General features: G+C 69.2%; 49 protein-coding genes and 3 rRNA genes (1 of these 52 running past the window's edge). 35 read left to right on the forward strand and 17 right to left on the reverse strand.

Annotation, left to right across the window (positions count from 1 at the left end; all coding sequences use genetic code 11):
* Window positions 1-71: 71 nt before the first annotated feature.
* Both U870_RS0104440 and U870_RS0104445 read left to right on the forward strand, forming a co-directional pair.
* Entirely contained in the window at window positions 72-845 is a 774-nt protein-coding gene (locus tag U870_RS0104440) for a polyprenol monophosphomannose synthase (protein ID WP_025156207.1), read from the forward strand.
* A 31-nt stretch (window positions 846-876) separates the two neighbouring features.
* Complete coding sequence (locus U870_RS0104445; protein ID WP_025156208.1) at window positions 877-1,410, forward strand: YbhB/YbcL family Raf kinase inhibitor-like protein; 534 nt, start codon at window positions 877-879, stop codon at window positions 1,408-1,410.
* A 45-nt stretch (window positions 1,411-1,455) separates the two neighbouring features.
* On the opposite strand, the gene U870_RS0104450 is transcribed toward U870_RS0104445, so the two are convergent.
* The gene (locus U870_RS0104450; protein WP_025156209.1) at window positions 1,456-2,091 is read right to left on the reverse strand and encodes a LysE family translocator; all 636 of its coding nucleotides are present in this window, start codon (window positions 2,089-2,091) and stop codon (window positions 1,456-1,458) included.
* A 30-nt stretch (window positions 2,092-2,121) separates the two neighbouring features.
* Here U870_RS0104450 and U870_RS0104455 point away from each other — a divergent pair, with 30 nt between their 5' ends.
* Genes U870_RS0104455 through U870_RS0104465 form a run of 3 tightly spaced genes read left to right on the forward strand, consistent with a single transcriptional unit; the run spans window position 2,122 to window position 5,758 of the window.
* Complete coding sequence (locus U870_RS0104455) at window positions 2,122-3,693, forward strand: MmgE/PrpD family protein (protein ID WP_025156210.1); 1,572 nt, start codon at window positions 2,122-2,124, stop codon at window positions 3,691-3,693.
* Window positions 3,693-4,592, forward strand: coding sequence for a methylisocitrate lyase (prpB, locus tag U870_RS0104460; protein ID WP_025156211.1), 900 nt, complete (start codon window positions 3,693-3,695; stop codon window positions 4,590-4,592). Before U870_RS0104455 ends, prpB begins: the two co-directional genes overlap by 1 nt.
* A gap of 38 nt (window positions 4,593-4,630) precedes the next feature.
* The gene (locus U870_RS0104465) at window positions 4,631-5,758 is read left to right on the forward strand and encodes a bifunctional 2-methylcitrate synthase/citrate synthase (RefSeq protein ID WP_025156212.1); all 1,128 of its coding nucleotides are present in this window, start codon (window positions 4,631-4,633) and stop codon (window positions 5,756-5,758) included.
* A gap of 64 nt (window positions 5,759-5,822) precedes the next feature.
* Here the strand turns inward: U870_RS0104465 and U870_RS0104470 are convergent, their stop codons facing one another.
* Window positions 5,823-7,010 (reverse strand): acetyl-CoA C-acetyltransferase, encoded by a 1,188-nt coding sequence (locus U870_RS0104470; RefSeq protein ID WP_025156213.1) that lies wholly within the window; start codon window positions 7,008-7,010, stop codon window positions 5,823-5,825.
* Between the two features lie 207 nt (window positions 7,011-7,217).
* Between U870_RS0104470 and U870_RS0104475 the strand changes: the two genes are divergently transcribed.
* Window positions 7,218-7,982 carry a JAB domain-containing protein gene (locus tag U870_RS0104475; RefSeq protein WP_081815166.1) on the forward strand — a complete coding sequence of 255 codons (765 nt, stop codon included), beginning with the start codon at window positions 7,218-7,220 and terminating at the stop codon, window positions 7,980-7,982.
* Here U870_RS0104475 and aspS read toward each other — a convergent pair.
* Complete coding sequence (gene aspS / locus U870_RS0104480) at window positions 7,912-9,225, reverse strand: aspartate--tRNA(Asn) ligase (RefSeq protein WP_081815167.1); 1,314 nt, start codon at window positions 9,223-9,225, stop codon at window positions 7,912-7,914. The two genes, U870_RS0104475 and aspS, sit on opposite strands and share 71 nt — an antisense overlap.
* 121 nt (window positions 9,226-9,346) lie before the next feature.
* On the opposite strand from aspS, the gene U870_RS0104485 reads away from it, so the two are divergent.
* The 8 genes from U870_RS0104485 to rrf all read left to right on the forward strand — a co-directional run bounded on the left by U870_RS0104485 (window position 9,347) and on the right by rrf (window position 20,190).
* Entirely contained in the window at window positions 9,347-10,060 is a 714-nt protein-coding gene (locus tag U870_RS0104485) for a histidine phosphatase family protein (protein WP_025156216.1), read from the forward strand.
* Entirely contained in the window at window positions 10,060-10,695 is a 636-nt protein-coding gene (locus tag U870_RS0104490; protein ID WP_025156217.1) for a TlpA family protein disulfide reductase, read from the forward strand. The genes U870_RS0104485 and U870_RS0104490 overlap by 1 nt, the downstream gene beginning before the upstream one ends.
* Window position 10,696: 1 nt before the next feature.
* The gene (locus U870_RS0104495) at window positions 10,697-11,437 is read left to right on the forward strand and encodes a cytochrome c biogenesis CcdA family protein (protein ID WP_025156218.1); all 741 of its coding nucleotides are present in this window, start codon (window positions 10,697-10,699) and stop codon (window positions 11,435-11,437) included.
* Window positions 11,421-13,046, forward strand: a complete 1,626-nt coding sequence (gene resB / locus U870_RS0104500) for a cytochrome c biogenesis protein ResB (RefSeq protein ID WP_025156219.1) — start codon at window positions 11,421-11,423, stop codon at window positions 13,044-13,046. Before U870_RS0104495 ends, resB begins: the two co-directional genes overlap by 17 nt.
* Window positions 13,047-13,055: 9 nt before the next feature.
* A complete protein-coding gene (gene ccsB / locus U870_RS0104505) occupies window positions 13,056-14,126 on the forward strand; it encodes a c-type cytochrome biogenesis protein CcsB (RefSeq protein WP_025156220.1) in 1,071 nt (356 codons plus the stop codon).
* Between the two features lie 755 nt (window positions 14,127-14,881).
* Window positions 14,882-16,405 (forward strand): 16S ribosomal RNA (locus U870_RS22365).
* A gap of 421 nt (window positions 16,406-16,826) precedes the next feature.
* Window positions 16,827-19,939, forward strand: a 23S ribosomal RNA gene (locus U870_RS0104515).
* Window positions 19,940-20,073: 134 nt separating this feature from the next.
* Window positions 20,074-20,190, forward strand: a 5S ribosomal RNA gene (gene rrf, locus U870_RS0104520).
* The 16S, 23S and 5S rRNA genes sit together here, the layout of an rRNA operon.
* Window positions 20,191-20,233: 43 nt before the next feature.
* Here the strand turns inward: rrf and U870_RS24245 are convergent.
* Window positions 20,234-21,199 carry a hypothetical protein gene (locus U870_RS24245; RefSeq protein WP_162819080.1) on the reverse strand — a complete coding sequence of 322 codons (966 nt, stop codon included), beginning with the start codon at window positions 21,197-21,199 and terminating at the stop codon, window positions 20,234-20,236.
* Between the two features lie 30 nt (window positions 21,200-21,229).
* Between U870_RS24245 and U870_RS23020 the strand changes: the two genes are divergently transcribed.
* Complete coding sequence (locus U870_RS23020) at window positions 21,230-22,264, forward strand: hypothetical protein (RefSeq protein ID WP_025156222.1); 1,035 nt, start codon at window positions 21,230-21,232, stop codon at window positions 22,262-22,264.
* Complete coding sequence (locus tag U870_RS0104530; protein WP_025156223.1) at window positions 22,239-23,258, forward strand: HAD-IIA family hydrolase; 1,020 nt, start codon at window positions 22,239-22,241, stop codon at window positions 23,256-23,258. The genes U870_RS23020 and U870_RS0104530 overlap by 26 nt, the downstream gene beginning before the upstream one ends.
* A 28-nt stretch (window positions 23,259-23,286) precedes the next feature.
* Here the strand turns inward: U870_RS0104530 and U870_RS0104535 are convergent, their stop codons facing one another.
* Entirely contained in the window at window positions 23,287-24,279 is a 993-nt protein-coding gene (locus tag U870_RS0104535) for an o-succinylbenzoate synthase (RefSeq protein WP_025156224.1), read from the reverse strand.
* A 56-nt stretch (window positions 24,280-24,335) separates the two neighbouring features.
* Between U870_RS0104535 and U870_RS0104540 the strand changes: the two genes are divergently transcribed.
* Genes U870_RS0104540 through U870_RS0104550 form a run of 3 tightly spaced genes read left to right on the forward strand, consistent with a single transcriptional unit; the run spans window position 24,336 to window position 27,515 of the window.
* Window positions 24,336-25,247, forward strand: a complete 912-nt coding sequence (locus U870_RS0104540; protein ID WP_025156225.1) for a 1,4-dihydroxy-2-naphthoyl-CoA synthase — start codon at window positions 24,336-24,338, stop codon at window positions 25,245-25,247.
* A 10-nt stretch (window positions 25,248-25,257) separates the two neighbouring features.
* Window positions 25,258-26,502 carry an AMP-binding protein gene (locus U870_RS0104545; RefSeq protein ID WP_025156226.1) on the forward strand — a complete coding sequence of 415 codons (1,245 nt, stop codon included), beginning with the start codon at window positions 25,258-25,260 and terminating at the stop codon, window positions 26,500-26,502.
* Between the two features lie 26 nt (window positions 26,503-26,528).
* On the forward strand, window positions 26,529-27,515 hold the full coding sequence (locus U870_RS0104550; protein ID WP_025156227.1) for a 1,4-dihydroxy-2-naphthoate polyprenyltransferase: 987 nt from the start codon (window positions 26,529-26,531) through the stop codon (window positions 27,513-27,515).
* Between the two features lie 22 nt (window positions 27,516-27,537).
* On the opposite strand, the gene U870_RS0104555 is transcribed toward U870_RS0104550, so the two are convergent.
* A complete protein-coding gene (locus tag U870_RS0104555; RefSeq protein WP_025156228.1) occupies window positions 27,538-27,921 on the reverse strand; it encodes a DUF4229 domain-containing protein in 384 nt (127 codons plus the stop codon).
* 42 nt (window positions 27,922-27,963) lie between these two features.
* On the opposite strand from U870_RS0104555, the gene U870_RS0104560 reads away from it, so the two are divergent.
* Together U870_RS0104560 and menD are read left to right on the forward strand one after the other, a co-directional pair.
* The gene (locus U870_RS0104560; RefSeq protein WP_025156229.1) at window positions 27,964-28,317 is read left to right on the forward strand and encodes a PLD nuclease N-terminal domain-containing protein; all 354 of its coding nucleotides are present in this window, start codon (window positions 27,964-27,966) and stop codon (window positions 28,315-28,317) included.
* The gene (gene menD, locus U870_RS0104565; protein WP_025156230.1) at window positions 28,310-30,130 is read left to right on the forward strand and encodes a 2-succinyl-5-enolpyruvyl-6-hydroxy-3-cyclohexene-1-carboxylic-acid synthase; all 1,821 of its coding nucleotides are present in this window, start codon (window positions 28,310-28,312) and stop codon (window positions 30,128-30,130) included. Before U870_RS0104560 ends, menD begins: the two co-directional genes overlap by 8 nt.
* A 15-nt stretch (window positions 30,131-30,145) precedes the next feature.
* Here menD and U870_RS0104570 read toward each other — a convergent pair whose 3' ends face one another.
* On the reverse strand, window positions 30,146-31,552 hold the full coding sequence (locus U870_RS0104570; protein ID WP_025156231.1) for an aldehyde dehydrogenase family protein: 1,407 nt from the start codon (window positions 31,550-31,552) through the stop codon (window positions 30,146-30,148).
* A gap of 234 nt (window positions 31,553-31,786) precedes the next feature.
* Here U870_RS0104570 and U870_RS0104575 point away from each other — a divergent pair, with 234 nt between their 5' ends.
* On the forward strand, window positions 31,787-32,779 hold the full coding sequence (locus U870_RS0104575) for a helix-turn-helix domain-containing protein (RefSeq protein ID WP_029947179.1): 993 nt from the start codon (window positions 31,787-31,789) through the stop codon (window positions 32,777-32,779).
* A 78-nt stretch (window positions 32,780-32,857) separates the two neighbouring features.
* Here the strand turns inward: U870_RS0104575 and U870_RS0104580 are convergent, their stop codons facing one another.
* A complete protein-coding gene (locus U870_RS0104580; protein ID WP_025156233.1) occupies window positions 32,858-34,390 on the reverse strand; it encodes an APC family permease in 1,533 nt (510 codons plus the stop codon).
* A gap of 215 nt (window positions 34,391-34,605) precedes the next feature.
* On the opposite strand from U870_RS0104580, the gene U870_RS0104585 reads away from it, so the two are divergent.
* The gene (locus tag U870_RS0104585) at window positions 34,606-36,585 is read left to right on the forward strand and encodes a primary-amine oxidase (RefSeq protein ID WP_025156234.1); all 1,980 of its coding nucleotides are present in this window, start codon (window positions 34,606-34,608) and stop codon (window positions 36,583-36,585) included.
* Between the two features lie 72 nt (window positions 36,586-36,657).
* Here the strand turns inward: U870_RS0104585 and U870_RS0104590 are convergent, their stop codons facing one another.
* Window positions 36,658-37,173: a DUF6185 family protein gene (locus tag U870_RS0104590; RefSeq protein ID WP_025156235.1), complete on the reverse strand. Its 516-nt coding sequence runs from the start codon at window positions 37,171-37,173 to the stop codon at window positions 36,658-36,660.
* A 115-nt stretch (window positions 37,174-37,288) separates the two neighbouring features.
* On the opposite strand from U870_RS0104590, the gene U870_RS0104595 reads away from it, so the two are divergent.
* Together U870_RS0104595 and U870_RS24790 are read left to right on the forward strand one after the other, a co-directional pair.
* Window positions 37,289-37,843: a GNAT family N-acetyltransferase gene (locus U870_RS0104595; RefSeq protein WP_043709405.1), complete on the forward strand. Its 555-nt coding sequence runs from the start codon at window positions 37,289-37,291 to the stop codon at window positions 37,841-37,843.
* Between the two features lie 39 nt (window positions 37,844-37,882).
* Window positions 37,883-38,554, forward strand: coding sequence for a helix-turn-helix transcriptional regulator (locus U870_RS24790; protein ID WP_025156237.1), 672 nt, complete (start codon window positions 37,883-37,885; stop codon window positions 38,552-38,554).
* Here U870_RS24790 and U870_RS0104605 read toward each other — a convergent pair.
* Window positions 38,530-38,928, reverse strand: coding sequence for a VOC family protein (locus tag U870_RS0104605; RefSeq protein ID WP_025156238.1), 399 nt, complete (start codon window positions 38,926-38,928; stop codon window positions 38,530-38,532). The genes U870_RS24790 and U870_RS0104605 overlap by 25 nt on opposite strands.
* Before the next feature lie 188 nt (window positions 38,929-39,116).
* Between U870_RS0104605 and U870_RS0104610 the strand changes: the two genes are divergently transcribed.
* Window positions 39,117-39,662, forward strand: a complete 546-nt coding sequence (locus U870_RS0104610) for a thioesterase family protein (protein WP_081815168.1) — start codon at window positions 39,117-39,119, stop codon at window positions 39,660-39,662.
* Between the two features lie 37 nt (window positions 39,663-39,699).
* Here the strand turns inward: U870_RS0104610 and U870_RS0104615 are convergent, their stop codons facing one another.
* Window positions 39,700-41,070, reverse strand: a complete 1,371-nt coding sequence (locus U870_RS0104615) for an FAD-binding oxidoreductase (protein WP_025156240.1) — start codon at window positions 41,068-41,070, stop codon at window positions 39,700-39,702.
* Between the two features lie 84 nt (window positions 41,071-41,154).
* Here U870_RS0104615 and U870_RS0104620 point away from each other — a divergent pair, with 84 nt between their 5' ends.
* Window positions 41,155-42,114, forward strand: a complete 960-nt coding sequence (locus tag U870_RS0104620) for a DNA-3-methyladenine glycosylase family protein (protein ID WP_025156241.1) — start codon at window positions 41,155-41,157, stop codon at window positions 42,112-42,114.
* A gap of 22 nt (window positions 42,115-42,136) precedes the next feature.
* On the opposite strand, the gene U870_RS0104625 is transcribed toward U870_RS0104620, so the two are convergent.
* Entirely contained in the window at window positions 42,137-42,691 is a 555-nt protein-coding gene (locus U870_RS0104625; RefSeq protein ID WP_025156242.1) for an SRPBCC domain-containing protein, read from the reverse strand.
* A 146-nt stretch (window positions 42,692-42,837) separates the two neighbouring features.
* Entirely contained in the window at window positions 42,838-44,451 is a 1,614-nt protein-coding gene (locus tag U870_RS0104630) for a phytoene desaturase family protein (protein ID WP_025156243.1), read from the reverse strand.
* Between the two features lie 127 nt (window positions 44,452-44,578).
* On the opposite strand from U870_RS0104630, the gene U870_RS0104635 reads away from it, so the two are divergent.
* Entirely contained in the window at window positions 44,579-48,295 is a 3,717-nt protein-coding gene (locus tag U870_RS0104635) for a proline dehydrogenase family protein (protein ID WP_025156244.1), read from the forward strand.
* Between the two features lie 37 nt (window positions 48,296-48,332).
* Window positions 48,333-49,187: an aldo/keto reductase gene (locus tag U870_RS0104640; protein ID WP_025156245.1), complete on the forward strand. Its 855-nt coding sequence runs from the start codon at window positions 48,333-48,335 to the stop codon at window positions 49,185-49,187.
* A gap of 41 nt (window positions 49,188-49,228) precedes the next feature.
* Here the strand turns inward: U870_RS0104640 and U870_RS0104645 are convergent, their stop codons facing one another.
* From U870_RS0104645 to U870_RS0104660, 4 genes are all read right to left on the reverse strand, one after another.
* Complete coding sequence (locus U870_RS0104645; RefSeq protein ID WP_025156246.1) at window positions 49,229-50,662, reverse strand: sensor histidine kinase; 1,434 nt, start codon at window positions 50,660-50,662, stop codon at window positions 49,229-49,231.
* On the reverse strand, window positions 50,659-51,396 hold the full coding sequence (locus U870_RS0104650; protein WP_025156247.1) for a response regulator transcription factor: 738 nt from the start codon (window positions 51,394-51,396) through the stop codon (window positions 50,659-50,661). The genes U870_RS0104645 and U870_RS0104650 overlap by 4 nt, the downstream gene beginning before the upstream one ends.
* 88 nt (window positions 51,397-51,484) lie before the next feature.
* Window positions 51,485-51,916, reverse strand: coding sequence for an SRPBCC domain-containing protein (locus U870_RS0104655; protein WP_025156248.1), 432 nt, complete (start codon window positions 51,914-51,916; stop codon window positions 51,485-51,487).
* A gap of 52 nt (window positions 51,917-51,968) precedes the next feature.
* A complete protein-coding gene (locus tag U870_RS0104660) occupies window positions 51,969-52,406 on the reverse strand; it encodes an Lrp/AsnC family transcriptional regulator (protein ID WP_025156249.1) in 438 nt (145 codons plus the stop codon).
* Between the two features lie 244 nt (window positions 52,407-52,650).
* On the opposite strand from U870_RS0104660, the gene rocD reads away from it, so the two are divergent.
* The 6 genes from rocD to U870_RS0104690 all read left to right on the forward strand — a co-directional run.
* Entirely contained in the window at window positions 52,651-53,964 is a 1,314-nt protein-coding gene (gene rocD, locus U870_RS0104665; RefSeq protein WP_025156250.1) for an ornithine--oxo-acid transaminase, read from the forward strand.
* A gap of 26 nt (window positions 53,965-53,990) precedes the next feature.
* A complete protein-coding gene (locus U870_RS0104670; protein WP_025156251.1) occupies window positions 53,991-54,257 on the forward strand; it encodes a hypothetical protein in 267 nt (88 codons plus the stop codon).
* On the forward strand, window positions 54,257-56,104 hold the full coding sequence (locus tag U870_RS0104675) for an alpha/beta hydrolase (protein WP_162819081.1): 1,848 nt from the start codon (window positions 54,257-54,259) through the stop codon (window positions 56,102-56,104). The genes U870_RS0104670 and U870_RS0104675 overlap by 1 nt, the downstream gene beginning before the upstream one ends.
* 20 nt (window positions 56,105-56,124) lie before the next feature.
* A complete protein-coding gene (locus tag U870_RS24610) occupies window positions 56,125-56,622 on the forward strand; it encodes a hypothetical protein (RefSeq protein ID WP_205288723.1) in 498 nt (165 codons plus the stop codon).
* A complete protein-coding gene (locus tag U870_RS0104685) occupies window positions 56,619-56,906 on the forward strand; it encodes a WXG100 family type VII secretion target (protein WP_025156254.1) in 288 nt (95 codons plus the stop codon). Before U870_RS24610 ends, U870_RS0104685 begins: the two co-directional genes overlap by 4 nt.
* Window positions 56,907-56,969: 63 nt before the next feature.
* Window positions 56,970-57,374, forward strand: the beginning of a protein-coding gene (locus tag U870_RS0104690) for a peptide MFS transporter (RefSeq protein WP_025156255.1). The gene runs 1,077 nt beyond the window's last position; 405 of the gene's 1,482 nt are visible here — the first part of the coding sequence; it begins with the start codon at window positions 56,970-56,972; the stop codon falls past the right edge of the window.

Raw genomic sequence — 57,374 nt, forward strand, 5'->3', positions numbered from 1 at the left:
CCAAGTGTTCAGCCAGCTCAGGCATGGTGGGAGTAGCCTCCAGGCGCGCAGTACGGCAGAAAGGCGGTTCCGTGCGAACCATCGTCATCATCCCCACCTACAACGAGCGGGAGAACGTCGGCCCGATCGTGGGTCGGGTGCGCGCGTCCGTGCCTGTCGCCGAGGTGCTCGTGGTCGACGACAACTCGCCGGACGGCACCGGGGAGATCGCTGATGCGCTCGCCGCCACCGACGCGAACGTGCACGTGCTGCACCGCGCGGGCAAGGACGGTCTCGGAGCCGCCTACCGCGAGGGGATGCGCTGGGCGCTCGACGCCGGCTACGACCGGATCGTCGAGATGGACGCCGACGGCTCGCACCGTCCGGAGGAGCTCCCGCGACTGCTCGACGCCCTGGACGGGGACGGGCGCGGTGCCGATCTCGTGCTCGGCTCCCGTTGGGTGCCCGGCGGTGGCGTGGTCAACTGGCCGGCCCGGCGCCGCCTGCTCTCCCGCGGCGGCAGCGCGTACTCCCGGATCGCCCTCGGGGTCCCGGCGCGCGACGTGACCGGCGGCTATCGCGCCTTCACCGCCGACGCACTCCGCCGCATCCACTTCGCCGATGTCGAGAGCCAGGGCTACTGCTTCCAGATCGACATGCTCCGTCGTGCCTACCGTGCCGGCCTGACCGTCGCGGAGGTGCCGATCACCTTCGTGGAGCGCGAGCACGGCGCGTCGAAGATGACCGGCGGGATCGTCGCCGAGGCGATGCTGCGGGTCACCGGGTGGGGCATCACCGGACTCCCGTCCCGCTTCCGCCGCCGACCGGTGCCCGCCGCCGTCTCCGAATCCGCTCAACGCGTCTGAGCCGGGCGCCGCCCGAGCGTAGGTTACGGGTATGACCTCGAACGATCCCCTGGAGCGCTTCGGCGCCGTTCCCCTCTTCACGCTGATCAGTGACGACATCGCCGACGGACGGCCGCTCGCGCGGGAGCAGTGGGGCGCCGGCGGTGGCGGCGGAGACGTCTCCCCGCAGCTGGCCTGGAGCGGCTTCCCCGCCGAGACCCGGAGCTTCGCGGTGACCATCCACGACCCGGACGCACCGACCGGCTCCGGCTTCTGGCACTGGGCGGTGTTCAACATCCCGGCCGAGGTGACAGCGCTCGCCGCGGGCGCCGGGGCGGAGGGCGGCGCGGGATTGCCGCAGGGAGCCGCCATGCTCTCGAACGAGCTGCGCTCGAAGAGCTTCACCGGGGCGGGTCCGCCGCCCGGGACGGGGACGCACCACTACCACGTGGTCGTGCACGCGCTGGATGTCGACCGGCTGGACCTCGACCCCGAGTCGACCCCCGCGGTTCTGGGCTTCAACGCGCACTTCCACACGCTCGCGCGCGCCGTGCTCACCCCGGTCGCGACCGCCGGCGACATCTGACCGGGGCGCGTCGCCCGAGCCGCCCGGGGCCACGGGTGCGGCCGGTCAGCTCTTGCTTCCGGTGAGAGCCAGGATCCCCCCGAGTCCGATCATCATCACGCCTCCGGTGGCACCCAGTCGCTCGACCCGCTTCGGTGACCGCGCGAACCACAGCCGCGCGCTCCCCGCGGCGAGCGCCCAGATGCTGTCGCAGATCAGCGCGAGCACGAGGAACACCACGCCCAGCGCGAACAGCTGGATCGGGATGCCGCCGGCCTGGGGATCGACGAACTGCGGTAGCACGGCGACGAAGAACACGAGCGATTTCGGGTTGGTCAGACCGACCACGAAGCCCTCGCCCAGGATCCGCCAGGCCGACCGCGCCGCTGCCGACTCGTGGGTGACCGCCGTGCGGCGCCGGTGGCGGATCGCCTGGACGCCCAGGTAGACGAGATAGGCGGCGCCCGCGAACTTGATGATTGCGAAGACGACGGCGGACTGCGCGACGAGCGCACCGATTCCCACGGCCACGGCGATCACGAGCGGCAGCATCCCGAGCGCGTTGCCGAGCACGCTGAGCAGGCCGCCCGCACGGCCGAGCGCGAGAGACCGGCCGATGACGAACAGCACACTCGGCCCCGGGATGACGATCAGCGCCACAGCGGCGAGCGCGAACGCCAGGAGGGAGGGGGCGGGCACCATGAGCAGAGCGTAGCGAGGTAGGTTCGATACGTGAAGATCCACAACGTCCGTGTGCACCGCAGCGAAGAGAACCTCGCCCGACAGGACCAGCTCGCCTGGAAGATCGCCGAGGTCGCCGCCGATCCGGTGGAGGTCGACACCGAGGTCGCCGACATGGTGATCAACCGCGTCATCGACAACGCCGCCGTCGCCGTCGCCTCCCTCACCCGCCGCCCGGTCGTCTCGGCGCGGTCGCAGGCGCTCGCCCACCCGCTGCCGGCTCGCCAGCTGGAGGAGCTGGCGGCGTCAGCGGACCGGCCGCAGGACGGCGCCACCGTCTTCGGCGAGCAGGAGGCCGTCCGCGTGTCGCCCGAGTGGGCCGCGTGGGCCAACGGTGTCGCGGTGCGCGAGCTGGACTACCACGACACCTTCCTGTCGGCGGAGTACTCGCACCCCGGCGACAACATCCCGCCGATCACGGCGGTGGCCCAGCATGCCGCACGCGCCTTCGGTCTCACCGGCCACGACCTCGTGCGCGGGATCGCCACCGGCTACGAGATCCAGATCGACCTCGCGAAGGCGATCAGCCTGCACGCCCACAAGATCGACCATGTCGCCCATCTCGGCCCGTCGGCCGCGGCCGGCATCGGAACCCTGTTGCGACTGCCGACGGAGGTCGTCTTCCAGGCGATCGGGCAGGCCCTGCACACCACGACGGCCACACGGCAGTCCCGCAAGGGTGAGATCTCGAGCTGGAAGGCGCACGCCCCCGCCTTCGCAGGCAAGATGGCGGTCGAGGCGATCGACCGGGCGATGCGGGGCGAGACCAGCCCGACCCCGATCTACGAGGGCGAGGACGGCGTCATCGCCTGGCTGCTCGACGGGCCGTCCGCGTCGTACGACGTGCCGTTGCCGGCGGCGGGAGAGGCCAAGCGCGCCATCCTCGACTCCTACACGAAGGAGCACTCGGCCGAGTACCAGGCACAGGCCTGGATCGACCTCGCCCGCAAGTTGCACCGCGAGCATCCCGAGGCCGCCGACCCGTCGCGGGTGGAGTCGATCCTCATCCACACGTCGCACCACACCCACTACGTGATCGGCTCGGGTGCGAACGACCCGCAGAAGTACGATCCTTCGGCGTCGCGGGAGACGCTGGACCACAGCATCCCGTACATCTTCACCGTCGCCCTGCAGGACGGCGGGTGGCACCACGTGGAGTCCTATCTCCCGTCGCGTGCCGCTCGTCCCGACACGGTCGCGCTCTGGGGCAAGGTCACCACCACGGAGGACCCGGAGTGGACGCGTCGCTACCACTCGACCGATCCGGCGGAGAAGGCGTTCGGCGGCCGGGTGGAGATCCACCTCGCCGACGGCCGCGTGATCACCGATGAGATCGCTGTCGCCGACGCCCACCCGCTCGGGGCTCGGCCCTTCGTCCGCGCCGATTACGTGGCGAAGTTCCGCACCCTCGCGACCGACGTGCTGGAGCCGGCCGAGATCGAGCGCTTCCTGAGCGTCGCCGAACGACTGCCGGAGCTGTCGGCCGCCGAGCTCGGCGGGCTCACCATCACCGCCGCTCCGGGGGTGCTCGCCTCCGTCCCGGCCCCGAAGGGACTCTTCTGATGTTGTACTCCACCGTTCCCGCGCACGAGAAGCGTGCGGCGTTCCGCGCCCGACTTGCGTCCGGGGAACTCGTGCGGATGCCCGGAGCCTTCAACCCGCTCAGCGCCCGCCTCATCGAGCGCAAGGGCTTCGAGGGCGTGTACATCTCGGGCGCCGTGCTCTCGGCCGATCTCGGCCTGCCGGACATCGGCCTCACGACGCTCACCGAGGTCGCGGGCCGGTCCGCTCAGATCACGCGGATGACCGACCTCCCCGCCCTTGTCGATGCCGACACCGGCTTCGGCGAGCCGATGAACGTGGCGCGCACCGTCCAGTCCCTCGAGGACGCCGGGGTGGCCGGGCTGCACATCGAGGACCAGGTCAACCCCAAGCGCTGCGGCCACCTCGACGGCAAGCAGGTGGTGGACGAGAGCACGGCGCTCAAGCGCATCCGTGCGGCCGTGGACGCCCGCCGCGACCCCAACCTGCTGATCATGGCGCGCACCGACATCCGGGCCGTGGACGGTCTGGATGCGGCGCTCGACCGGGCGAAGGCCCTGGTCGACGCGGGCGCCGACGCCATCTTCCCCGAGGCGATGGCCGACCTGTCCGAGTTCGAGGCCGTGCGGCGGGCCATCGACGTGCCGATGCTCGCCAACATGACCGAGTTCGGCAAGAGCGACCTGTTCACGGTGGACCAGTTGCGGGACGTCGGGGTGAACATCGTGATCTGGCCGGTGTCGCTGCTCCGCCTCGCGATGGGCGCCGCCGAGCGTGGTCTCGACCAGCTCGTCGCGGGCGGCTCCCTCGAACCGCTCCTCGGGTCGATGCAGCATCGCGCCGACCTCTACGACCTGATTGACTACGAGGGCTACAACACGTTCGATTCGTCGGTCTTCACCTTCGACGTGCGTCGGTAGCGCCCCACCCGCTTGGCAGCTGTAGCGAAGGAGCTCGAATGACCGATCCGCAGATCCACAAGGGCCTCGCCGGTGTCGTGGTGGACACCACGACCATCTCGTCCGTGAACCCGGAGACGAACTCGCTGCTCTATCGCGGCTATCCCGTCCAGGAGCTCGCCGCTCAGTGCTCGTTCGAGGAGGTCGCGTACCTGCTCTGGAACGGCGAGCTCCCCACCGCCGAACAGCGCGAGGAGTTCGAGGCCCGGGAGCGCTCGCTGCGTCGGCTCGACGACCGCACCCGTCGTGCGCTCGACGACATCCCCGCCTCGGCCCACCCGATGGACGCGCTGCGCACCGCGGTCAGCCAGCTCGGAGGGCTGGACGACACCCTCCAGCAGACGGACGGCGTCCTCGATCCCGAGCTGAACGCCGGACGTGCGCTCTACCTGCTGGCCCAGCTGCCCACCATCGTCGCCTACATCCAGCGCCGCCGGCGCGGCCTCGAGCCCGTGGAGCCGCGCGAGGATCTCGACTACTCGCGCAACTTCCTCTGGCTCACGTTCGGGGAGGTGCCGGACGACGTGGTCGTCGACGCATTCCGGGTCTCGCTGGTGTTGTACGCGGAGCACTCGTTCAACGCGTCGACCTTCACGGCCCGGGTGATCGCCTCGACGCTGTCCGATGTCTACTCCGCCGTCACCGGTGCGATCGGCGCCCTCAAGGGCCCGCTGCACGGTGGCGCGAACGAGGCCGTCATGCACGCCTTCGACGAGATCGGCACCGCCGACCGCGCCGAGGAGTGGCTCGACGCGGCTCTCGCCGAGAAGCGCAAGATCATGGGCTTCGGCCACCGGGTCTACAAGAATGGCGACTCGCGCGTGCCGACGATGAAGGCGGCTCTGGAGTCGCTGGTCGAGCACTATGACCGCCCGGAGGTGCTCGAGCTGTACAACGCCCTCGAGTCCACCATGGTCGAGCGCAAGAACATCAAGCCCAACCTCGACTACCCGTCCGGCCCCGCATACAACCTGATGGGCTTCGACACCGACACCTTCACTCCGCTGTTCGCCGCCGCGCGCCTCACCGGCTGGACCGCCCACGTCTTCGAGCAGTATGCGGCCAATTCCCTGATCCGCCCGCTCTCCCAGTACACGGGTCCCGAGGAGCGCCACCTGGCGGGTTGACCCTACCGCCGCGGCGGGGCCGGCTCGACCGTTCCGTCGTGTCGGCGCTGCCGGCCGATGCAGGTCAGCGCCAGAGCAGCAGCGCGTCTCCCTGCCCGCCTCCGCCGCACAGCGCGACCGCCGCTCGCCCCGACCCGCGGCGGGCGAGTTCGTGCGCGGCGTGCCCGGCGAGCCGTGCCCCCGAGGCGCCGATCGGGTGCCCCAAAGCGATGGCGCCGCCGTGGATGTTCACGGTCGCGTCGTCGACGCCGAGATCGGCCATCGACTGAAGGGCGACGGCCGCGAACGCCTCGTTGATCTCGATGAGGTCGAGGTCGTCGGCCGTCCATCCGGCTCGGGCGAGGGCCGCCTCGATGGCGTGGGACGGCTGCGAGTGCAGCGAGTTGTCCGGCCCTGCGACCTGGCCGCTGGCACCGACGACGGCGAGCCACTCGAGCCCGAGCCGCTCGGCGTTGGCCCGGCTCGTCAGCACGAGCGCGGCCGCACCGTCGCTCAGTGGGGACGAGTTGCCGGCCGTCAGGGTGCCGCCCTCGGCGAAGCTGGGGGACAGTCGGGCGAGTGTCTCGGTGGAGGAGTCCGGGCGGACGCCCTCGTCGTCGGCGACGACCACTGGCTCGCCCTTCCGCTGCGGGATGCGGACCGGCGCGATCTCGGCGTCGAAGATCCCGGCGGCTGCGGCCGCCCCGGCCCGCTGGTGCGACCCGGCGGAGAACGCATCCTGTGCCTCGCGGGTGAGGCCGAGCCGCTCCGTGTACCGCTCGGTCGAAGCGCCCATGGAGATCCCGTCGAAGGCATCCGTCAACCCGTCGTGCGCCGCGGAGTCGAGCGCCGGGATGGACCCGTATGTCCATCCCATACGTGATCCGGGCAGGAGGTGCGGTGCATTGGTCATGGACTCCTGGCCGCCCGCCACGACCACCGTCGCCTCGCCCGCCCGGATCAGCCGGGCCGCGTCGATGACCGCGGCGAGGCCGGAGAGGCACACCTTGTTGATCGTGGTCGCCGGCACGTCCCAACCGATCCCGGCGGCGATGGCCGTCTGCCGCGCGGGGTTCTGGCCGGCGCCCGCCTGGAGCACCTGCCCGAAGATCACCGCGTCCACCGCGGCGGCGTCGATGCCGGAGCGCTCCAGCGCCTGCGCGAGCGCCGCAGACCCGAGCTGCACCGCGCTCTGCGAGGCGAGCGCTCCCTTGATCTTGCCGAACGGGGTTCGGGCGGCGGACAGGATGACGACGTCGTCCGGGCTGGCCATGTGCTGCTCCTTCGTTGCGTGATGACTCCATTGTGTCTCCACGGCGCACGAAGGCCACGGGGTCCGCTGAATCCGTGGACAGATCGTTCATCCACAGCTCTGGGGAGAGATTTCGTCGCGTTGTCCACAGCGTGGGTCGAGCAGGCACTTATCCACAGATTGTGACCGGCGACCCCGGGGGCCCGAGCGGTTTCCTACCGTGAAGGCATGTCCCACGAAGCGTCAGACGAGGAGGAGTCCCTTGCGAGCATTCCCGTGCACGATCGGCCGAGGGAACGGATGCGTCGGCTCGGCGTCGGCGCGCTCACGGACGACGAGGTGCTCGCGCTCGTGCTCGGCTCGGGCCAGTCCGGCAAGAGCGTGCGGGCACTCGCCCGATCGATCCTGCGCCGCACCGGCGGGTTCCCGGGTCTGGCGACCATGGACTTCGCCCGCCTGGAGACCCTTGCCGGCGTCGGGCCTGCCACCGCGGGTCGCCTGGTCGCCATCATCGAGATCTGGCGGCGGGCCGGGGCATCATCGGCCTGGACCCGGTTGGTCGACGACAAGGCGGTCGCCGACATCGTCCGGCCGGAGCTTCTGCATCGCGACAGCGAGAGATTCGTGGTTGTGGTCGCGGACCGGGCCGCGCGGCCGCTCGAGCTCGTCCTGCTGCACGACGGCGGCGTGGACGAGGCGCGCATCCAACCCGCCGACGTGCTGCAGTCCGTCCTCACGCGTGGGGGGAGGTCGTTCGCCGTCGCGCACAACCATCCGTCGGGCGTCACCGATGCGTCGGTCGCCGACCTTGTCCTCACCCGACGGTTGGATCAGGCCGCGGCGACGATCGGCCTGCGCTTCCTCGGGCACATCCTGGTCGCGGGCGATCGCTGGGCGGCGATCGGTGCGACCGGTGGCGGCTCTACGGGGTCAGGCGGGTCGGTCCACGGAAGAGATAAGTCGTCTCGCGCAGGTTCGAGAGGTGCAGCATGAGCATCAGCACACGGGCGAGGCCCATGCCGAACCCGCCGTGCGGCGGGACGCCGTACCGGAAGAAGGCCAGCACGTCCTCGAGCTCCTCGACGGACAGGCCCTTCTCCCGCGCCTGCTTCTCGATGACGTCCACGCGGTGCTCGCGCTGGGCGCCCGTCGAGATCTCGACGCCGTTGAAGATGAGGTCGTAGCTCTTGGTGATCGTCTCGTCGTCCGCGTGACGCATGTGGTAGTACGGCCGGATGGTCGAGGCGTAGTCGGTCAGGAAGACGAACTCGTGGCCGTAGGTCTCCTTGACGTACGCCGAGATCTGGCGCTCACCCTCCGGGTCCATGTCATCGTCGTCGCGAGGCACCTCGTAGCCGCGCTCGGCGACGATCCGCTTCGCCTCCGCGAGCGGGATGCGCGGGAACGGCGTGGCCGGAACCGTGACCTCGACGCCGAACAGCGCCTCGATCTCCGCGCCGTGCTTCTCCTTGACCGCCGTGAACCCGGCGACGAGGAGCTCCTCGTGCACCTTCATGACGTCCTCATGGCTGTCGATCCAGCTCAGCTCGGTGTCGATGCTGGTGAACTCCGTCGCGTGGCGGCTGGTGAAGCTGGGGTCGGCGCGGAACGCCGGGCCGATCTCGAACACGCGGCCGAAGCCGGCGGCCTGGGCCATCTGCTTGAAGATCTGGGGGCTCTGCGCGAGGTACGCGGTGGTCTCGAAGTAGTCCAGCTCGAACAGCTCGGCGCGCGACTCGGACGCCGACGCCATGAGCTTCGGCGTGTGGATCTCGACGAAGTCGTTCTCCACCCAGTACTGACGGAGGGCGTGCTCGAACGTCGTCTGCACCCGGAAGATGAGGTTGTTCTTCGGCTCGCGCAGGTCGAGGAAGCGCCAGTCCATCCGCTTGTCGATGCCGCTGTCGGCCGCGATCGGTGTCTCGGGGATGGCGACCGTCTCGACCGTGAGTGTGCTCAGCTTGATCTCGATGCCGCCGAGCTTGACGCGCTCATCGTGCTTGAGCTCGCCGGTGGCCCGCACGAAGCTTCCCTGAGAAAGACCGGAGATCGTGATGGCGGGCTCGTCGGCGACGATCGTGCCGTCCTCGGCGACGGTGCGCGGGTTGACCAGCTGCACCGCCCCGGACTCATCGCGCAGCACGACGAACTGCACCTTCTTCTGGTCCCGGACGGTCTCCACCCATCCGGCGACGCTGACGGGTCCGTCCGAGTGGGCGGCGAGGTCCTTGATCAAAACGCGTGCGGTCACGATCAGCAAGCCTACCGCCCGCGCTTACCGCCCGGAGGAGGGCCGCGAGGGGCTCCCGTGCCCGCGCTCAGTGAATTCAGGGGAAACGCCTCCGTAGACTGGGGTCGTGGTAGCAAGCCAGGTTCATCTCGTCCGCCATGGCGAGGTGTTCAATCCCGACGGCATCCTGTACGGCAGGCTGCCGGGCTTCGGCCTCTCCAGACTCGGGCACCGGATGGCTCAGGCCGCGGCCGACGAGATCGTCGCCCGTGGCCGCTCCGTGTCGTCGGTGCGCGTCTCCCCGCTGCAGCGCACGCGCGAATCGGCTGCGCCGATCCTGGCCGCGCTCGGCCTCGAGCCCGAGATCGACGACCGGATCATCGAACCCACCAACCACTTCGAGGGCACTGTGATGAAGCGCGCCCTCGCCAAGCCTCGCAACTGGCCGTTCCTGGTGAACCCGTTCCGGCCGAGCTGGGGCGAGGCCTACACGAGCATCGAGAAGCGCATGCTCGCCGCGATCGACGACGCCTTCGACTCCGTCGAGGACGGCGACGTCGTCCTGGTCAGCCACCAACTCCCGATCTGGGTCTCGCACCTCTCGGTCGCCGGCGAGCGTTTCTGGCACGATCCGCGGTCCCGGCGGTGTGCGTTGTCGAGCATCACGACGTTCGAGCGCACGACCGAGCCCGCAGCGTCGCCCGCGGACCGGACTCCCGATCCCTCCGAGCCCGGCACGGCGCCCTCGCCGGCCACGCCCGTCCTCCGTCTCGTCGAGGTCGGGTACGTCGAGCCCGCAGCCGAGCTCCTCGCCTCGGCGACCGATGTGGGAGCCGTGTGATGCGCACCCTGAACACCCGCCCGTCCCAGCGCCGCGCTCATCGCCGGCTCGCCCTGGCGCTTCCGGCGGCCGCCGCCGCGGTGGCGCTGCTGCTGAGCGGCTGCACCTCCGACGACAGCCTGGCGAAGCAGTACCGCTCCGGCAGCGGCCAGAACTACATCGCCGGCGACGGCACCGTCAGCGAGTTCGCGGCCGGCAATCGCGGCGAGCCGGTCAGCTTCCAGGGCACGCTCGCCGACGGTTCGCCCGTCTCGTCCAAGGACTACGCCGGGGACGTCCTCGTCGTGAACTTCTGGTACGCGGGCTGCCCGCCGTGCCGGGTGGAGGCCCCGGACCTGGAGGCGCTCTACCAGAAGTACAAGGCCGAGGGCGTCGGCTTCCTGGGCGTCAACCTCTACGACACCGCGAGCACGGCCGCCAGCTTCGACAAGGACAAGGGCGTCACCTATCCCTCCGTGCTCGACCGCGACACCGGGTCGGTCCTCCTGGCGTTCAGCAAGACCGTCCCGCCGAAGGCGACGCCGACCACGCTGGTGATCGACAAGAAGGGCCGCGTCTCCGCGCGCATCCTGGGTGCCATCCCCGACCGCAGCATCCTGGACTCCCTGATCTCCGACGCCGTGGCCGAGAACTGACGTGGGCGGCGTAGGACAGATCGTCTTCAGCGGCCAGCTCCTGGTGGCGCTCCCGATCGCGCTGCTCGCGGGGCTCGTCTCCTTCGCTTCGCCGTGCGTCCTCCCGCTCGTGCCGGGCTACCTCGCCTACGTCGGCGGCATCAGCGACCCGGGTGCCAAGCGGGACCGCTCGCGGGTGCTCACCGGGGTCGCCCTGTTCATCCTCGGGTTCGCGATCGTGTTCGTCGCCTACGGCGCGGCCTTCGGGGCCCTCGGGCTCTGGCTCGTGCGCTGGCAGGAGACGGTCATCCAGATCCTCGGCGTCCTCGTCATCGTGATGGGGCTGGTGTTCATCGGGCAGTTCTCCTTCCTGCAGCGCACGATCAAGCCGGGCTGGCGCCCGGCGACCGGCCTCATCGGAGCCCCCTTGCTCGGGATCGTCTTCGGCCTCGGTTGGACTCCCTGCATCGGGCCGACGCTGGCGGCGATCAGCGCGCTGAGCGTGGGCACCGGCTCGCCGTGGCGCGGCGCGCTCCTCGGCCTGTTCTACTGCGTCGGCCTCGGCATCCCGTTCCTCCTCGTCGCGCTCGGCTTCGACTGGGTCGCCGGATCCGTCGCCTTCGTGAAGCGTCACATCCGTACCATCAACATCATCGGCGGCGTGCTGCTGGTGATCATCGGCATCCTCATGGCAACCGGCCTGTGGAGCGCGATCATGTCCCAGTTCTTGGCGGTGATCCAAGGTTTTGAGCCGGCCCTCTGACCACATCGACTCCGCGCCCCCGCACGTGGACCCCGACGTCGTCCAGCCGAAGCTGGGCCCGATCGGGTGGCTGCGCTGGTTCTGGCGCCAGCTCACGAGCATGCGCACGGCACTGTTCCTGCTGCTGCTGCTGGCGATCGCGGCCGTTCCCGGTTCCCTGGTCCCGCAGCGCAGCTCCGACCCGAACGGCGTCACGCAGTACTTCACGGACAACCCGCAGCTCGCGCCCGTGCTCGACAAGCTGCAGTTCTTCGACGTCTACACGTCGGCGTGGTTCTCCGCGATCTACCTGCTGCTGTTCGCGTCGCTCATCGGTTGCATCATCCCGCGCACCAAGCACCACTTCCAGGCCATGCGCGCGAAGCCGCCCAAGACGCCGGTGCGCCTCACCCGGATGGCCGGCTTCCAGGCCGGCATCCTCCCGGCCGGCCTCCGCGCCGACGCCCCGGAGCCGATCGCCACTGCGCAGGACATCCTTCGCCGGGCGCACTACCGCACGGCGATCTATGAGGACGCGCGATCGGTGTCCGTCTCGGCCGAACGCGGCTACCTGCGCGAGACGGGGAACCTCGTCTTCCACATCGCGCTGCTCGGCGTCCTGGTCGCGATCGGCGTCGGGGGCGGCTTCGGCTACACCGGTCAGAAGGTCGTCGTCGAGGGGCAGAGCTTCGTGAACAGCCTGCCCTCCTACAACTCGTTCAATCCGGGACGGTTCTTCAGCGACGCCGCACTCGAGCCGTTCTCGATCCGGGTGGACAAGCTCGATGTCTCATACGAGACGAAGAACCAGAATGCGGTCGGAACGCCGCTCGACTACACGGCGCATGTCTCCACGATCGGCCCGGGCGACGCGAGCCAGAGCACGACCATCAAGGTGAATGAGCCGCTGGCGATCGGTGGCACCAACGTCTACCTTCTCGGCAACGGCTACGCCCCGACGATCACGGTGCGCGATCCGAAGGGCGACGTCGTCTTCACCGACTCCGTCCCGTTCCTGCCCCAGGACGCCCGGCTCACCTCGCTCGGGTTCATCAAGGTGCCGGACGGGCTCGCGGAGCAGCTCGGGATGATCGGCTTCTTCTATCCGACGGTCGGCGACAGCCAGACCGCGAGCGGTGCCCTGACCTCCACGTTCCCGGGACTGAACGATCCACTCCTGAGCCTGAACGTCTACGTCGGCGACCTGGGGGTCGACAGCGGAGTGCCCCAGTCCGTCTACAGTCTGAACACCGACAAGCTGAAGCAGCTCGCCGGACCACCGACCAAGGCGAAGGCGCTCCAGCTGCGCCCCGGCGAGGCCGTCGAGCTACCGAACGGCCTCGGGACGATCTCCCTCGACGGTGTCAAGCGCTACGCCTCGCTCGACGTCCATCACGATCCTGCCCAAGGATGGGTGCTCGCTTTCGCCGTGCTCATCTTCGCCGGCCTGCTCACCGCGCTCTTCGTCCCTCGGAGACGCATCTGGGTGAAAGCCGTCGAGAACAGTGACGGTTCGCTCACCCTGGAGTACGCTGGCCTCGCCCGTGGTGAGGACCCCAACCTGATCGCCGCCGTCTCGGCCGTCGCCGAAGAGCATGCGGCCTCCCTCACCCGTCAACGGAAGAATTAGGCTGTCATCGTGACCGAGACCCTGTCCCAGCTGTCCACCGTGTTCATCTACGTGGCCATGGGGGTCTACGCCGCAGCGTTCATCGCGTTCGCACTCGACCTCGCCCGTCGAGGCGCGCGCGTGACGGCGGTCGAGGCCGCGTCCGTGCCGAGCGCCGTCGCGCGGAGGTCGGCGGTTCCGGCGCAGGTGGGGGCCTCCCGGACGATCACCGCCGACACCGGCGGACCGTCGCCGGACGACGCCCCGCCGAGCTCCGCGCTGGGGCGCCTGTCTTCGCGGATCAGCACGCGCATCGAAGACGACGTCATGAACGGCTCCGTCTCGTCGGCGTCCATCCGCTGGGCGTTCACGCTCACGATCATCGGCTTCGCGTTCCATCTGGTGGCCACGGTGCTGCGCGGTATCGCTGCGGCCCGAGTCCCGTGGGCCAACATGTGGGAGTTCTCGATGACGGGGACCCTCGTCATCATCGGTGTCTTCCTGGTCGCCAACCTCAAGTGGGACATCAAGTACCTGGGGACCTTCATCGTCGGGCTGGTCCTGGTGCTGCAGGGGATCGCGCTGCTGCGGTACTACGTTCCGGTGGTTCCGCTCCAGCCCGCCCTGCAGTCGTACTGGCTGGTCATCCACATCATCGTCGCCGTCCTCGGCACGGCATTCTTCGCACTGGGCTTCGCCTTGTCCGGTCTGCAGCTGCTGCAGTACCGGCGCGAGCGTCAGATCGCCGAGTCCCGTCCGCAGCAGTTCCGCTTCCTGGGCACACTGCCCAGTTCGGTCGCGCTCGAGAACCTCGCCTACCGGATCAACATCGTCGGCTTCATCGCGTGGACCTTCACGCTGATCGCCGGAGCCATCTGGGCCGAGAAGGCGTGGGGGCGTTACTGGGGTTGGGACACGAAGGAAGTCTGGACCTTCATCATCTGGGTGATCTACGCCGGCTACATCCACGCCCGAGCTACGCGCGGATGGCGCGGATCCCGTTCGGCCTGGCTCGCGATCATCGGGTTCGCGGCGGTGCTGTTCAACTTCGGCGTCGTGAACGTGTTCTTCAAAGGACTGCACGCGTACTCGGGTCTGTGATCCCGGGCCGTCACGCACTCCTCGTGAGCGCCGGTTGGAATCCTCGTCGGATTCCGGCCGGCGCTTTCTGCATTCCTGGCGGCGGCCATCCCCGCCGGCGGCCATCCCGCCGGCGCAGGGGCGCAACACCGGGGGCGACGACGGCGGCTCGGGGAAAAACCGCGTGATTCCGCGGAAGTCAAGCGCGACACGCCCGGGATGAACGCGAGATTTGCGCGGTTCTGGGGACCTGCGTAAAGTACTTACTTGTCACCCCAAAGGTGCGGGAGAGCGGAAGAGCTTCCCGGCCTCAAGAGGGACCAAATCCTGAGCTTAGCGGCAAATCTGAACTTGTAAGAGTTCCTTTGTTGCGCTTAGGATTAACACCCCACTCACTGAGCAGGTCTAACCGGTTCGGTTCGTGCAAATCGGATGTATCCCACGATGGATGAACGAAAGAGCGCGAAACGGCCGACTTGACAAACTGACTGAGAGTGGTAAGGTAGAGAAGTTGCCTCACAGAGCAGCCCGAGAGGGTGAAAGGTGAGAGCGTCCGATCCTTGAGAACTCAACAGCGTGCACAATGTCAAATGCCAAACAACCTCGGCATTGACTTGAAAGACTCCGGTCTGATGGTCGATGCGAGATTCCTTTGGATTAGAAACAGAATGTCAGTAGATATTCGAAACTAGTCAAGACAAACTCGCAGTGCTTGGACACATTTCCTGTCCAGCCTGCACTATGTTTCCAGTCGCTTGCGACTTGGAGCAAAACATTTTACGGAGAGTTTGATCCTGGCTCAGGACGAACGCTGGCGGCGTGCTTAACACATGCAAGTCGAACGATGAACCAGGAGCTTGCTCTTGGGGATTAGTGGCGAACGGGTGAGTAACACGTGAGTAACCTGCCCTTGACTCTGGGATAACCTCCGGAAACGGAAGCTAATACCGGATACGACCCGCGGAGGCATCTCCAGCGGGTGGAAAGAACTTCGGTCAAGGATGGACTCGCGGCCTATCAGGTAGTTGGTGAGGTAAAGGCTCACCAAGCCTACGACGGGTAGCCGGCCTGAGAGGGTGACCGGCCACACTGGGACTGAGACACGGCCCAGACTCCTACGGGAGGCAGCAGTGGGGAATATTGCACAATGGGCGCAAGCCTGATGCAGCAACGCCGCGTGAGGGACGACGGCCTTCGGGTTGTAAACCTCTTTTAGTAGGGAAGAAGCGAAAGTGACGGTACCTGCAGAAAAAGCACCGGCTAACTACGTGCCAGCAGCCGCGGTAATACGTAGGGTGCGAGCGTTGTCCGGAATTATTGGGCGTAAAGAGCTCGTAGGCGGTCTGTCGCGTCTGCTGTGAAAACCCGAGGCTCAACCTCGGGCCTGCAGTGGGTACGGGCAGACTAGAGTGCGGTAGGGGAGAATGGAATTCCTGGTGTAGCGGTGGAATGCGCAGATATCAGGAGGAACACCGATGGCGAAGGCAGTTCTCTGGGCCGTAACTGACGCTGAGGAGCGAAAGCGTGGGGAGCGAACAGGATTAGATACCCTGGTAGTCCACGCCGTAAACGTTGGGCGCTAGATGTGGGGACCATTCCACGGTTTCCGTGTCGCAGCTAACGCATTAAGCGCCCCGCCTGGGGAGTACGGCCGCAAGGCTAAAACTCAAAGGAATTGACGGGGGCCCGCACAAGCGGCGGAGCATGCGGATTAATTCGATGCAACGCGAAGAACCTTACCAAGGCTTGACATATACGAGAACGGGCTAGAAATAGTCAACTCTTTGGACACTCGTAAACAGGTGGTGCATGGTTGTCGTCAGCTCGTGTCGTGAGATGTTGGGTTAAGTCCCGCAACGAGCGCAACCCTCGTTCTATGTTGCCAGCACGTAATGGTGGGAACTCATAGGAGACTGCCGGGGTCAACTCGGAGGAAGGTGGGGATGACGTCAAATCATCATGCCCCTTATGTCTTGGGCTTCACGCATGCTACAATGGCCGGTACAAAGGGCTGCAATACCGCAAGGTGGAGCGAATCCCAAAAAGCCGGTCTCAGTTCGGATTGAGGTCTGCAACTCGACCTCATGAAGTCGGAGTCGCTAGTAATCGCAGATCAGCAACGCTGCGGTGAATACGTTCCCGGGCCTTGTACACACCGCCCGTCAAGTCATGAAAGTCGGTAACACCCGAAGCCGGTGGCCTAACCCTTGTGGAAGGAGCCGTCGAAGGTGGGATCGGTGATTAGGACTAAGTCGTAACAAGGTAGCCGTACCGGAAGGTGCGGCTGGATCACCTCCTTTCTAAGGAGCATCTGGCACTCCTCGGAGTGTCCAGGCGCCGGATCTGAGCAAACGTCTCAGCCGGTAGCTCATGGGTGGAACATTGACATTGGTGCAGAGCCGAACGGCTCGAACTCAGTACATCCCTTGCGGATGGGAACGGTTCGGACCCGGAAGTCCTGCACATGCACGCTGTTGGGTCCTGAGGGACCGGGCCTCATCGCATGATGAGAACTGGACCTCTGGACCTTTTCTTGTCGGCCATGACTCGGCCGGCGGAGAAGGTACCGCCCGTACTTTGAGAACTACACAGTGGACGCGAGCATCTTAGATTCGAACCTTCGGGTTCGGATCACAAAAGATGATCACAGTACTTATGTACTGATTAGATCATTGGTCAATCTGCTCACTTAGGTGAGCCGATCGATTCAAACTCATGTGATTTCAAATTTCTAAGAGCAGACGGTGGATGCCTTGGCATCTGGAGCCGAAGAAGGACGTAGTAATCTGCGATAAGCCTCGGGGAGCTGATAAACGAGCTTTGATCCGAGGATCTCCGAATGGGGAAACCCCGCTGGGCCCTTTGGGTGACCCAGTGACTCCCGCCTGAATATATAGGGCGGGTAGAGGGAACGTGGGGAAGTGAAACATCTCAGTACCCACAGGAAGAGAAAGCAAAAGCGATTCCGTTAGTAGTGGCGAGCGAAACCGGAAGAGGCTAAACCGATCATGTGTGATAGCCGGCAGGCGTTGCATGGTCGGGGTTGTGGGACTTTTCTGCTGCTTCTGCCGAACAGCAAGCGTTACAAAGGATCATAGGTGAATGGCATTGAAAGGCCAGCCACAGAGGGTGCCAGCCCCGTAACCGAAATGGTCCAATGGCGCGAAGAGTATCCCAAGTAGCACGGGGCCCGAGAAATCCCGTGTGAATCTGTCAGGACCACCTGATAAGCCTAAATACTCCCAGATGACCGATAGCGGACAAGTACCGTGAGGGAAAGGTGAAAAGTACCCCGGGAGGGGAGTGAAATAGTACCTGAAACCGTCTGCTTACAAACCGTTGGAGCCTCCTTGTAGGGGTGACAGCGTGCCTTTTGAAGAATGAGCCTGCGAGTTAGCGATATGTGGCGAGGTTAACCCGTGAGGGGTAGCCGTAGCGAAAGCGAGTCTGAATAGGGCGATTCAGTCGCATGTCCTAGACCCGAAGCGAAGTGATCTATCCATGGCCAGGTTGAAGCGACGGTAAGACGTCGTGGAGGACCGAACCCACTTAGGTTGAAAACTGAGGGGATGAGCTGTGGATAGGGGTGAAAGGCCAATCAAACTTCGTGATAGCTGGTTCTCTCCGAAATGCATTTAGGTGCAGCGTTGCGTGTTTCTTGCCGGAGGTAGAGCTACTGGATGGCCGATGGGCCCCAAAAGGTTACTGACGTCAGCCAAACTCCGAATGCCGGTAAGTGAGAGCGCAGCAGTGAGACGGTGGGGGATAAGCTTCATCGTCGAGAGGGAAACAACCCAGACCACCAACTAAGGTCCCTAAGCGCGTGCTAAGTGGGAAAGGATGTGGAGTTGCACAGACAACCAGGAGGTTGGCTTAGAAGCAGCCACCCTTGAAAGAGTGCGTAATAGCTCACTGGTCAAGTGATTCCGCGCCGACAATGTAACGGGGCTCAAGCACGCCACCGAAGTTGTGGCATTGACATTATTGGTAGGCCTTCGTGGTCCAGCCGTGTTGATGGGTAGGAGAGCGTCGTGTGGCCAGCGAAGCGGCGGTGTAAACCAGCCGTGGAGGCCACACGAGTGAGAATGCAGGCATGAGTAGCGAAAGACGGGTGAGAAACCCGTCCTCCGAAAGACCAAGGGTTCCAGGGCCAGGCTAATCCGCCCTGGGTAAGTCGGGACCTAAGGCGAGGCCGACAGGCGTAGTCGATGGACAACGGGTTGATATTCCCGTACCGGCGAAGAACCGCCCAAGCTAATCCAGTGGTGCTAAGAGTCCTAATCCAGGTGACTGATCCCTTCGGGGTGACGCTCCTGGCCTAACGCTCGACCCCATGCTGGTGCGGCTAGCGTATTAACAGGTGTGACGCAGGAAGGTAGCTGTACCGGGCGATGGTTGTCCCGGGGCAAGGATGTAGGGCGAGAGATAGGCAAATCCGTCTCTCACATAGCCTGAGATCTTACGCATAGCCGTCAAGGCGAATTCAGTGATCCTATGCTGCCAAGAAAAGCATCGACGCGAGGTTCAAGCCGCCCGTACCCCAAACCGACTCAGGTGGTCAGGTAGAGAATACCAAGGAGATCGAGAGAATCGTGGTTAAGGAACTCGGCAAAATGCCCCCGTAACTTCGGGAGAAGGGGGGCCTGAGGCGTGAAGGGATTTACTCCTGGAGCGTTTGAAGGCCGCAGAGACCAGTGGGAAGCGACTGTTTACTAAAAACACAGGTCCGTGCCAAGTCGCAAGACGATGTATACGGACTGACGCCTGCCCGGTGCTGGAAGGTTAAGAGGAAGGGTTAGCTTCGGCGAAGCTCAGAATTTAAGCCCCAGTAAACGGCGGTGGTAACTATAACCATCCTAAGGTAGCGAAATTCCTTGTCGGGTAAGTTCCGACCTGCACGAATGGCGTAACGACTTCCCAGCTGTCTCAACCGCGAACTCGGCGAAATTGCACTACGAGTAAAGATGCTCGTTACGCGCAGCAGGACGGAAAGACCCCGTGACCTTTACTATAGTTTGGTATTGGTGTTCGGTGTGGCTTGTGTAGGATAGGTGGGAGACTGTGAAGCGGGCACGCTAGTGTTCGTGGAGTCAATGTTGAAATACCACTCTGGTCACTCTGGATATCTAACTTAGAACCGTAATCCGGTTCAGGGACAGTGCCTGATGGGTAGTTTAACTGGGGCGGTTGCCTCCCAAAAAGTAACGGAGGCGCCCAAAGGTTCCCTCAACCTGGTTGGCAATCAGGTGTCGAGTGTAAGTGCACAAGGGAGCTTGACTGTGAGACTGACAAGTCGAGCAGGGACGAAAGTCGGGACTAGTGATCCGGCAGTGGCTTGTGGAAGCGCTGTCGCTCAACGGATAAAAGGTACCTCGGGGATAACAGGCTGATCTTGCCCAAGAGTCCATATCGACGGCATGGTTTGGCACCTCGATGTCGGCTCGTCGCATCCTGGGGCTGGAGTAGGTCCCAAGGGTTGGGCTGTTCGCCCATTAAAGCGGTACGCGAGCTGGGTTTAGAACGTCGTGAGACAGTTCGGTCCCTATCCGCTGCGCGCGCAGGAAATTTGAGAGGATCTGACCCTAGTACGAGAGGACCGGGTTGGACGAACCTCTGGTGTGTCAGTTGTTCCGCCAGGAGCACCGCTGATTAGCTACGTTCGGGATGGATAACCGCTGAAAGCATCTAAGCGGGAAGCCGGCCTCAAGATGAGATTTCCATGCCTTCGGGCGAGAGGCTCCCAGCTAGACTACTGGGTTGATAGGCCGGATGTGGAAGTGGGGACTAAAGACCCATGGAGCTGACCGGTACTAATAAGCCGATAATTTGATAATCACTATCTTCATACTGTTGTAAGGCTGGTATGAGGAGCCAAGATTGCTTGCGTCCACTATGTGGTTCTCGATGTACGGTCGAGAACTGAAACAATCGTGATGATTGTTCGTTCACTTTGATACATCAATAGTGTTTCGGCGGCCATAGCGAGAGGGAAACGCCCGGTTACATTCCGAACCCGGAAGCTAAGACTCTCTGCGCCGATGGTACTGCAGGGGGGACCCTGTGGGAGAGTAGGACACCGCCGGACTTCTTTGTGAGATGGCCACCCAGTGATGGGTGGCCATTTCGCGTTAACAGGTCCTTTTCCGCGCTCGCTGATCCGCGCGTGAACACCCCAACGTAGGCTGGGCTCGTATGCCCGCCAGTCGACAGGAGACGTCGTGAGCGAAACACCAGACGACAAGGACGCCCGACACTCCGGGCGCAGCGAGCGTGGCGGGGCCGGGGCGAGCGGCGGACGCCGCTCGGACTCCCCGCAGGGCGACCGCCGTGCGGGCGGATCGGGCAGTGGTGAGCGGCGCCCGAGCGGTGCCGGCCGCGGCTACGGCAACGATGCCGACCGCGGAGGCTCGGGACGGCGCGGCGGATACGCGCGCGACGGGCAGGGTGCCGGCGGTGATCGATCCGGAGGCCAGCGTTCGGGTGGTCAGCGCTCGGACGGTAAGCGCTCGGACGGTCAGCGCGGCGGCTACTCGCGTGACGCCGAGCGCTCGAGCGGCGACCGATCCGGTGGTTCCCGTGGCGGCTATTCGCGTGATGGTCAGCGTTCCGACGGTCAGCGTTCCGACGGTCAGCGTGGCGGATACTCGCGTGATGGTCAGCGCTCCGGTGGCCAGCGCTCCGACGGTCAGCGTGGCGGGTATTCGCGTGATGGCCAGCGTTCCGGTGGCCAGCGCTCTGATAGTGCGCGTGGCGGGTACTCTCGTGACGGTCAGCGTTCCGACGGTCAGCGTTCCGACGGTCAGCGTGGCGGGTATTCGCGTGACGGTCAGCGTTCCGGTGGCCAGCGCTCTGATAGTGCGCGTGGCGGGTACTCTCGTGACGGTCAGCGTTCCGGTGGCGAGCGTGGCGGGTACTCCCGTGACGGTCAGCGCTCGGGCGGTCCCCGCGGCGACGGCGGTCGGGGCGGCCGTGACGACAAGCTGTGGACGCGCGATGGTGCGCCGGCGCGCGGTGATCGGGACGCCCGTGAGCGTGAGCTCCGTTCGGACGAGGAGATCGAGCGCTCGCGGGAGCTGCGATCGGTCCGCCCGCATCACGACGACCCGGAGGTGCCCGAGGGTGTGGTGGCACGCGACCTCCCCGGTGAGGCACGCGTCGAGCTCAAGACGCTGAGCAAGGACAACGCCGAGTGGGTGGCCCAGCACCTCGTGATGGCCTCCCGGCTGATCGAGGAGGACCCGGAGCTCGCCCACCGGCACGCGCTGTCCGCAGCGCGGCGGGCCGGGCGCATCGGCGTGGTGCGCGAGACGCTCGCCATCACGGCGTACGCGACCGGTGACTTCGCGCTCGCCCTGCGCGAGCTGCGCACCTACCGGCGCATCTCCGGCTCCAACGATCAGCTTCCGCTGATGGTCGACAGCGAGCGCGGCGTCGGTCGCCCCGACCGTGCGCTCGAGCTCGGCCGGTCGGTGGACAAGTCCACGCTGCCGGCGGACGTGCAGGTGTCGCTCGCGATCGCGATGTCCGGTGCCCGACTGGACCTCGCCCAGCCCGAAGCTGCGCTGGCGGAGCTGGAGATCCCTCAGCTCGACCCCGACCGCGCTTTCAGCTGGAGTCCCGACCTGTTCCACGCGTACGCGGAGGTGCTGGAGGAGCTCGGACGCGACGAGCAGGCGGCCTCGTGGCGCGAGCGCGCCGACCGCGCCGAGGAGGCGCTCGCCGACGCGATCGACATCGACGAGCACGAGACCATCCACGTCATCGAGGAGGACATCCTCGTGGACGACAGCGCCGTGGACGACAGCGCCGAGGACGACGCCGACGACGAGCTCGCGCCCGGCGACCTCTCCGCTGCGGCGCTCGCGGCCGAGGTCGACGAGCTGCTCGAGGATGAGGACGCCGCCGAGATCGACGCCGCCGAGATCGACGCCGACGAGGCTGGTGTGCCGGCGGTCGCCGGAGACCCGGAGCGTCAGGTCGCACCGGACGGTGAGCCCGACGCCGACGGGGAGACCATCGTGGAGTTCGAGGGCGATGACGACGCTGACGTGACCGTCGTCGAGGACGAGGACGAGGACGAGGACGAGCCGATCGCCGACGCGACGACCGACGAGGCGAAGGGCGAGCCCGACGATGGCGCTGTTCCGACGGGGCGCTGAATCCGCGACTCCGCTCGATGGGGTGGATGTCGTCCTCGCTGATCTGGACGGCGTGGTCTACAAGGGCCCGAGCGCCATCCCGCACGCGGTGGAGAGCCTGAACAGTGCGGCGGAAACCGTGCGAGTCGGTTACATCACCAACAACGCCTCGCGCACCGACGCCTCGGTCGCGCAGCACCTGACCGAGCTCGGGCTGCGCGTGCAGCCGAGCGACGTCGTCACCTCGCCGCAGGCCGCGGTGCGCCTGCTCGGCGCTCACGTCGCGCCCGGCTCGACGATCCTGGTGATCGGAGGAGACGGCCTGGTCGACGAGGTGGAGAAGGGCGGGTTCACCGTCACCCGCTCGGCGGACGACGACCCGGCCGCGGTCATCCAGGGCTTCGCGCCCGACGTCGGTTGGACGCAACTCGCCGAGGCGGCATTCGCCCTGCAGGGCCGATCCGACACGGAGCGGCCCTGGATCGCCACGAACACGGACTGGACGATCCCGGTGGCACGTGGCATCGCACCGGGCAACGGCACCCTGGTCTCGGCGGTGCACACGGCGGCGGGGCGCCTGCCGCTCGTCGCGGGGAAGCCGGAAGTGGCCATCTTCGACGAGGCGGTCGCGCGCTTCGGCGCCGCCAAACCGCTCTTCATCGGCGATCGGCTCGACACGGACATCCTGGGCGCGAACCGCGCGGGCATCGACTCGGTCCTGGTCCTGACCGGGATCGACCGTGCGAAGCAGCTCATCGCGGCCGACGCGAACTCACGCCCGACCTTCATCCTCGGTGACCTCCGCGGGCTGGCCCAACCGTATCCCACGACCACGACCGGGCGGGACGGCGCGGTCACGGTCGGCGATGCCACCGTTGCGATCGAGGGCAACGACGTCCGGATCAGGAAGGAAGGGACGGACGAGCTCGACCTGCTGCGTGCCGCCTGCGCCGCGATCTGGAACTCGGGCCGGGCCATCTACGGCCTCGAGGTTCCTGAGCGCCTCTACTCCTGAGCGCCTGTACTCCTGAGCGCGCCGGCGGTCAGAGCGCGGCCGCGCGCTCGACGACCCGATAGCAGCGTCGCACGCGCTCGAGCCACCACTCCCGGCGGTCGGCCGGTGCTTCGAGTGCGCCGAGCCGAGCCGGGTCGACGGCGGGTCGCGTGACGGGGATGAAGCCGTCGACGGGGAGCAGAGGCTCCACCGCGATGTCCTGGACGAACAGGGCGACCGTTCCGAGCCCGCAGTCGAACTCCAGCTCCGGCACGGCCGCCGCGAGGTGAGCGCCCATCGCGATGCCGACCGAGGTGTCGATCGCGCTGGACACGACCACCGGCAGTCCCGCCTCGGCGACGATCCGGAGCGCGGAGTGGATGCCGCCGAGCGGTTGCGCCTTGATCACCAGCAGATCGGCCGCACCCGCGCGCGCTACGGCCAGGGGGTCGGCAGCCTTGCGCACGCTCTCGTCGGCGGCGATGGGGATGCCCATGTAGGCGGTGCGGCGGCGGATGTCGGCCAGCTCGTCGACGGTCGCGCACGGCTGCTCGACGTACTCGAGGTCGAAGGGCGCGAGGGCATGGATGGCGTGCTCGGCCTCGTCCACGTTCCACAACGTGTTCGCGTCCACCCGGATCCGCCCTTCGGCGCCGAGACGGTCGCGGACCGCGCGGACACGAGCGATGTCGTCCGCGAGGGTCTGGCCGGGCTCGGCGACCTTGACCTTCGCCGTGCGAGCGCCGGGGTAGCGGTCGAGCACGGCGGCGACGTCGGCGGCGGGGACCGCCGGGACGGTCGCGTTGACCGGGATCCGCGCGCGCAGAGCCTGCGGCGTGGGACGCCAGCCGAAGTCGATCGCCGCGTGCAACCAGGCCGCCGCCTCTTCGTCGCCGTACTCGACGAACGGGGAGAACTCGGTCCAGCCTTCCGGGCCCTCGAAGAGGACGGCCTCTCGCGTGGTGATGCCGCGGAAGCGGGAGGTCATCGGCACGCTGACCACGCGCGCCGTCATCAACAGGTCGTGCAGCTCGGGCACCATTCCCCCAGTTTCGCACGGCCGGTCCCCGGGGACGGGGCGGACCGTAGGCTGGAGGCATGGCAGCGGCAATCTCCGAGATCTTCGATCCGACGCAGTGGGTGGAGGCGCCCGGATTCGACGGGCTCACCGACATCACCTATCACCACGATGTGTCCGGGCGCATCGCGCGCATCGCGTTCAACCGGCCCGAGGTGCGCAACGCCTTCCGGCCGCACACGGTCGACGAGCTCTACGCCGCCCTCGAGGACGCACGGACAGACCCTCGGATCGGCGTCGTCCTCCTGACCGGCAACGGGCCGAGCCCGAAGGACGGCGGCTGGGCCTTCTGCTCGGGCGGGGACCAGCGCATCCGGGGCCGCGACGGCTACAAGTACGCGGACGGCGAGACGGCGGCGGGGATCGACTCGGCGCGCAGCGGGCGTCTGCACATCCTCGAGGTGCAGCGCCTGATCCGGTTCATGCCCAAGGTGGTGATCGCCGTCGTCCCAGGCTGGGCCGCCGGCGGTGGGCACTCCCTCCATGTCGTGTGCGACCTGACCATCGCGAGCGCCGAGCACGGTCGGTTCAAGCAGACGGACGCCGATGTCGGTTCGTTCGACGCCGGCTACGGCAGCGCCTACTTCGCCCGCCAGGTCGGGCAGAAGGTCGGGCGGGAGGTGTTCTTCCTGGCTCGGGAGTACTCGGCGCAGCGCGCGTACGAGATGGGCGCGGTCAACGCGGTCGTCCCGCACGAGGAGCTGGAGTCGACGGCACTGGAGTGGGCGCGGGAGATCCTGACCAAGTCGCCGACGGCCATCCGGATGCTGAAGTTCGCGTTCAACGCGGTGGACGACGGGCTGGTCGGCCAGCAGGTCTTCGCCGGGGAGGCGACACGTCTGGCCTACGGCACGGACGAGGCGGTCGAGGGCCGGGACTCCTTCTTGCAGAAGCGGGAGCCCGACTGGTCCCCGTTCCCCTGGCAGTACTGACGGGCCGGCCATGACACGCACGCTGCGACACGTCGATGCCGGCCGGGCGGAGGAGGTCTTCGCGGCTCTCCGCGACGCGCTCGCCGGAGGGCCGGCGGTGCTCCCCCGGGAGGCCGCGTCCGACGTCCGCACCGGGAGGAGCCGAACGGGTGGCGAGGAGAGCGGCACCGAAGAGACAGGCACCGAGCAGGCAGGCACCGAGGAGACGGTCGCCCGGAACGTCGCACTCGTGATCGAGACCTCGGGGTCGACGGGGGTGCCGAAGCGCGTGGCCCTCTCGGCCGACGCCCTGCTCGCCAGCGCCGCCGCCTCCGCCGGTGCGATGGGCGGGCAGGGCCAGTGGATCCTCGCCCTCCCCGCACACTACGTCGCCGGTGCCCAAGTGCTCGTCCGGTCAATCGCTGCGGAGACCGAACCGCTCGTGTACGGCAGCGGGCACTTCGACGCGGAGCGGTTCTCCGCGCTCGCCGACGGTCTGACGCACGACCTGCGGTACACGTCGCTGGTCCCCGTCCAGCTCGCGCGCCTGATCGACGCCGTCGATGCCGGTTCGCGCGAGGTCGCCCGCAGCCTCCGCCGTTTCGACGGCATCCTGGTGGGAGGGCAGGCACTCACCCCCGAACTCCGCGAGCGCGCCGAGACGGTGGGAGCGCGCATCCTGAGCACCTACGGATCAAGCGAGACCGCGGGGGGCTGCGTCTACGACGGCGTCCCGATCGGAACGACCACCGTCCGTTCGGTGGGCGGGCTGCTCGAGATCGCCGGCCCGACCCTGGCCGAGGGCTATCTCGGCGACGACGGCCGGACGCGCACCGCTTTCCACGACGCGGACGGGCGACGCTGGTACCGCACCGGCGATCTCGGTCGCGTCGACGACGGCCGCGTGACCGTATTCGGGCGCGCCGACAACGTGATCATCTCGGGCGGCGAGAAGGTCCTGCTCGACGCCGTCGAGCAGGTCGTGCGCGGGATCCCCGGGCTGGAGGCCGCGATCGTCGTCGCCTCGGACGACGACGAATGGGGGCAGGTGCCGGTCGTGGTCGTGGCACGCGGCGATCGCGTCGGCGATCCGGCAGGCGACCGCACCGGCAGCGCGCTTCGCGAGCTGCGCGCGACCGTCGCGGACCGGGTCGGGCGCGCCGCCGCCCCGGCGCGCATCGTCGAGGTGGGCTCCCTCCCGACCTTGAGCAGCGGCAAGCCCGACCGGGTGACGGCCGCCCGGATGGCGGCGACGACCTCCGGGGACGAGGCATAGCCGTTGTTGTTAAGATTCGCACTGTGATGAGTGAGAACAAGCCACGGATGCAGAGGATGGCGCCGCCCCCGGCACGCGGACCGCGTGGAGGCAAGAGTGGGCGTCCCGGCGCAGCGCGCGCCACGGCGGCTCGACCGGCGACCGCAGCGGACTGGATCGCGGGCGCACGTCTGCGCACGCTTCCTCTGGCCATCGCCCCGGTCCTCATCGGCGTCGGCGCGGCCAAGGTCGCCGAAGGCCCGGGCGTCTGGCACCCGGTGCGATCGCTGCTCTGCCTGGCCGTCGCGGTGCTGCTGCAGATCGCCGTCAACTACGCCAACGACTACTCCGACGGCATCCGGGGGACCGACGAGTACCGTGTCGGGCCGGGGCGTCTCACCGGGTCGGGCAAGGCCTCGCCCCGGAAGGTGCTGACGGTCGCCCTGGTCTTCTTCGGGCTCGCCGCGGTCGCGGGGCTCATCCTGGTCGTGCTCACCCTGCACTGGTGGGTGCTGCTGGTCGGCGCTGCCGCCATCGCCGCCGCCTGGTTCTACACCGGCGGAAAGCGGCCCTACGGCTACTTCGGCCTGGGCGAAGTCTTCGTCTTCGTCTTCTTCGGGCTGGTGGCGACCGCCGGCACGACCTACATGCTGGCCGGCACCGTCAACCAGGAGGCCTGGTACGGCGCCGTCGCGGCCGGACTGATCGCGTGCGCCGTGCTCATGGTCAACAACATCCGCGACATCGGCCCCGACAAGGCCGCACGCAAGCGCACGCTCGCCGTCCTGATCGGCAACGTCGCCTCGCGGATCGTGTTCTGCGTGCTGCTGCTGGTCCCGTTCGCGATCGTCGCGCTCCTGGCGCTGTTCTACCCGATCGCGTGGTTCGGCATGTTCGCCCTGCTGGCCGCACTGCCCGCCTGCGCCATCACCCTCTTCGCCAAGACCTCGCGCGAGCTGATCACGGCACTGCAGCTGACGAGCATCACCGGGCTGCTCGTCGGGATCGCGCTCGGCGTCGCGTTCGCCTTCTGAGGCTGCGGCCTCTCCCGCGCGGTCAGGCGGTCGGAGGCGTCGAGCCGGCCTCGCGAGAAGCGGCAGCGGCGCCGGCGTCGGCCTGCCGTTCCGTCGTCTGCTGCTCCGTGGTCGGCCGTTCCGCGGTCGGATGGGCGGCGGCCTCGGCGGAGTCGACCACCGCGTCCTCCACCTCGTCGTCGACCGACGGGGTCGGCTTCTCGCGGTGACGGAGCTCGTAGAGCTCGGAGGAGACCGCGTTGCGCGGCCGGCTGAGGAAGATGTACGAGAGGCACAGTCCGATCAGGGCGGCGGCGATCACCGACGCCCACCAGACGATGCCCAGGAACAGCAGGACGGCGAGCGGGATGGCGAACACCAGCAGGCGCAGGACGGTGTAATACAACCAGGAGGGAATCCGCTTCACCCTCCCAGCTTAGAGACGGACTCTGAGAGTTACGATTGACCCATGGTTCGCCTCTGGATAGTCCTCGGCGTCGCAGCCGCGGTCTTCTACATCTATTCGGTGGTGGACTGCGCGCTCTTCGAACGCTCGCGAGTGCGCGGCCTTCCCAAGCCCGTGTGGCTGCTGATCATCATCCTCTTCCCGGTCATCGGCGGGATCCTCTGGTTCCTCATCGGGCGCGGTCGGCGACGAGCGGGTGAGCGCCGTCTGGTGGCCCCCGACGACGACCCCGAATTCCTCGGCAAGCTCAAGCTCGACAGCGACCAGGAGGCACGGATCCGCCAGCTGGAGAAGGAGCTCGCCGACCTCGACGACAACGGTCCCGACAGCGACCAAACCGGCCGCCGGGATGGGTGAACCCTCCACCGCGGGCTCCGGAGACGGCGCCCGCGCCTCGGACGCGCCTGCGCGCGACGACGAGGCGACCGGGAACCCCGCGACCGACTACTCCACCGCACTGCTGAGGGCGTTCGTGCGCGCCGGCGTGCGCGATGTCGTCGTCAGTCCGGGTTCACGCTCGCAGGCGCTCGCACTCGTCGCGGCATCGCTCGAGCACAGCGGTCATCTGCGGCTGCACGTCCGGATCGATGAGCGCGTGGGCGGCTTCCTCGCGCTCGGTCTCGCACGGGAGAGCGGCGCACCCGCCGTCGTGATCACCACCAGCGGCACCGCCACCGCGAACCTGCACCCGGCCGTCCTCGAAGCGCACGAGGCGGGTGTGCCCTTGATCGTGCTGACGGCCGACCGCCCGGCCGAGCTCCGCGGCATCCGCTCCAATCAGACGACCCGGCAGGACGGCCTGTACGGTGTGGCCGTCCGATGGTCGAACGACGTGGACGCGCCCCGTGCCGCCGACGCCGTCGAGACCGCCGTCGAGGCCCGTGCGGCCGCGTCGCTGGCGCTCGCCGCGGTGCGCGCCGCCGTGGGCGCCGAGACCGCCGACCCGGGCCCCGTGCATCTCAACGTCGCCTACCGCGAGCCGCTCTCCGTGGCCGCGCCCACGCTCCACGAGCCGATCGTCGGCGCACTTCCGCCGATCGCGGGGCCGCACGCACTCGGTCGCGAGACGATCGAGCTCGACGACCGGGCGCGTACGGTCGTCGTCGCCGGTGCCGATGCAGGGGCCGACGCCGAGGAACTCGCCCGGGAGGCGGGCTACCCCCTCCTCGCCGAGGTCTCCAGCGGAGCGCGCTTCGGCCCGAACCTGGTGGTCGCGTACCGCGAGCTGCTCCGGGAGGAATCCTTCGGTGGCCGGGTCGAGCGTGCGATCGTCTTCGGGCATCCCACGCTCAGCCGTGAGATCCCCGCACTGCTGACCGACCCCGAGGTCGAGGTGATCGTGGTCGCCCCGACCGGCGCGCAGGCCTACGATCCCGGCCACCGTGCACGGATCGTCGGTGCCGTGCGGCCGCCGGCGGCCGTCGACCTGCGCTCGCCGGAGGTGCGCGGCTGGGTGGGCAGCTGGGTCTTCGCCAGCCGACGACTGATCGAGGACGCCGAGCGCGCCGCCGATCCGGCGGCGCTCGCCCCGGACGTGGACAAGGCCCGTTCGTACGAGCCGGCCGATGCGCTCGCGTTCGCGAAGGCGGAGCTCGCGGCGGTGCGCGCCCCGATCACACGGCCGCTGCTGGCGGAGGCGCTCTGGCGTTACACCTGGCCGCACGACCGGCTGGTGCTCGCGGCCTCCCGCCTCATCCGGGATGCCGACCGCATCGTCCCGGGCAAGCGGATCCGGGTGCACTCGAACCGCGGCCTCGCCGGCATCGACGGCACGATCGCCACGGCGACCGGGATCGCGATCGCAAGCCAGGCCGCCGCGGCGGAGGCCGGGAATCCGTCCGGCGTCACGCGCGTCCTGATCGGCGATCTGGCGCTCCTGCACGATGTCGGCGCGCTGCTCTGTGCTCCGGGGGAGGAGCGACCGCACCTTCAGCTCGTGGTCGGCAACGACGGCGGCGGCACCATCTTCGACGGCCTCGAGGTGGCGGCGACGGCGGGGACGGCGGCGTTCGATCGCGTGCAGTACACGCCGCACGATGTCGATATCGCGGCCCTCGCCGCCGCGTACGGCTGGGACCATCGCACCGCGCGGACGAAGGGGGAGCTCGATCAGGCGCTCTCCGCTCCGCCCGGGGGTGTCAGCATCGTCGAGGTGCCGCTCCGCCGCTGACGGCGATCAGCGTGGTCAGCCGTTGATGATCTGCGGAACGGCGACGGCCTTGAGCCCCTCGACGCCGAACTCGAGACCGTAGCCGGACCCCTTCACGCCGCCGAACGGGATCATCGGGTGCACCCCTCCGTGGGAGTTGATCCACACCGTCCCGGCCTGCATGCGGGCGGCGACGGCCAGGGCCTCGTCGCGGTCGCCCCAGACGGATCCGCCGAGACCCACATCCAGACGGTTCGCGCTGGCGATGGCGTCGTCCACCTCGCTGTAGCGGACGATGGGGAGGGCCGGACCGAACTGCTCCTCGTCGACCAGGGCGACGCCATCGGCGACATCGGCGACGAGGGTGATCGGGTAGAAGAGCGCGCCCAGCTCGGTGGCCGGGGAGCCTCCGGTGACGATGCGTGCGCCGTTCGCCTTCGCGTCCTCCACCAGGCGGTTCACGATGTCGAACTGCTGCTTGTTCTGCAGCGGCCCGAGCACGTTGTCCTCGTCCAGGCCGTTGCCCATCGGGGTGGCGCGGGCGATCGCGGCCAGGGCGTCCACGGTCGCATCGTAGATCGAGTCGTGCACGTACAGGCGCTTGAGCGCCGCGCAGGTCTGGCCGGTGTTGATGAACGCGCCCCAGAACAGGTCCTGGGCGATGGCCTGCGGATCCGCGCTCGGGAGCACGATGCCGGCGTCGTTGCCGCCGAGCTCCAGGGTGAGCCGGGCGAGGTTGCCGGCCGAGCTCTCGATGATCCGGCGGCCTGTCGCGGTGGAGCCGGTGAACATGATCTTGTCGACGTCCGGGTGGCTCGCCAGGCGTGCGCCGACTTCGCGGCCTCCGGAGACGGCGATGAGCACATCGGCGGGGAGCACCTCGTTCAGCACGCTGACCAGGGCGAGGACGCTGAGGGGCGTGTACTCGGAGGGCTTGAGCACCACCGTGTTGCCCATCCGCAGTGCGGGGGCGAGCTGCCAGATGCCGATCATGAGCGGCCAGTTCCACGGGCCGATCGCCCCGACGACGCCGACCGCCCGGTAGTGCAGCTCGGCGTGCGTCTCGCCGTCGTCGACGACGACCTGCGGCTCGAGGGGCAGCGTCGCGGACGTGCGCAGCCAGGACGAGCACGCCCCGATCTCGAACCGCGCGTTGGGGCCGTTGAGCGGCTTGCCCTGTTCGCGGGAGAGCAACCGGGCCAGCTCCTCTGCGCGGGCGTCGATGGCGTCGGCCGCGCGCAGGAGCACCTGTGTGCGTGCGTCGTGGCCGAGCGCATCCCAGGCCGGCTGAGCGGCGCGTGCGCGGGCGATCGCCGCATCCAGGTCGTCGACCGACGCCTCGGGGGCCCGGCCGATCTCGGCACCCGTGGCCGGATCATGGATCGGTCGGCCCGCTCCCTCCGGTGCGCTGACGCGGTCGAGCAGTTCGGTGTTGTCCGGCATCGGGTCTCCTCCAGTGGAACGGTCCTCGACCCAGTCTCGGTCGGAGCGCCGGAGCCCGCTTGACCGTGAACGCACGGCGGATGACGCGCGGTGCAGAGCTGTCGTCGGCTTCGGGACGGTACGCCCTGGCTCCGTCTGGAGCGAGATGATACGATCGATATCACGGATCGTATACAACGTCGTCCCCGGTCCCGAATGAGGTAGATCGTGCTCGTCACTCCGCAGCAGATGCCGATGTCTCCCGAACAGTCCCGGCCCGCGTCGGCAGCCCGCGCGGCGCGGGACGCGGAGGCCCGCGTCTCGTCCAGCGCCACGCGCGACTTCAGCGCCTTCCGCACAGCGGTCTCGGAGTCGTTCGTCCCGTTGCAGGTCACGAGCGATCGTCCGGATCCGTTCTGGGGCCGGATCCGGATGGCCACGGCCGACACGATCCACTTCTCCGAGGTGAGCGCCTCTCAGCACGTCGTCGCCCGCACGCCCGAGCTGATCGCGCGATCCGACCGCGACTACTACAAGCTCAGCATGATGCTGTCGGGCACGGGGCTTCTCATCCAGGACAACCGGGAGGCGGTCCTGCGCCCCGGCGACCTCGCGGTCTACGACACGCACCGGCCGTACTCCCTCGTCTTCGACGACGACTTCCGCACCATGGTCGTGATGTTCCCGAAGAACCTGATCGACCTCCCGCGCGAGCTGGTCGCGCAGTTGACCGCCGTGCGCTTCGACGGCCGCTCGGGCGTCGGCGGCATCATCGTGCCGTTCCTCGCCCAGCTCGTCGGCAACCTCGACCAGCTCTCCGGCCTGAGCGGCACCCGGCTGGCGCACAGCGCGCTCGACCTGGTGACGACCCTCTTCGCCGACGAACTCGACGCGCGCACCGACGCGGTCGACCCGCACCGCGCGCTGATGCAGCGCATCCGCATGTACATCGACGCCAACCTGGCGTCGACGGAGCTCGGGCCGACGCAGATCGCGGCGGCCCACTTCATCTCGACCCGGCACTTGCAGGGGCTGTTCCAGCAGCAGAGCACCACGGTGTCGGCGTGGATCCGCACGCGACGGCTCGAGCGCTGCCGACGCGACCTCGTTGACCCGCTGCACGCCGACCAGTCGGTCGCCTCCATCGCCTCCCGCTGGGGGTTCGTGGACGCAGCGCACTTCAGCCGGGTGTTCAAGGCGGCGTACGCGGAGTCCCCGTCCGACGTGCGCGCCGCCGCCCGCGCCTGACGCCGCCCGCGGCGACCCCCCCCCGAACGCCGAACGGGGCGCCCTCCGTGGAGAGCGCCCCGTTCCCGCGCGAGCGGCTCAGTCGTCCTCGGTGCCGAGCTCGGGGGCTCCGGCCTCCTCGGTGCCGTGGCCGATCTGCGCGTAGACCTTCGGGTTGCGCCGTTTCAGCGCCATTCCCCAGAACACCCCGACGATGCCGGGCACGATGACGATCGCCGGGAGGATGAACGTCGTCGCCGACGGCGGTGCCGTGGGGTCGCTGGTCAGCAGGGTGTTGAAATAGATCAGGATCAAGGCGAAGACGACCGTCAGCGCCACCCCCGAGACGATCGGGGCGACGAGACGCTGCCACGGTCCGAGACCCCGGCCGTCCCGGCGGAAGAAGCCGATCACCGAGAACGACACGATCGCCATCAGGAGCACCAGCCCCAGCGCTCCGCTGTTCGTCAGCCAGGAGAACAGGGTGAGCACGGGGAACAGGGCGGCGGGCGCACCCTCGGGGGGCGTCCATCCCGCGCCCGCGATGGCGAAGGCGACGATCACGACGGCGGCGAGCACGGTCTGGGTGAGCGAGCCGGCCCACGGTGCGCCGCTGTGGGCGCGGATGCGGGACAGGCCGCGGGGGAGCACACCCTCCCGCCCGAGGGAGAAGAAGTACCGCGCGACGGCGTTGTGGAAGCTGACCAGCGACGCGAAGAGGCTGGTGATGAAGAGCAGCTGGGCGATGTCGCTGATCACGATGCCGAGGTGCGAGGAGAGGAAGGTGAAGATGAGATCGGGGCCCTGCTCCGTGGAGGCCTTGATGACTGTGCTCGGACCCGTCCCGACCGTCATCGCCCACGACGACAGCGCGTAGAAGAGTGCGATGACGCCGACCGCCGTGTACGTGGCGCGGGCGACCGTGCGCTTCGGGTCCTTCGACTCCTCGCCGTAGATCGCGGCCGACTCGAAGCCCATGAACGCCGCGATCCCGAAGGCGAACACCGCACCGATGCCGGGGACGAACAGGGCGGACGGGCTGAGCGCCTCGCCGCTGATGCCCTCGGGGGCGACGATGAACGAGGCGATGTCGTAGACGATCACGACGACGAACTCCAGGGCGACCAGCACCCCGAGCACCTTGGCCGAGAGGTCGACCCGGTTGACGCCGAGCACCGCGATGAGGGCGATGCACACGAGCACCGGGATCCACCACGGCACGTCCCAGCCGAATTTGCTCGCCAGCAGCGACGACATCTGGAAGCCGAACATCCCGTAGACGCCGATCTGCATGGCGTTGTACGAGATGAGGGCGACGATCGAGACGCCGACGCCTCCGGGGCGGCCGAGGCCCTGCGACACATACGAGTAGAAGGCTCCCGCATTGGTGACGAAGCGGCTCATGGCCGCGTATCCCACGGCGAAGAGGGCGAGTGTCGCGCCGAGGATCAGGAACGACAGCGGCACGCCGAGCACTCCGGTGACGGCGAACGTGGTGGTGACGCCGCCGGCGAGGACGGTCAGCGGGGCGGACGCCGCGACGATCATGAACGTGACGGCGGGGACGCCCAGACGGCGGTGGGCCGCGGTGCGCGTGCCGACGGCGGTGTCGGCGGATTCGGTGGAGGTCAACGCATTCTCCTCGTTCGGTTCGCGCCAGGAAGGGTAAGCCCACGAAGGGACGGCAGGGTGCGCGATTGCTGACGATTGAACCGTCTCCCGAGCCCGCCGGGTTGGCGTGCGACGCAGAGCGGTTGTCTGAAACGGAACGTTCGGCCGTGCGTGCCTTCCCGCCCGTCTGGACGAGCCCGGATACTGAGAGGACGAGCTCGACGTAAGGAACACCGATGTCCCACCAGCACACCTCCACCGTCACCGCGCCCACGGAGGTGCGTCATCCCCTCGACGCCCTGACCGCTCGGGAGATCGCCGACGGCCGCGACATCCTCGTCGCCTCGGGCCTCGTGGGCGAGTCCACGCGGTTCCCGTCGGTCCTGCCGGTCGAGCCGTCGAAGCAGGCCGTGGCGGCGTTCCGCGACGGGGACGCGATCGACCGCCGGATCCTCTTCGTCCTGCTCGACACCGCGACCGGGACGTCGGCCGAGGCCGTCGTGTCGGTCACGACGCGTGAACTCGTCGACCACCGCCCGCTCGGCACGGCCGAGGCGCCCTACGGCCAGCCGCAGTACCTCTTCGAGGAGTACGAGCGGGCGGAGGAGATCGCCAAGGCGTCCCCCGAGTGGCGGGCCGCGATGGCCCGCCGCGGGCTCGAGGACCGCATCGAGCTGGCCTTCTGCGCGCCCCTCGCCCCCGGCTTCCACAACCGCGCGGAGGAGACCGGGCGCCGGGTCATCCGGTCGCTGACCTTCCTGCGCTCGACCCCGTCCGATTCGCCCTGGTCGCACCCGGTCGAGGGGCTGATCGTCCACATCGACCTCACCACCGGTGCGGTGCTGCGGGTCGAGGACGACGGCGACGTGCCGGTCCCCGACCTCGACGGCAACTACGACGCCGCCGCCATCGGTGCCGCCCGCACCTCCCTCAAGCCCATCGAGATCACCCAGCCCGAGGGCCCGAGCTTCCGCGTCGACGGCCAGCACGTCGAGTGGGAGAACTGGAAGCTGCGCGTCGGCTTCAACGCCCGCGAGGGGCTCGTGCTCAACCAGGTCACATTCCGCGACGGGGACGAGGATCGCTCGGTGCTCTACCGTGGCTCGGTGCCCGAGATGGTGGTCCCGTACGGGGACACCACCTCCACGCGGTTCTGGATCAGCTACTTCGACGCCGGCGAGTACCTGCTCGGCAAGAACGCGAACACGCTGACGCTCGGCTGCGACTGCCTCGGCGTCATCCACTACTTCGACGGGATCGTCGCCGATGACCACGGCAACCCGGTGACCATCCCCCAGGTGGTGTGCATGCACGAGGAGGACTACGGGATCCTCTGGAAGCACACCGACCTCGACGGCAACACCGAGGTGCGACGCTCCCGCCGCCTGGTCATCTCGTACTTCTCCACCATCGGAAACTACGACTACGGGTTCTTCTGGTACCTCTACCTCGACGGCACGATCCAGGTGGAGGCGAAGGCCACCGGCATCGTCTTCGCCGGCGCGGGGGTCCCCGGCTCGACCGATCCGCACGCGCCCGAGATCGCGCCGGGGCTGTTCGCGCCCGTGCATCAGCACCTGTTCTGCGCGCGGCTCGACGTCGCCATCGACGGCGAGGCGAACTCGCTCTCCGAGATCGACGCCGTCGGCATCCCCATCGGCCCGGACAACCCGCATGGCAACGCCTTCACCTGGTCGAACACGCCGTTGCGGAGCGAGTCGGAGGCGCAACGGCTCGCCGACCCGTCCCGGGCACGGGTGTGGGAGGTGCGCAGCGCGTCGCGGACCAACGCCGTCGGGGCGGCGACGGCGTATCACCTCCTTCCGCAGCCGAGCGCGACGCTACTCGCCCAGCCGGAGTCGACCGTGTGGGGGCGGGCGACCTTCGCCACCAAGCACCTGTGGGCGACGCCGTTCGACGCAGCGGAGCGCTTCCCTGCGGGCGACTACCCGAACGCGCATGCCGGCGGCGCGGGGCTGCCCGCGTGGACGGTGGCGGACCGCTCGCTGGAGGAGACCGACCTCGTGCTCTGGCACGTCTTCGGCCCCACCCACATCCCGCGCCCCGAGGACTGGCCGATCATGCCGGTCGACTACTCCGGGTTCCACTTCAAGCCGTACGGGTTCCTGGACCGCAACCCGGCACTGGACCTGCCCGACGGGGCGACGTCCGGGACGAGCTGCTGCGCGGGCGGGGAGTGCGACTGCGGGCACTGAGTGCGACTGCGGGAACTGAGTGCGCCGCTCGGACCCGGTCTCGGCCGGACCCCGAGAGCGGTCGGTCGCCGGTCAGGCCGGGAGGAGCATCCCGGCGGCCATGACGGCCATCGCCGCCGCGGCCACGATCGGAAGAGCGCCGCGAGCGAGGCCGACCGCGCGGACGTGGCGTGCGGCCAGCACGAGGCACACCACCGTCAGCACAGCGACCGAGACGGCCAGCACGCCGAGCAACCAGCCTCCGTGGTCGGCATGGCTGGTCGTCACCGGATCTCCGGCGACGACGCGACCGTGCGTGTGGAACAGGCCGAGGACGACCATGAGCGCCATGGTGAAGGTTTCCACCGCGAGGTGGCTGCCGTCGCGGCGACGGTCGGCGGGGGCGCGACGGTCGGCGGGGGCGCGACGGGCGGAGGCCGCGCATCCCACGGCCACGCCGAGGAGCAGCACGATCCACGCGAGCGCCGGTACGACCGGATACCCCGACCACATCGCGGCCGTCGCGAGCAGCGACAGCACCGCGACGACCGGGGGAGCGACGCGGAGACGGAGCGCTCGGCCGAACGGACGCGCCGATGCGGTGGACATGGCCCGAGGCTACGGGGTCGGCCGCACCCGGTCTTTCCCGCACGCGCACGGTCATTGGCGGTGACGGCAGACCGGGACGCGGCGGAACGCCCGATCCACCGGCTACCGTGATCGGGTGCTCACGTTCCCGATCCGCACCGACCGTTTCGACCTCGTGCCGCTGGATGAGCGGCACCGGGAGGCCTTCGTCGCCTACCGTCGGGACCCGTTGATCGCCCGCTGGCAGTCCTGGACTCCGGACTTCTCCGCCGCCGATGCGGACGCCCTGCTCGGTGCGCAGCCCCGCGTGCTCGAGCCGGGCTCCGGGGATTGGCTGCAGGTCGCCGTGTGCGAGCGGTCCTCCGGCCGGCTTGTCGGCGACCTCGGCGTCCACGCCCTGGCGGAGAACCCCGACACGTACGAATTGGGAGTGACGGTCGCCCGCGGAGCGCAGGGCGGCGGCGTCGCGACCGAGGCGCTCCGGGCCATGACCGGCGCGCTCTTCGCCGACCAGGCGGCCCATCGTCTGACGGCGATCACCGACGTGCGGAACAGGGCCGCCGCCACGGTGTTCAGCCGCCTCGGCTTCCGGCACGAGGGCCGGGCGATCGATGCCGACTTCTTCACAGGCGAGTGGTCGAGCGTGGACTCCTGGGCGCTGCTCCGGCGGGAGCACGAGCGGCGGCGGTGACGGTGGCCGGAGGTCAGCGGTGGGTGCCATGATCGTTCCGTGTACACCGAGCAGCGGATCGACCGGGCGCGCGTGCTCTGGCGTTCGACCGGATCGACGGCGAGCGTCCTGCCGGCCGACGGATGCCTCGATCTCATCCTGCGGGATGGCGCCGTGCACGTCGCCGGACCGTCCACGCACTGGCTCACGACGCAGGACGATCGGGCGGAGCCGACCGTCGGGGTGCGGTTCGCTCCCGGTGTCGCCGGCGGCCTCCTCCGCGTCGACCCGGCCGAGCTGCGGGATGCGTTCCTCCCGTTGGCCGACGTCGTCGGTCGCCGGCCTGCGCGGGCGTTCGCCGACCAGCTGCGCCGACTCGACGCGTCGTCCCCCTCCGCGGCGGAGCGTGGGGCCCTCGCCGGCACGACGGAGGGATGGGTGGAGGTCGTCCGGAAGTATGCTCGCCGCGGTCGTCCGGTCGCGGCGGTGATCGAGGAGCTCTCGTGGTCGGAGCGACGGCTCCGACGGTCGATGGCCGGAACGTTCGGGTACGGATACACCGCACTCGTCCGCATCGAACGCGCCCGGCGCGCCCGGTCGCTCCTCGCGGGAGGGTGGAGCCCGGCGGACGCGGCGGCGCTCGCCGGGTACGCCGACCAACCGCACCTGACCCGGGAGTTCCGTCGATTGGTCGGCGTGACGCCGCGTCAGTTCGCGGACAGCGCCGCGTAGAGATCGATCGAGTTGCCGTCGGGATCGAGCACCGTGGCGTAGCGCTGGCCCCAGTGGGCGTCCCACGGTTCGACGTGCGGCGGATAGCCGGCGGCGCGCAGGTCGCGAACGGCGGCATCCACCGCCTCGGGCGTGCCCTTGTCGAACGCGAGCGCGATCCGGTGGCCGCCGACCGCCGGGACGAAGCCGGGGTCGAAGCCACGGACCGTCTCCACGGTGTCCCATGCGAGCGTCGTGCCGTCGTCGAGGGTCGCGTCGACATGGGGTGCGGCGTCGAGACCCGGAGGGACGGGCACCCCCAGCGCACGGTAGAAGGCCAGAGAGGCGGCCAGATCGGAGGTGACGATGCCGATGAATCCGAGTCGAAGAGTCATAGGGCCACCCTAGGGAGCCCGCCGAGCGGGGTCTTGAACAGAACGGCCGCGGAGGGGGACGGGTTCCCCGTGCCCGCCTCCCGCGGTGGATCGCACAATCCGCTGGGCCACAGCCGGGCTCTCGGTTGGAGATCGCGCACAACGTTTGCGCGGGATGGTTGGCCGGTGACTACTCTTGCCCGGTGCACATGATCTTCCGGACGATGCTCCACTTCCTGCTCTCCCGGTTCGGGCCGCGGCTCGGGCACTGGGACGTGGCGCGCACGAGGTTCCGCGTGCTGCCGACCGACCTCGACATCCTGAAGCACATGAACAACGGCGTGTATTTGTCGATCGCCGACATCGGGCGCTTCGACCTGCTCAGCCGCAACGGCGTCTGGGCGGTCTTCAAGAAGCGCGGCTGGTACCCGGTGGTCGCCTCGGAGACGATCTCCTTCCGCAAGTCGCTCGAGCTGTGGCAGCCGTTCGTCGTCGAGTCGCGCATCCTGGGGTTCGACGAGAAGGCCGTCTACGTCGAGCAGCGGTTCACCGTGGACGGTGAGATTTACACCCAGGCGTTCATCCGCGGCCGGTTCCTGAAGCGCGGGGGCGGCATCGTGACCATCGACGAGCTGCTGGAGGCCGTGGGTCCGGCGCCGACGGACGTGGCGGTTCCGGAGTGGCTGCTCGAATGGGGCGCGGATGCCGCGCTGCCGTCGACGCGCGCGGCCGCACCCAGCGTCTGGAACGAATGACACCGGGCACGGCCGTCGACGCGACCGGGAGGCCTCGCTACGCGGGCCCGAACGGGAAGACGCGCTCCGGATCCCACTGACGGCGGGCCGTCGAGAGCCGGTCGAAGATCTCCGTCGGCCACATCCCGGCGAACTGCTGCGGGTCGGTCACGTCGGCGACCCAGTTGATGTTCGTCACGCGCGAGACACGGTCGCCGAGCACGGCGGCGATGGCGTCGGCGTGGGCGGGGGCGGCCTCCGCGAACGTCGACGGGTCGCCCGCGATGGACGTGAAGGTGTGGGAGCTGTCGCGTCCGCCGACGGCCGTGCCGTCCGCCGGATCCCGACGCGTGGCACCGCCGAGCTGGCGCACCTCGACCGCGACGAACGGCGAGTCGGCGTCCGGACCGATCAACGGCAGCAGCGACTCGGCGAGTTCTTGATCGAACGAGTCGAGCATGTGGCCGCGGATCCAGCTGGGGCCGCCCTGCTCCGGATCGTTGTGGATGGAGGCGACGGCGGTCGTCGGCATCTCGGCGACGAAGTCGAGATAGACCGGAGCGGCCTCCCGCATCGGCGCGAAGAGCCGCGCGCCCTCCTCCGCGTCGCCGGGGAAGGCGAAACGCACGCTCAACAGCGAGCGTCCGCGCAGCGGCGGGGGCGGGCCGTCCATGTCCGGGACCCGCACGAACGCGACGGAGGTGGTCGCCTCGTCCGAGAGGGTCGACGACCACGCCGTCCACGCGCGGAACGCGTCCGCGACCGCATCGCCCTCGAAGAAGACGCTGCCGCCGTACAGGGTGGTGAGCGGGACCAGCTCGAGGGTCATCTCGGTCACCACGCCGAGACCGCCCTTGCCGCCGCGCAGGGCCCAGAACAGCTCAGGGTTGGTGGAGTCGTCCGCGGTGACGAGGTCGCCGTCGGCGGTCACGACCCGGAAGCCGCGCACCCAATCGGCGGTGAAACCGTGGCTGCGGGCCAGCGGTCCGAGGCCGCCGCCCAGGGTGTAGCCGACCGCGCCCACACTCGTGGACGACCCCGTCACCGGTGCGAGGCCGTGCTCGGCCGTCGCGGCGATGATGGGCGCCCAGCGCAGGCCCGCGCCCATGCGGGCCCGGCGGGCGTCCGGATCCACCTCGAGGGAATCGAGGTCGCGGGTGATGAGCAGCAGGCCGCCCGAGATCGCGGACTCGGAGCCGTGTCCGGTCGCCTGGATGCGCAACGGGAGGCCGTTCGCGCGGGCGAACCGCACGGCCGCCACCACGTCGTCCTCGTCCTGGGCGGCGACCAGGACGTCGGGGTCGTGGTGGACGGTCGGGTCGAAGCAGGCGGCTTCGGCGGCGATCCGTTCGTCGCCGCGGAGGAGGACGGTGCCGCGGACGGACCCACGCAGCTGCGCGACGAGATCGTCGCCGAGTTCGATTCCCATGGCGCCGAATGTAGGGGATGCCACCGACACGCGGGAAGGGGTGGAGCCGCATCCGCTGTCAGGCGGCTGACGTACCATTCCGGCATGACCGCCGTGCTGCCCGCCGCCTCCGGGTCGCACGCACTCCCGGATGCGCAGACCGTCTACCGCCCGGCCGTGCCGCTGGACCTGCCGGGGACGCTCGGCCTGCTCGGCCGCGGTCCCTACGACCCGACGACGCAGTGGGACCTCGGCGGGTTCTGGCGCACCTGGCGCACACCCCTCGGGGCGGCGACGCTCCGTGTGCGCCGACCTGCCGCGGACGGTTCGATCGCGGCGGAGGCGTGGGGGGAGGGAGCCGAGTGGGCCGTCGATGCCGTGCCCGCGCTGCTCGGCCACGGCGACAACTGGTCGGGGCTGGACGTGAGCGCGCACCCGCTGCTCCGGGACAGCCGTCATCGCAACCCCGGGCTGCGGCTCGCGCGCACGGGCCTGGTGCTGGAGGCGTTGCTCCCGGCGATCGTGGAGCAGCGGGTGACCAGCCTCGAGGCGTACCGCTCGTGGGCCCGTCTGCTCCGCTGGTACGGCGAGCCCGCCCCGGGTCCGGCGCCCGACGGGATGCGGGTGGTGCCGACACTCGCCCACTGGCGCGGCATCCCGTCCTGGGACTGGCACCGCGCGGGCGTCGACCCGGGACGGGCCCGGACGGCTCGAGCGGTGCTCGCGGTCGCACCCTCGCTCGAACGGGCGGTCGAGCGGTCGCAGAGCCTCGACGCGGCTGCGGACGTGCTGCGGACCGTGGCGGGCATCGGCCCCTGGACGGCGGCGGAGACGCTGCAGCGCAGCCACGCCCACCCCGACCTCGTCAGCGTCGGCGACTACCACCTGGCCCACTACGTCGGGGAGGCGCTGATCGGTCGCCGGGTGGACGACGACGGGATGCTGGAGCTCCTCGAGCCGTGGGCGGGGCACCGTCAGCGGGTGGTGCGGCTGATCCTGGCGAGCGGGTTCCGGTTCCAGCGGCGCGGCCCCCGGGTGACGCTGCAGGACCACCGCTGGCATTGAGCCGGCGGGCGCAGGATCGGGATCAGCCGGTCGTGCCGTTGCGCAGTGCCTCGGCGTGCTCGACCTTGAGGTCGTGGTCGAGCTCGCGGCACAGCGTCGTGTAGTGGTCGAGGAAGTCCGGGTAGTAGTCGTCCCAGGCGGGCAGCGGCTTGCCGTCGTGTGCGGCGATCATCCGGTCGAGGTAGTAGTCCCATCCGACTCCATAGTCCGCCCCCTCGGCGACCGTGTGCAGCAGATCCCCGAAGGTGATGGTGGTGTGGCCGCTGGACTGCGTCAGATGGACGAACATGCGGCGCGAGTCCGGAGCCGTGCCGATGTCGACGTGCAGCCGGTGCGGGGCGTCGCACAGCATGATGGTCACGTTCTCCCACTCGGCGCCGTCGCCTTCCGCGTTCATGCGGAACTTCACCGCACCGGTCGCCGGGGTCCCGGTGAACTCGCCGATCCACCGGCTCAGATAGGCGGACCTGCTGAAGTACGCCCAGACCTCTTCGATCGGAGCATGGACGATGCGGTCCAGGACCACATAGACCCCGTCGTCCTTGCGGACCAGTCTTCCCGTCGGCTGCGGCGTCATGGCGACCTCCCACCGAGCCCGGCCCTCGTCTGGGCCGATGCTCGTGCCCCTCACCCTAGTCACCGCTCGGGTGTTCCGGCAGTGGCGGCGCTGGGCGCGCGGTGGGCGGAGGGTGCGAGTCCTCTCAGTCGTCTCCGGTGCCGCTCTCAGCCCTCCAGGACGGCCATCGCCGCGTTGTGGCCGCCGAGGCCGCTGACAGCACCGCCGCGTTGCGCACCGGAACCGCAGATCAGGATGCGTGGGTGCGCCGTGGCGACGCCCCAGCGCTGTGCGGCGCTGTCGAGCGGGTCGTCGTCCTCGACGAACGGCCAGGACAGGGGACCGTGGAAGATGTTCCCACCCGGCATGTTGAGAGCGCGCTCGAGGTCGCGCGTCGTCTTCGTCTCGATGCAGGGGTTGCCCTCGCCGTCGGTGAGCAGCAGGCTCTCGATCGGCTCGGCCAGGACGGAGTCGAGGGAGGCGAGCACGGCGTCCTGCAGGCGCTGACGGGTCGCGTCGTTGTTCTCGTCGGTCAGCCACCGGTCGGGGGTGTGCAGTCCGAACACCGTGATGGTCTGGGCACCGCTCTCGGCGAGCTCGGGATCGAGGATGCTCGGGTCGGCCAGGGTGTGGCAGTAGATCTCGCAGGGGAGGAACTCGGGCATGACGCCGCGCAGCATGCCCGCATGGGCGGCCTCGAGCTGGGTGTAGGTCTCGTTGATGTGGAACGTCCCGCCGAAGGCCGCCCGCGGATCGAGCGTCTCGTCGCGCAGGCGCGGGAGCCGGGTCAGGAGCAGGTTGACCTTGACCTGGGCGCCCTCGGCGCGCGGGCGCGAGGGAGGGACGGAGCCGCCGTCGCCTGCGACGGAGTCGTCGACGAGCAACCGGTCGTAGATCTCGGGTGCGACGTTCACGAGCACCTGCCTGCCCACGACGTGACGCTCGTGCCCGTTGCGCACGTACTCCACCGACCCGTCGGGATGGATGGCCGTCACCTCCGCAGCGGTCACGATGCGTGCTCCGGCCTCGCGCGCCACCCGGGCCAGTTCGCCCGTGACCGCGCCCATCCCGCCGATGGGGACGTCCCACTCGCCCGTGCCCTGTCCGATGACGTGGTAGAGGAAGCAGCGGTTCTGGTCGAGGGACGCGTCCGAGACGCTCGCGAAGGTGCCGATGAGGGCGTCGGTCGCTGCGACGCCCCGCACCAGGTCGCTCTGCAGGCGGGACTCGATGAAGCCGCCGATGGGCTGTTCGATCAGCGCCTCCCACAGTTCGTCGTCGCCCACCAGGGCGCGCGCCTCGGTCCGGGTGAGCAACGGCTCGGTCACCGTCGGCCAGAGCGCCCGGGCGACCTCGGCGGTCGACGCGTAGAAGTCCGTGAACGCCTCCGCGTCGTCAGCGGCGCCGACCCGGGCGAAGGAGGCCGCGGTCGCCTCCTGGTCGGTGTTGTCGATGAGCAGGCCGGCACCGTCGGGGTCGCCGGGGACCGGGGTGTAGGAGGAGTAGCGCCGGCGAGCCAGCCGGATGTCCAGCCCGAGGTCGTCGATGATGCGCTGGGGGAGCAGGCTCACGAGGTATGAGTAGCGGGAGAGTCGTGCCTCCACCCCGGGGAAGGCCTGGGCGCTGACCGCCGCCCCGCCGACGTCGTCGAGGCGTTCGAGCAGGATCACGCTCCGCCCCGCCTTCGCCAGGTAGGCGGCGGCGGTGAGCCCGTTGTGGCCGCCGCCGACGATCACCACGTCGTGCGTCGGGGCGGGGGAGGAGGGTGCGCTGTCCGTCATGCAACAGAGCCTAGGGGACGGCCCGGACGGGGAGAATGCCGTCCACAGGAGGCCGCGACACTGCGACTTCTCCACATGTTCGAGCGCCGCCAGCGCCAGCCCGGCCGGGGTCGTTACAGTCGAGGTCATGGTGGATGAAACGGACGGCGCAGAGGTGCGTCCCGCTGCGCTGGCTCACGAGGCCGTCGAGCTGGCACGCGTCTGGCTCGCCGAGAGCGCGCGTGCGGGCGACGGAGCCCCGGCGCAGGACCCGGCGGCGGAACGACTGGCGGGGGTGCTCCGCGATCCCGACGGACTGGACTTCGCGGTCGGATTCGTCGACGGGGTCGCCCGGCCGCAGGACCTCTTCGTGGCCGGGTACAACCTCCAGCGTGTCGCCAAGCGGATCCCGCGCTTCCTGCCCTGGTACATGCGCCTGGCGATCTGGCTGGGCGGCGTGTTCGGCCCGGTGCTCCCGTGGGTCGTCGTCCCCATCGCCCGCCGCGTGCTGCGCCGGATGGTCGGCCACCTCGTCGTGGACGCGACGCCGCAGAAGCTCGGACCGGCGATCGCGCATCTGCGGGCGCCCTCCGACCCGCAGGGCCACGGCGCCCGGCTCAACCTCAACCTGCTCGGCGAGGCGGTGCTCGGCGAGGCCGAGGCGGCCCGACGGCTGGAGGGCACCCGGACGCTGCTGGCGAGGGACGACGTCGACTACGTCTCGATCAAGGTCTCCTCAATCGCCTCGCAGCTGTCGATGTGGTCGTTCGACGAGACCGTGCAGCGCGTCGTCGAGCGGCTCACGCCGCTCTACGAGCTGGCCGCCGCGTCGCCGACCCCCAAGTTCATCAATCTCGACATGGAGGAGTACCGCGACCTCGATCTGACGATCGCGGTGTTCACCGGCATCCTCGGCGCGCCCCGGTTCCGCGGGCTCGAAGCGGGCATCGTGCTCCAGGCCTACCTGCCGGACGCTCTCGACGCGCTGCAGACGCTCACCGAGTGGTCCGCCCAGCGCCGGCTGCAGGGCGGGGCTTCCGTCAAGGTCCGGATCGTCAAGGGGGCGAACCTGGCCATGGAGCGCGTCGATGCGGCGATCCACGGCTGGCCGACGGCGACCTACGGCAGCAAGCTCGAGACCGACGCGAACTACAAGCGGGTGCTCGACTGGGCGTTGACGCCGGAGCACACCGACGCGGTGAAGATCGGCGTCGCGGGTCACAACCTGTTCGACGTCGCGTACGCCTGGCTGCTCGCGTCGCGTCGCGGCGTCACCGATCGGATCGATTTCGAGATGTTGCTCGGCATGGCGACCGCCCAGGCGGAGGCCGTCAAGCGGACCGTCGGCGGCCTTCTGCTGTACACCCCGGTGGTGGACCCCGGCGAGTTCGATGTGGCGATCTCGTATCTGATCCGCCGGCTCGAGGAGAACGCCAGCCACGAGAACTTCATGTCCGCGGTCTTCGAGCTCGGCTCCGACCAGACGCTGTTCGATCGGGAGCGCGACCGCTTCCTCGCCTCCGTCGAGGCGCTGGAGACCGATGGGCTGCCGCGCGGAGCAGCACCGACGCCGCACCGCACGCAGGACCGTACCCGCGAGTGGGAGGAGGCGACCGCGCCGTCGTTCACCCGCCCGCCCGCGGCGGTGCGCTCCACCCAGGCGGAGGAAGGCCTCACCAGTGTCGTCCTCGGCCTCACCCGGGGGTCGGGAGGGGACGGCGGTTTCGATCCGGAGGATCCGGCACTGCCCTCGGTGTCCTCCGACGCCGGGTCCGGCCCGGCGTCCTCGGCCGCCGCCGGTGCGCAGGCGACCCCGGCCGGATCGGCCGCCGCCGCGTTCCGCAACGCGCCGGACACCGATCCCTCGATCGCGGCGAACCGTTCCTGGGGCCGGCGGATCCTCGCGCGCTCGGTCACGACCGATCTCGGGGTCGAGACGATCGCCGCCGCCGCCGTGGGAGACGCCACCCGGCTCGAGACGATCCTCCGGCAGGTGACGGACGCGGGAGCGACGTGGGGCAGACGCAGCGGGTACGACCGTGCGGCCGTCCTCGACCGGGCCGGTCACGCGCTGGAGGCCAACCGGGACCGGCTCATCGAGGTGATGGCCGCCGAGACCGGCAAGACCATCGCCGAGGCGGATCCCGAGGTGAGCGAGGCGGTCGACTTCGCGCACTACTACGCCGCGCTCGCCCGTGACCTCGACGCCGTCCAGGGGGCGCGGTTCGTGCCGTCCGCCCTCACCGTCGTGACACCGCCGTGGAACTTCCCTGTCGCCATCCCCGCCGGCTCCGTGCTCTCGGCGCTCGCCGCGGGCAGCGCCGTCATCATCAAGCCGGCCCCGCAGGCCAAGCGCTGCGCCGCGGTGCTCGTCGAGGCGCTGTGGGAGGCCGGAATCCCCCGCGACCTGCTCGTGCTGGCCGATGTGCCGGAGAACGACCTCGGCCGGGCGCTGGTCGCCGACCCGCGCGTCGGCCGCGTGATCCTGACCGGTTCGTACGAGACCGCGAAGCTGTTCCGGTCCTGGCGGCCCGATCTGCCGTTGCTGGCCGAGACGAGCGGCAAGAACGCCATCATCGTCACTCCGAGCGCCGACTACGACCTCGCCGTCTCCGACATCGTCAAGAGCGCGTTCGGCCACGCCGGGCAGAAGTGCTCCGCGGCGAGCCTCGTGATCCTGGTCGGATCGGTGGCCCGGTCGGAGCGGTTCCGGCGCCAGCTGGTCGACGCGACCTCCAGCCTCCCGGTCGGCTACCCGGCCGACCCGACGAGCCAGATGGGTCCGCTCATCGAGCCCGCCTCCGGCAAGCTCCTGCACGCACTCACCACGCTGGGCGCGGGGGAGGAGTGGCTCGTGGAGCCGAAGCAGCTCGACGAGACGGGACGGCTCTGGTCGCCGGGGATCCGGACGGGTGTCGAACCCGGCTCGTATTTCCACTTGACGGAGTTCTTCGGGCCGGTGCTCGGGGTCATGACCGCCCGTTCGCTCGAGGAGGCGGTGCGGTTCCAGAACGCCATCGAGTACGGTCTCACGGCCGGCCTCCACTCCCTCGACGCGCACGAGCTCGCCGAGTGGCTCGACACCGTGGAGGCGGGCAACCTCTACGTCAACCGCGGCATCACCGGCGCCATCGTCCGGCGGCAGCCGTTCGGCGGCTGGAAGCGCTCGTCCGTCGGCGCCGGCACTAAGGCCGGAGGCCCCAACTACCTGATCGGCCTCGGCTCGTGGGTGCCGGAGACCGGCCGCTCCAGCGCCAGCCTGCACTTGCGTGGTCTGGAGGATCGCGTCTCCGACCTGATCGAGTCGGGGCAGTCGTCGATGGACTACGCCGCGTTCGATCTGGTCCGGCGCTCCGCACTCAGCGATGCGATCGCGATCGCGACCGAATACCGGCAGGTGAAGGACGTCTCGGCGCTCGGCGTCGAACGCAACCTGTTCCGGTACCGGCCGGTCCCCGTCACCATCCGGCTCTCCGACGGGAGCTCGCTGGCCGAGCTGCTCCGCATCGTCGCGGCGGGGACGATCGCACGGTCCCCGTTCACGGTGAGTACCACGCTGAAGCTCCCACGCGGGATGCATCAACTCCTGCGCGAACGCGAGATCGAGGTCGTGGTGGAGAACGACGCGCAGTGGCTCGGTCGCGTGCGTGCCGGCACGGTCGGCGCCCAGCGGATCCGACTCATCGGCGGCGATGCGGTCGCGCTCGCCGCGGCACTGGACGGCAGCCCCGATGTCGCCGTCTACGCCGGGGAGGTGACGCCGTCCGGCCGGGTCGAGGTCCTGCCCTTCCTGCACGAGCAGGCGATCTCGATCACCAATCACCGCTTCGGCAATCCGACCTCGCTCTCCGAGGGTGTCATCTGAAGGCGGGGTGGACGAAGCGCGAGCGTAGGCTGACGCCATGACGACCCCCGCCTCCGCCTCGTCCACCGTGCCCTCCCTCCCGCTCGACTCCGGGCAGAGCATCCCGCAGGTGGGCCTCGGCACCTGGCCCCTCGACGACGCCGCCGTGGAGCAGGCGGTGATCGCTGCGGCCGGGCTGGGCTATCGACACGTCGACACCGCGGTCAAGTACGGCAACGAGGTCGGGGTCGGCCGCGGCCTCGCCGGGAGCGGTGTCGCGCGAGCGGACTGGTTCGTCACCACCAAGCTCGACGGCGAGTACCAGGGGAACGACCGGGCCCGGGCCGGGCTCGAGGGGAGCCTCGAACGGCTGGGCCTCGACTACGTCGACCTGCTGCTGATCCACTGGCCGCTGCCGGGTCGGAACGAATTCGTCTCGACCTGGGAGACCTTCATCCGACTCCGCGAGGAGGGCATGGCGCGCGCCATCGGCGTCTCCAACTTCAAGCCGGCGCACCTCGACGCGCTCATCGATGCCACCGGGGTCGTCCCGGCCGTCAACCAGATCCAGCTCAGCCCGGCCATCACCCGCCGGGAGCAGCGCGAGTACGACGCCCGCCACGGCATCCTCACCGAGTCGTGGAGTCCCCTCGGGGGCGGAACGGGTGACCTGCTCTCCTCGCCGGTCCTCGCGGAGCTCGCGCAGAAGCACGATCGCACGCCGGGGCAGATCGTGCTGCGCTGGCACGTCCAGAACGGGCTGGTGGTCATCCCGAAGTCCGCGGACCCGGGCCGGATGGCCGACAACCTCGCGATCTTCGACTTCGCGCTCGACACGGACGACCTGCACGCCCTCGACGCGCTGGACGAAGGCCCAGAGGCCGGCGTCGACTCCGACCGCAGCGGGCACTGACGCCGCAGTCGTCGCTTCTCAGGGCGCGCCGCGGCGACGCGTCACGCGTCCGACACCCGCACGAGCGGCAGCGTCACCGTCACCAGCAGGCCGGTCGGCTTCGCGTTGGCGAGCACGACCTCGCCGCCCGCGGCGCCGGCCAGCGCCGCGACGATGGCCAGGCCGAGACCGCCACCCGCACCGGACGTGGAGGTGCGCGCGCCGTCGGCACGCGTGAAGCGGTCCAGGGCCACCGGGATGAACTCCTCGGGCATCCCCGGGCCCGTGTCCCGCACGGTGAGCACGGCCTGGTCTCCGGCGACGGCGATCTCGGCGGTCACGGTCGCGTCGCCGTGTCCGGGCACGGAGCGGATGGCCGTGATCGCGTTGCCGAGCAGGTTGTCCAGGATGCGCCCGAAGTCGGTCGGGCTGAGCGCGACGCGCGACTCGGGATGCGGCCGTCGCCGCGGGTCGTATCCGAAATCGACCGAGATCGATCCGGCCTCATCGTCGCCGCTGGCGAGCAGCCGCGCCCGGTCGATCGCGTCCGTGAGCTCGTCCACGAGCGTGCGCCAGTCGATCCGCCCGCTCGTCGGTCCGGCCTCGATGCGCGAGAGCTCCAGCAGATTGTTGGCCAGCAGGCCGAGACGCAGCGCGGTCGCGTGCGACGAGCGGATGTCGTCCAGCAACGCCTGCGGGTCACCCGCATCGAGTTCGGCCAGCTCCAGCTGACCGCGGAGCACGGCGAGCGGTGTGCGGAGCTCGTGACTGGCGTCGGAGACCATCTGCCGTTCGCGGTCGGCCGAGGCGCGCAAACGGCGGATCAGGTCGTTCAACGTGGTGGCCAGCTCGGAGAGCTCGTCCTGAGCCGGGCCGACGGTCAGCACGCCGGTCGAGGCCTCTGTACTGGACCGCTCCTCGCCGGCGATGATCTCGGCCTGTTCGCGCATCCTGCTCACCGGCCGGAGTGCGGCGCGGGCCAAGAGCCAGGAGGCGCCGCCGAAGCCGAGGATGAGCACGCCGGCCCCGATCAGCAGGGCGGCGGTCAGCCGGTCGAGGATGAGCGCGGTGGTCTCGTCGTTGCGTGCTGCGACGATATGGACGTCGCCGTCGACCGTGCTCACGGTCTCGGTGAGCACCAGGTACTGGTCGTCGCCGAGTTGATACATCGTCGGCGTGTTCCCGAACGAGATCAGCTTGTCGACCCTCGGCTCCATCGCGGACGGCAGCGTGGACGCGAGGATGTCGCCGCTCGCATCGACCACGGCGAGCTCCTGTCCGCCTCCGGGCAGGTCGAACGGTCCGCGGGGGTTGTTCTGGACCGACTCGGCCGGGCCGGTGATGTCGTTGGAGAGCAGGGTGACGGTGGCGTTGTGCAGGATCGACGCGACACCGACGCGGATGACGACCACCGCGGCGAGGCCGAAGAGCGAGGCGACGAGCAGGCTGCCGATGGTGATGCGCGCCGTGATCGACAGCCGCCGCACCCACCTCACGACGTCGACTTCTCCAAGTTCTCGTCCTGCGCGCCCTCGCTCCCGGCCCTGGCGTCGAGGGCGTTCTTGGCGTCGAGGCGGTAGCCGCGCCCGCGCTCGGTGACGATCGAGAGTCCGGCATCGGCGAGGTCGAGCTTCTTGCGCAGGTACGAGACGTACTGGTCGATGACGTTGGTGCCGATGTTCTCGGTGGTTCCCCACACGGACTCGAGGATGTCGGCGCGCGACAGGGTCTTGTCCGGGTTCGTCGCGAACAGGCGCAGCAGCGTGAACTCCCGTCGGCTGAGGGGCATCTCGTGCCCGTCGACGAGGGCCTGGTGCTCATGCGAGTCGACCGTGAGGCGGCCGACGGTGACCTGAGGGCGCATCCCGGTCGGCTCGCGGCGCAGGAGGGCGCGCACCCGGGCGGCCAGTTCGGCGAACGCGAACGGCTTGGTGAGGTAGTCGTCCGCTCCCGAGTCCAGGCCGTGGACGCGATCCTCGATCGCGTCGCGCGCGGTGAGGAGCAGGATCGGCATGGGATTGGCCGCCTCGCGGATGTGGCGGCACAGCTCGAAGCCGCTCATCCCGGGGAGCATCACGTCGATCGCGGCGGCCGAGTAGGCGTCGCTGCGCAGCGCGATGAGGGCGTCCACCCCGTTGGTGACGAGGGTGACGTCGTATCCTTCGGCGGCGAGACCGCGCTCGACGAGGCCTCCCATGTCGGGGTCGTCTTCAACAACGAGCAGCTTCATGCGCCCATCGTGCCACTCTTCGCCGTGGTGGCGCTCGGTTCCCTGCCCGCGACGCACCGTGGGGGCTGAGGATTCTCGCAGAGGACGTTCAGGCTTCTTCGGCGACGGAGCGCAGCGACTCGAGCGTCTGGGCCCAGTTCTCGCTCATCCGATCGGCCTCCGCCCGGTCTGCGCAGCCGTCCTGTGTGATGGTGACCAGCGTGGCGTCCCCGTCGGCTTCGGCCTCCAGCAGGTAGGAGACGGTCTGGTAGCTCTCCGGGATGTCCGGCTTGCCGCTGAGCGGGCTGTAGTAGCTGGTCACCAGGCGTTCCCCCGGGATGAATTCGAGGATCGTTCCCCTGTCCTCGTAGGGTGCGCCCTTCCACTCGCCGCGGTAGACGATCGGTCCGCCGACCTGCCACTCGGTCACGACCCGCGCACCGGAGAGGAACCGGGCGATGGTGTCGGGGTCGGTCAGGGCGTGCCAGAGGGCGTCGCGTCCGGCGGCGATGCGAAGGCTCGTGCGTGCTGTCTCGGTCATGGCCCGAGTCTGCGCCGCGCCGGTCCGGTCGTCTTGAAGTTTTGCGACCCGGTCAGGAATTGCCGCGGTTGATCAGGCGTGACAGCACGATCGCACTGCGCGTGTGGTCGACGTTGGGGGCGAGTCGCACCTTCTCCAGGGCGGCCTCCAGGCTCGGGATGTCGCGGGAGCGGATGTGGACGATCGCATCGGCGCTGCCGGTCACGGTGCCGGCGTCGACGACTTCGGGCACCGCGGAGAGGATGCGCAGCAGCTCCTCCGGCGAGACGGTCCCGCGGCAGAAGAGCTCCACGTACGCCTCGGTGCTCATGCCGTCGATCGCGGGGTCGACCTGGATGGTGAAGCCCCGGATCACCCCGTCCGCGACCAATCGGTCCACGCGGCGCTTCACGGCCGACGCGGACAGCCCGACGACGGAGCCGATGTCCCCGTATCCCGAGCGCGCGTTCTGACGGAGAAGGTCGAGGATGCTGCGATCGAGGTTGTCCACGGCGCAAGCATAGGGTGGATCGTTGCGTATACGTGAGTGTTACGCGGGAATCGTGCGCGGGTGTTCTGGTGCCCGCGTTGCCGAACGTCCACACGTGTGGACGCGGTTGCACGTATCTGGCGCGGGGCGTCCGATCGCAACGATTACGTGCGTTGCGACGCCGCCAATCGTCGACTTCCGTGTGTGAAACTATCCGGTATCCACGCCCGGGCGACGGCCCGGTCCGATCCCGGAGGGGGCGACGATGACGTCCGCAGCGAGTGACGGAGGCACGGTGGCGCACCGCGTCCTCCCTCGGCCCGAGGCGCCGAGCGCGCGGCAGGCCGCACTGATCGACCGCGAGGAGGCGCACACCGCGCACAACTACCACCCGCTTCCGGTCGTCGTCGCCGAGGGCGATGGCGCCTGGGTGACGGACGTGGACGGGCGGCGCTACCTGGACTGCCTCGCCGCCTACTCCGCCGTGAACTTCGGGCACTCCCACCCGGTGCTGCTGGACGCCGCCCGCGCACAGCTCGATCGCATCACGCTGACGAGCCGGGCCTTCCACAACGATCAGCTCGGGCCGTTCGTCGACGAGCTCGCAGCGTTGGCGGGCAAGGACATGGTGCTCCCGATGAACACCGGAGCCGAGGCCGTCGAGTCCGCCATCAAGGTGGCGCGGGCGTGGGGGTACCGGGTGAAGGGGGTGCCGGACGGCGCGGCGAACATCATCGTGATGGCGGGCAACTTCCACGGCCGGACCACCACCATCGTGTCGTTCTCGGACGACCCGGACGCCCGCGACGGGTTCGGGCCCTACACACCCGGCTTCCGCACCGTCCCCTACGGCGACGCCGCGGCTCTGGCCGCTGCCGTCGACGACGACACCGTCGCCGTCCTGGTGGAGCCCATCCAGGGCGAGGCCGGGATCGTGGTCCCGCCGGCCGGGTTCCTGCCCGCGGTGCGCGCGCTGTGCGACGAGCGGCGGATCCTGTTCGTCGCGGACGAGATCCAGTCCGGGCTGGGGCGCACCGGGGCCACCTTCTCCTGCGACCTGGTCGGGGTCGTGCCGGACGTCTATCTGCTCGGTAAGGCGCTCGGCGGCGGGATCGTGCCCGTCTCTGCCGTCGTCGCCGACCGCGAGGTGCTGGGCGTGCTGCGCCCGGGCGAGCACGGCTCGACGTTCGGGGGCAACCCTCTGGCGGCCGCCGTGGGCCGGGCCGTCGTCGCTCTGCTCGCGACGGGGGAGCCGCAGGAACGCGCCCGCCTGCTCGGTTCGCGCCTCCATGCCGGATTGTCGCGCCTGATCGGGCGCGGTGTGCTCGCCGTCCGGGGAGCCGGGCTGTGGGCCGGCGTCGACATCGATCCGGCGCTGGCGACGGGCCGCGAGGTGTGCGAACTGCTGCTGCAGCGCGGTGTGCTCGCCAAGGACACGCACGGGTCGACCATCCGGTTGGCGCCTCCCCTCGTCATCGACCCGGCCGACCTGGACTGGGCTGTCGAACAGCTGGAGTTCGTGTTGCAGGATCTCGCGGCGAAGGCCGCCGCGATGCCCTCATCAAATATATTGAAATAAACATTCTGCCTCGCTACCTTCGAGGCATGTCTGTGATGGGGGTGGACACCGACGCGGTTGCGGCGGGTGTCAGAAGATTCCAGGGGTTTCCCGACGGGCCGGCCGTGCTCGAGCTGGTCGTGTCGGGAGAAGTGCGCGGCGCCGTCGCGACGTTCGCGACCGCCTGGGGGCGGTCGGACGGGCTCATCGGGTCCGATGTGGCGGAGTTCGCCGCACGGCTGGGGCGGGCGGGGCGGCTGTTCGCCGAGGCGGAGGAGGCGCTGACCGAGCGCGGTCGGCGTGAGGCGGCATGATGGCCGAGCTGGGGGAGACCACCGACCCGGGTCGTCTGGTCTACGGCGACCCGAGTGCGGTGCGTGAGCAGTCCGGGCGCTGGGAGGCGCACGCGAGGACGGTGGACGGCGCGGCGACCGAGCATCGTGCGGCGACGATCGAGCCCTGGCGGGGAGCCGGAGCGACCGCCTTCGAGTCGGCGCGCGGGCGTCACCTGTCCCGCGCGATCGCGGCCTCCTCCGCCTACCGTCAAGCGGCGTCCGTACTGGCGGCGCACGCCGACGAGATCGAGAACGGGCGGCGCATCGCCGAGAAGGCCGTTCGAGAATGGGAGCGCGCTGAGGGCGTGACGGCGACCGCCCGCCGCGCCTACGAGGCCGAGCAGTCGCGCAACCGGGCCGCGCCCTTCGCGCTGCCGGTCCCCACCGTCTTCGTCGATCCCGGCACGGCGATCCGCGACAACGCGGAGGCCCTGCTAGCGGACGCCCGTGACGCCGTCCGGACGAGCGGAGCCGACGCCGCCCGTGCTCTCCGCGCGCTCGCCGACCGCGCCGTCACCGGCTCCGTGTTCGCGGCGGCGGGTCTTCCCACGACGGTGGCGGAGGTGATGGCGCGTGCCGACGAGGAGCACCTGCTCCGCGACCTCCGGCTCCTGTCCGGTCCCGCGCTCGCCGCCTATGCCGCCGCCCATCCCGATCTGCTCGACCGCCTCCTCGCGCTCGGGCCCGCGCGCATCGCCCCCTGGTGGCGGGGTCTGGACGACGCGACGCGCGAGCGGGTGGCCCGCGGCATCCCGCGCGTCATCGGCAATCTGGACGGTGTCGACGCCCGGACCCGATCCGCGGTGAACGCGCGGCTGCTGACGGATGACATCGCCGCGGCGGAGGATCGGATCCGTAACGCGGAGAAGCTCCTCGGCAGTCCTGATGCCGGCACCCGCGCGTCCGCACGGGCGCTGATCGACCGTGACGAGAAGCTGCTCGCCCAGCTGCGCGCCATCCGCACCGCGTTCGGCGCCGGCCCGGGCGGCACGCCGCCCCACCAGCTGTACGCGTATCACCCCGGCGATCGCACCATGGTGGCCCTCAGCACCGGCCTCATCGACGACGCGGAGCACGTGAGCCTGATCGTGCCCGGCATGGGCACGACGGCGGGTGATGTGGGGAGGTACACGGCTGCGGCTGCGAGCCTGAGGGACCTTCAGGCTCGCTTGTCGGGTGGTGATGCCTCGGCGCTCGCCGTGGTCGCCTGGCTCGACTATGCGCCGCCGGGCGGAGCAGACCTTCCGGGAGTGCTGCAGAACGATCTCGCCGAAGTGGGCGCGGACCGGCTCGTCCACACCATGCAGGGTCTGCAGGCGATCAACGAGTGGACGGCACAGTCTCCCCGGCTGTCGGTCGTCGCCCACTCCTACGGGACGAACGTCGCGGCCATCGCGCTCTCGCGGCCGGATGCCGGAGCGGGAAACCTCGTCATGCTCGGATCCGCCGGCGTGTCCGGTGTTCCCGTCGCCGGTGCGCTCAACGTCCCGCTCGGCCAGGTCTTCGCCACGCAGGGCACCAGCGACGAGTGGGCCCCGCTCGGGCAGCTGCTCTCCGGCCGGACCGACCCGACCTCCCCCGGGTACGGAGCGCGCGTGTTCACCTCGGAGGGCACGACCATCGACGGTCGCGATCTCGCCGGGGTGACCGGCCACGGCCCGATCGGGACAGAGGAGGCGCCGAGCTACCTCAACGGGTTGACGGCGTCGCAGTATGCGACCGCACTCGCGACGATGGGACGCGGCGACGAACTCGCGCAGGCGGGAAGCCCCGATGACCGGTTCGGCTGGCGTACGGAGGAGCGGATCCGGAAGTGGGGCCGATGAGGGCGCGGAGTGTTCGGGCGGTGCTCGTCACGGCAATCGTGGCGGGTCTTCTGTCGAGTTGTTCGGGACCAATCGAATCCGGAGGGAGTGCGGAAATGAGGCATGACAATGCGCGAGAAGAGATTGATGAGATCTACGAGCAGACGCTCGAACTCGTCGGCGCCGGGTGGAGTCCGCCCTCGTCGGCCGAATGGCGAGGGTGCGCCATTCTCGAAAGCGCAAAGGACAACGAGACCTGGGCGCGTTTCACCCAGCGGTTCGGGCTGCTCGATGAGCCGCCGACGAGGATCGCAGAGAAAGTGGCCGACCTGTGGACGCGGCTCGGATACCCCACGAAGGTGGTCTCCGACGATCGGATGACGCCGCCGAGGGAGGTCGTCTCGTATCCGCCGTACCTGACCGGCACCACGACGGACGGGTTCGGCATCGTCTTCACGGTCGGAGAGGGATATGCGGACTTCACCGGCAACTCGCGCTGCGTTCCCATGGATCCCGACCTCGACTGGTACCCCTCATGACCGAGTTCCAGGTGGATCCTGATGAGCTCGACGCGCTCGCGGGGGAGCTGCGGCGGCGCAGTGAGCGGCTCGCGGAGGGGCGTGAGGGCGTCGGGACGACGGCGCGCACGGTCGCCGAGCGCTGGTCGGGAGAGGCGCAGGAACGGTTCGTCGGCGCGCACACCCAGTGGGACCGGCAGCACCGCGCGCAGGTCGAAGCGCTCGTCGCGGCGGCGGAGTACGCCGAGGAGGCCGCGTCCACCTACCGCGAGGTGGACCGCGCGATCGCGGAGATGTTCAGCTGAGCGCGGAGAGGTTCGGGTCGCCGCGGCCTCCCGCACAGCGCGACGCGGTGGGAGCATGTCGGCATGAGTGACACCAGGGATGTGAAGCCGGCGCCCCGGCCCGACGATCGGGAGAGCCACGGGTTCTTCGGGCAGCCGCGAGCGCTGGCCAACATCTTCGGGGTGGAGATGTGGGAGCGGTTCTCCTTCTACGGGATGCAGGGCATCCTGCTCATCTACCTCTACTACTCCGCGACGAAAGGCGGCCTCGGACTCGATCAGGCGACCGCAGCGGGAATTGTCGGTGCCTACGGCGGCGCCGTCTACCTGTCGACGATCCTCGGCGCCTGGCTGGCCGATCGTCTCTTCGGATCAGAACGGGTGCTGTTCTGGAGCGCGGTCGTCATCATGGCGGGGCACATCGCACTTGCGCTCCTTCCCGGGTTCGCCGGGGTGATCGTCGGCCTGATCTTCGTCGCGGTCGGCAGC

It is taken from the genome of Leifsonia aquatica H1aii (assembly GCF_000633535.1).
Taxonomy (GTDB): domain Bacteria; phylum Actinomycetota; class Actinomycetes; order Actinomycetales; family Microbacteriaceae; genus Leifsonia; species Leifsonia aquatica_A.

Coding starts and splice junctions, on each gene's coding strand:
- U870_RS0104675 (WP_162819081.1), top strand. CDS start 54,257: ATGGCCGAGCTGGGGGAGACCACCGACCCGGGTCGTCTGGTCTACGGC.
- prpB (WP_025156211.1), top strand. CDS start 3,693: ATGTTGTACTCCACCGTTCCCGCGCACGAGAAGCGTGCGGCGTTCCGC.
- U870_RS24245 (WP_162819080.1), bottom strand. CDS start 21,199: ATGCGGGCGGACCGATCGCAGCTCCCGCGAGCGCTCGATCTCCTCGTC.
- U870_RS0104540 (WP_025156225.1), top strand. CDS start 24,336: ATGGCAGCGGCAATCTCCGAGATCTTCGATCCGACGCAGTGGGTGGAG.
- U870_RS0104630 (WP_025156243.1), bottom strand. CDS start 44,451: ATGACGGACAGCGCACCCTCCTCCCCCGCCCCGACGCACGACGTGGTG.
- U870_RS0104470 (WP_025156213.1), bottom strand. CDS start 7,010: ATGGCCAGCCCGGACGACGTCGTCATCCTGTCCGCCGCCCGAACCCCG.
- U870_RS0104465 (WP_025156212.1), top strand. CDS start 4,631: ATGACCGATCCGCAGATCCACAAGGGCCTCGCCGGTGTCGTGGTGGAC.
- rocD (WP_025156250.1), top strand. CDS start 52,651: ATGACGTCCGCAGCGAGTGACGGAGGCACGGTGGCGCACCGCGTCCTC.
- U870_RS0104615 (WP_025156240.1), bottom strand. CDS start 41,070: ATGGGAATCGAACTCGGCGACGATCTCGTCGCGCAGCTGCGTGGGTCC.
- U870_RS0104635 (WP_025156244.1), top strand. CDS start 44,579: ATGGTGGATGAAACGGACGGCGCAGAGGTGCGTCCCGCTGCGCTGGCT.
- U870_RS0104585 (WP_025156234.1), top strand. CDS start 34,606: ATGTCCCACCAGCACACCTCCACCGTCACCGCGCCCACGGAGGTGCGT.
- U870_RS0104450 (WP_025156209.1), bottom strand. CDS start 2,091: ATGGTGCCCGCCCCCTCCCTCCTGGCGTTCGCGCTCGCCGCTGTGGCG.
- U870_RS0104545 (WP_025156226.1), top strand. CDS start 25,258: ATGACACGCACGCTGCGACACGTCGATGCCGGCCGGGCGGAGGAGGTC.
- U870_RS0104490 (WP_025156217.1), top strand. CDS start 10,060: ATGCGCACCCTGAACACCCGCCCGTCCCAGCGCCGCGCTCATCGCCGG.
- U870_RS0104575 (WP_029947179.1), top strand. CDS start 31,787: ATGTCTCCCGAACAGTCCCGGCCCGCGTCGGCAGCCCGCGCGGCGCGG.
- U870_RS0104620 (WP_025156241.1), top strand. CDS start 41,155: ATGACCGCCGTGCTGCCCGCCGCCTCCGGGTCGCACGCACTCCCGGAT.
- U870_RS0104650 (WP_025156247.1), bottom strand. CDS start 51,396: ATGAAGCTGCTCGTTGTTGAAGACGACCCCGACATGGGAGGCCTCGTC.
- menD (WP_025156230.1), top strand. CDS start 28,310: ATGGGTGAACCCTCCACCGCGGGCTCCGGAGACGGCGCCCGCGCCTCG.
- U870_RS0104610 (WP_081815168.1), top strand. CDS start 39,117: ATGATCTTCCGGACGATGCTCCACTTCCTGCTCTCCCGGTTCGGGCCG.
- U870_RS0104445 (WP_025156208.1), top strand. CDS start 877: ATGACCTCGAACGATCCCCTGGAGCGCTTCGGCGCCGTTCCCCTCTTC.
- U870_RS0104655 (WP_025156248.1), bottom strand. CDS start 51,916: ATGACCGAGACAGCACGCACGAGCCTTCGCATCGCCGCCGGACGCGAC.
- U870_RS0104640 (WP_025156245.1), top strand. CDS start 48,333: ATGACGACCCCCGCCTCCGCCTCGTCCACCGTGCCCTCCCTCCCGCTC.
- U870_RS0104685 (WP_025156254.1), top strand. CDS start 56,619: ATGACCGAGTTCCAGGTGGATCCTGATGAGCTCGACGCGCTCGCGGGG.
- U870_RS0104550 (WP_025156227.1), top strand. CDS start 26,529: ATGAGTGAGAACAAGCCACGGATGCAGAGGATGGCGCCGCCCCCGGCA.
- U870_RS0104670 (WP_025156251.1), top strand. CDS start 53,991: ATGTCTGTGATGGGGGTGGACACCGACGCGGTTGCGGCGGGTGTCAGA.
- U870_RS0104625 (WP_025156242.1), bottom strand. CDS start 42,691: ATGACGCCGCAGCCGACGGGAAGACTGGTCCGCAAGGACGACGGGGTC.
- U870_RS0104530 (WP_025156223.1), top strand. CDS start 22,239: ATGGCGCTGTTCCGACGGGGCGCTGAATCCGCGACTCCGCTCGATGGG.
- U870_RS0104605 (WP_025156238.1), bottom strand. CDS start 38,928: ATGACTCTTCGACTCGGATTCATCGGCATCGTCACCTCCGATCTGGCC.
- U870_RS0104560 (WP_025156229.1), top strand. CDS start 27,964: ATGGTTCGCCTCTGGATAGTCCTCGGCGTCGCAGCCGCGGTCTTCTAC.
- U870_RS0104535 (WP_025156224.1), bottom strand. CDS start 24,279: ATGGTGCCCGAGCTGCACGACCTGTTGATGACGGCGCGCGTGGTCAGC.
- U870_RS0104475 (WP_081815166.1), top strand. CDS start 7,218: ATGTCCCACGAAGCGTCAGACGAGGAGGAGTCCCTTGCGAGCATTCCC.
- U870_RS0104570 (WP_025156231.1), bottom strand. CDS start 31,552: ATGCCGGACAACACCGAACTGCTCGACCGCGTCAGCGCACCGGAGGGA.
- U870_RS0104590 (WP_025156235.1), bottom strand. CDS start 37,173: ATGTCCACCGCATCGGCGCGTCCGTTCGGCCGAGCGCTCCGTCTCCGC.